The organism is Gilliamella sp. HK2, from assembly GCF_001690265.1.
Taxonomy (GTDB): domain Bacteria; phylum Pseudomonadota; class Gammaproteobacteria; order Enterobacterales; family Orbaceae; genus Gilliamella; species Gilliamella apicola_C.
The window spans coordinates 57,672-115,342 of record NZ_LZGV01000094.1; the positions used below are offsets into that span (position 1 = coordinate 57,672).

General features: G+C 34.9%; 51 protein-coding genes, 1 other RNA gene, 7 pseudogenes and 1 riboswitch (2 of these 60 cut by a window edge). Of the genes and pseudogenes, 45 read left to right on the forward strand and 14 right to left on the reverse strand.

Translation table 11 applies throughout. The features are described from left to right. The 10 genes from A9G45_RS09860 to A9G45_RS09905 all read left to right on the forward strand — a co-directional run. Positions 1 to 891, forward strand: the 3' portion of a protein-coding gene (locus A9G45_RS09860; RefSeq protein WP_081297883.1) for a glucan biosynthesis protein G. It extends 672 nt beyond the left edge of the window; only the last 891 of its 1,563 coding nucleotides appear in the window; the start codon falls outside the window, past its left edge; its stop codon occupies positions 889 to 891. 21 nt (positions 892 to 912) lie between these two features. Beyond that, positions 913 to 3,273, forward strand: coding sequence for a glucans biosynthesis glucosyltransferase MdoH (mdoH, locus tag A9G45_RS09865; protein WP_065566740.1), 2,361 nt, complete (start codon positions 913 to 915; stop codon positions 3,271 to 3,273). Between the two features lie 63 nt (positions 3,274 to 3,336). Then, positions 3,337 to 4,311 carry an elongation factor P--(R)-beta-lysine ligase gene (gene epmA, locus A9G45_RS09870; protein WP_218057094.1) on the forward strand — a complete coding sequence of 325 codons (975 nt, stop codon included), beginning with the start codon at positions 3,337 to 3,339 and terminating at the stop codon, positions 4,309 to 4,311. Between the two features lie 2 nt (positions 4,312 to 4,313). Next, positions 4,314 to 5,669, forward strand: a complete 1,356-nt coding sequence (rmuC, locus tag A9G45_RS09875) for a DNA recombination protein RmuC (protein WP_065566742.1) — start codon at positions 4,314 to 4,316, stop codon at positions 5,667 to 5,669. A 100-nt stretch (positions 5,670 to 5,769) separates the two neighbouring features. Next, positions 5,770 to 6,015, forward strand: coding sequence for an exodeoxyribonuclease VII small subunit (gene xseB / locus A9G45_RS09880; RefSeq protein ID WP_065566743.1), 246 nt, complete (start codon positions 5,770 to 5,772; stop codon positions 6,013 to 6,015). Then, positions 5,999 to 6,877: a (2E,6E)-farnesyl diphosphate synthase gene (ispA, locus tag A9G45_RS09885; RefSeq protein WP_065566744.1), complete on the forward strand. Its 879-nt coding sequence runs from the start codon at positions 5,999 to 6,001 to the stop codon at positions 6,875 to 6,877. Before xseB ends, ispA begins: the two co-directional genes overlap by 17 nt. A gap of 22 nt (positions 6,878 to 6,899) precedes the next feature. Continuing rightward, positions 6,900 to 8,756, forward strand: coding sequence for a 1-deoxy-D-xylulose-5-phosphate synthase (dxs, locus tag A9G45_RS09890; RefSeq protein WP_065566745.1), 1,857 nt, complete (start codon positions 6,900 to 6,902; stop codon positions 8,754 to 8,756). Between the two features lie 7 nt (positions 8,757 to 8,763). Beyond that, positions 8,764 to 9,048, forward strand: a complete 285-nt coding sequence (gene zapA, locus A9G45_RS09895) for a cell division protein ZapA (RefSeq protein ID WP_065566746.1) — start codon at positions 8,764 to 8,766, stop codon at positions 9,046 to 9,048. A 65-nt stretch (positions 9,049 to 9,113) separates the two neighbouring features. Then, a non-coding RNA gene (gene ssrS, locus A9G45_RS09900) (6S RNA) lies at positions 9,114 to 9,295 on the forward strand. 30 nt (positions 9,296 to 9,325) lie between these two features. Continuing rightward, positions 9,326 to 9,871, forward strand: a complete 546-nt coding sequence (locus tag A9G45_RS09905; RefSeq protein WP_065566747.1) for a 5-formyltetrahydrofolate cyclo-ligase — start codon at positions 9,326 to 9,328, stop codon at positions 9,869 to 9,871. 505 nt (positions 9,872 to 10,376) lie between these two features. On the opposite strand, the gene clpB is transcribed toward A9G45_RS09905, so the two are convergent. After that, positions 10,377 to 12,947 (reverse strand): ATP-dependent chaperone ClpB, encoded by a 2,571-nt coding sequence (gene clpB / locus A9G45_RS09910; protein ID WP_065566748.1) that lies wholly within the window; start codon positions 12,945 to 12,947, stop codon positions 10,377 to 10,379. A 272-nt stretch (positions 12,948 to 13,219) separates the two neighbouring features. Beyond that, positions 13,220 to 13,265, forward strand: a riboswitch (PreQ1 riboswitch). A gap of 3 nt (positions 13,266 to 13,268) precedes the next feature. On the opposite strand from clpB, the gene queD reads away from it, so the two are divergent. From queD to pbpC, 4 genes are all read left to right on the forward strand, one after another. After that, positions 13,269 to 13,697, forward strand: coding sequence for a 6-carboxytetrahydropterin synthase QueD (queD, locus tag A9G45_RS09915; protein ID WP_065566749.1), 429 nt, complete (start codon positions 13,269 to 13,271; stop codon positions 13,695 to 13,697). Further along, the gene (locus tag A9G45_RS09920; RefSeq protein WP_065587870.1) at positions 13,694 to 14,308 is read left to right on the forward strand and encodes a 7-carboxy-7-deazaguanine synthase QueE; all 615 of its coding nucleotides are present in this window, start codon (positions 13,694 to 13,696) and stop codon (positions 14,306 to 14,308) included. Before queD ends, A9G45_RS09920 begins: the two co-directional genes overlap by 4 nt. Positions 14,309 to 14,809: 501 nt before the next feature. Continuing rightward, entirely contained in the window at positions 14,810 to 16,543 is a 1,734-nt protein-coding gene (gene argS, locus A9G45_RS09925; protein ID WP_065566751.1) for an arginine--tRNA ligase, read from the forward strand. Positions 16,544 to 16,619: 76 nt separating this feature from the next. After that, positions 16,620 to 18,980, forward strand: coding sequence for a penicillin-binding protein 1C (gene pbpC / locus A9G45_RS09930; protein WP_065566752.1), 2,361 nt, complete (start codon positions 16,620 to 16,622; stop codon positions 18,978 to 18,980). A 340-nt stretch (positions 18,981 to 19,320) separates the two neighbouring features. Here the strand turns inward: pbpC and A9G45_RS09935 are convergent, their stop codons facing one another. Both A9G45_RS09935 and A9G45_RS09940 read right to left on the reverse strand, forming a co-directional pair. Beyond that, positions 19,321 to 19,596: a DUF7710 domain-containing protein gene (locus tag A9G45_RS09935; RefSeq protein ID WP_065566767.1), complete on the reverse strand. Its 276-nt coding sequence runs from the start codon at positions 19,594 to 19,596 to the stop codon at positions 19,321 to 19,323. Positions 19,597 to 20,004: 408 nt separating this feature from the next. Next, entirely contained in the window at positions 20,005 to 20,430 is a 426-nt protein-coding gene (locus A9G45_RS09940; protein ID WP_065566753.1) for a hypothetical protein, read from the reverse strand. Positions 20,431 to 20,655: 225 nt separating this feature from the next. Between A9G45_RS09940 and A9G45_RS09945 the strand changes: the two genes are divergently transcribed. The 3 genes and pseudogenes from A9G45_RS09945 to A9G45_RS09950 all read left to right on the forward strand — a co-directional run bounded on the left by A9G45_RS09945 (position 20,656) and on the right by A9G45_RS09950 (position 22,791). Continuing rightward, positions 20,656 to 20,988 carry an IS3 family transposase gene (locus A9G45_RS09945; protein WP_065566754.1) on the forward strand — a complete coding sequence of 111 codons (333 nt, stop codon included), beginning with the start codon at positions 20,656 to 20,658 and terminating at the stop codon, positions 20,986 to 20,988. 169 nt (positions 20,989 to 21,157) lie between these two features. Continuing rightward, positions 21,158 to 21,241, forward strand: a pseudogene (locus tag A9G45_RS15015) (hypothetical protein); the annotation flags it as partial. A gap of 533 nt (positions 21,242 to 21,774) precedes the next feature. Further along, a complete protein-coding gene (locus tag A9G45_RS09950; RefSeq protein WP_218057096.1) occupies positions 21,775 to 22,791 on the forward strand; it encodes an amidohydrolase family protein in 1,017 nt (338 codons plus the stop codon). 145 nt (positions 22,792 to 22,936) lie between these two features. On the opposite strand, the gene A9G45_RS09955 is transcribed toward A9G45_RS09950, so the two are convergent. The 4 genes from A9G45_RS09955 to rnm form a co-directional block, all read right to left on the reverse strand. Beyond that, positions 22,937 to 24,331 carry a hypothetical protein gene (locus A9G45_RS09955; RefSeq protein ID WP_065566755.1) on the reverse strand — a complete coding sequence of 465 codons (1,395 nt, stop codon included), beginning with the start codon at positions 24,329 to 24,331 and terminating at the stop codon, positions 22,937 to 22,939. A gap of 273 nt (positions 24,332 to 24,604) precedes the next feature. Beyond that, complete coding sequence (gene rluB, locus A9G45_RS09960) at positions 24,605 to 25,618, reverse strand: 23S rRNA pseudouridine(2605) synthase RluB (RefSeq protein WP_081297884.1); 1,014 nt, start codon at positions 25,616 to 25,618, stop codon at positions 24,605 to 24,607. A gap of 81 nt (positions 25,619 to 25,699) precedes the next feature. Next, positions 25,700 to 26,320 carry an L-threonylcarbamoyladenylate synthase gene (locus tag A9G45_RS09965; protein WP_065566756.1) on the reverse strand — a complete coding sequence of 207 codons (621 nt, stop codon included), beginning with the start codon at positions 26,318 to 26,320 and terminating at the stop codon, positions 25,700 to 25,702. Positions 26,321 to 26,419: 99 nt separating this feature from the next. Beyond that, positions 26,420 to 27,247: an RNase RNM gene (gene rnm / locus A9G45_RS09970; RefSeq protein WP_218057097.1), complete on the reverse strand. Its 828-nt coding sequence runs from the start codon at positions 27,245 to 27,247 to the stop codon at positions 26,420 to 26,422. Between the two features lie 70 nt (positions 27,248 to 27,317). Between rnm and rraB the strand changes: the two genes are divergently transcribed. Next, positions 27,318 to 27,713: a ribonuclease E inhibitor RraB gene (rraB, locus tag A9G45_RS09975; protein WP_065566757.1), complete on the forward strand. Its 396-nt coding sequence runs from the start codon at positions 27,318 to 27,320 to the stop codon at positions 27,711 to 27,713. 78 nt (positions 27,714 to 27,791) lie between these two features. Here rraB and A9G45_RS09980 read toward each other — a convergent pair whose 3' ends face one another. The 7 genes from A9G45_RS09980 to rnr form a co-directional block, all read right to left on the reverse strand. Beyond that, on the reverse strand, positions 27,792 to 30,470 hold the full coding sequence (locus A9G45_RS09980; RefSeq protein ID WP_065572400.1) for a beta-N-acetylhexosaminidase: 2,679 nt from the start codon (positions 30,468 to 30,470) through the stop codon (positions 27,792 to 27,794). Between the two features lie 10 nt (positions 30,471 to 30,480). Further along, the gene (locus tag A9G45_RS09985; RefSeq protein WP_065566427.1) at positions 30,481 to 31,896 is read right to left on the reverse strand and encodes an OprD family outer membrane porin; all 1,416 of its coding nucleotides are present in this window, start codon (positions 31,894 to 31,896) and stop codon (positions 30,481 to 30,483) included. Positions 31,897 to 32,335: 439 nt separating this feature from the next. After that, positions 32,336 to 33,190 (reverse strand): 3-deoxy-8-phosphooctulonate synthase, encoded by an 855-nt coding sequence (gene kdsA, locus A9G45_RS09990; RefSeq protein WP_065566455.1) that lies wholly within the window; start codon positions 33,188 to 33,190, stop codon positions 32,336 to 32,338. 16 nt (positions 33,191 to 33,206) lie between these two features. Then, a complete protein-coding gene (prmC, locus tag A9G45_RS09995) occupies positions 33,207 to 34,043 on the reverse strand; it encodes a peptide chain release factor N(5)-glutamine methyltransferase (RefSeq protein WP_065566428.1) in 837 nt (278 codons plus the stop codon). Beyond that, positions 34,040 to 35,125 (reverse strand): peptide chain release factor 1, encoded by a 1,086-nt coding sequence (gene prfA / locus A9G45_RS10000; protein WP_065566429.1) that lies wholly within the window; start codon positions 35,123 to 35,125, stop codon positions 34,040 to 34,042. Before prfA ends, prmC begins: the two co-directional genes overlap by 4 nt. A 376-nt stretch (positions 35,126 to 35,501) precedes the next feature. Next, positions 35,502 to 36,263 carry a 23S rRNA (guanosine(2251)-2'-O)-methyltransferase RlmB gene (gene rlmB, locus A9G45_RS10005; protein ID WP_065572401.1) on the reverse strand — a complete coding sequence of 254 codons (762 nt, stop codon included), beginning with the start codon at positions 36,261 to 36,263 and terminating at the stop codon, positions 35,502 to 35,504. Between the two features lie 7 nt (positions 36,264 to 36,270). Then, positions 36,271 to 38,673, reverse strand: coding sequence for a ribonuclease R (rnr, locus tag A9G45_RS10010; RefSeq protein WP_065566431.1), 2,403 nt, complete (start codon positions 38,671 to 38,673; stop codon positions 36,271 to 36,273). A 1,610-nt stretch (positions 38,674 to 40,283) separates the two neighbouring features. Between rnr and A9G45_RS10015 the strand changes: the two genes are divergently transcribed. The 27 genes and pseudogenes from A9G45_RS10015 to A9G45_RS10130 form a co-directional block, all read left to right on the forward strand. Continuing rightward, positions 40,284 to 40,733, forward strand: coding sequence for a tetratricopeptide repeat protein (locus tag A9G45_RS10015; RefSeq protein ID WP_065566432.1), 450 nt, complete (start codon positions 40,284 to 40,286; stop codon positions 40,731 to 40,733). Between the two features lie 158 nt (positions 40,734 to 40,891). Further along, positions 40,892 to 41,104, forward strand: a complete 213-nt coding sequence (locus tag A9G45_RS10020; protein ID WP_065566433.1) for a hypothetical protein — start codon at positions 40,892 to 40,894, stop codon at positions 41,102 to 41,104. A gap of 495 nt (positions 41,105 to 41,599) precedes the next feature. After that, complete coding sequence (locus A9G45_RS15020; RefSeq protein WP_442903002.1) at positions 41,600 to 41,704, forward strand: hypothetical protein; 105 nt, start codon at positions 41,600 to 41,602, stop codon at positions 41,702 to 41,704. Positions 41,705 to 41,927: 223 nt separating this feature from the next. Further along, the gene (locus A9G45_RS10025; protein ID WP_065566434.1) at positions 41,928 to 42,269 is read left to right on the forward strand and encodes a hypothetical protein; all 342 of its coding nucleotides are present in this window, start codon (positions 41,928 to 41,930) and stop codon (positions 42,267 to 42,269) included. A 650-nt stretch (positions 42,270 to 42,919) separates the two neighbouring features. Beyond that, complete coding sequence (locus tag A9G45_RS10030; RefSeq protein ID WP_081297890.1) at positions 42,920 to 43,306, forward strand: hypothetical protein; 387 nt, start codon at positions 42,920 to 42,922, stop codon at positions 43,304 to 43,306. A gap of 245 nt (positions 43,307 to 43,551) precedes the next feature. After that, the gene (locus tag A9G45_RS10035; RefSeq protein ID WP_065566436.1) at positions 43,552 to 44,079 is read left to right on the forward strand and encodes a hypothetical protein; all 528 of its coding nucleotides are present in this window, start codon (positions 43,552 to 43,554) and stop codon (positions 44,077 to 44,079) included. Between the two features lie 510 nt (positions 44,080 to 44,589). Further along, a complete protein-coding gene (locus A9G45_RS10040) occupies positions 44,590 to 45,063 on the forward strand; it encodes a hypothetical protein (protein WP_065566437.1) in 474 nt (157 codons plus the stop codon). A 451-nt stretch (positions 45,064 to 45,514) separates the two neighbouring features. Then, the gene (locus A9G45_RS10045) at positions 45,515 to 45,841 is read left to right on the forward strand and encodes a DUF7716 domain-containing protein (protein WP_065566438.1); all 327 of its coding nucleotides are present in this window, start codon (positions 45,515 to 45,517) and stop codon (positions 45,839 to 45,841) included. 126 nt (positions 45,842 to 45,967) lie between these two features. After that, on the forward strand, positions 45,968 to 46,834 hold the full coding sequence (locus A9G45_RS10050) for a hypothetical protein (RefSeq protein WP_065566439.1): 867 nt from the start codon (positions 45,968 to 45,970) through the stop codon (positions 46,832 to 46,834). Between the two features lie 138 nt (positions 46,835 to 46,972). Next, a pseudogene (locus A9G45_RS15025) lies at positions 46,973 to 47,992 on the forward strand (RHS repeat-associated core domain-containing protein); the annotation flags it as partial. Then, positions 47,983 to 48,396, forward strand: coding sequence for an SMI1/KNR4 family protein (locus A9G45_RS10065; RefSeq protein WP_065566442.1), 414 nt, complete (start codon positions 47,983 to 47,985; stop codon positions 48,394 to 48,396). The pseudogene A9G45_RS15025 and the gene A9G45_RS10065, both read left to right, overlap by 10 nt. A 404-nt stretch (positions 48,397 to 48,800) precedes the next feature. Next, positions 48,801 to 49,187, forward strand: a pseudogene (locus A9G45_RS15030) (RHS repeat domain-containing protein); the annotation flags it as partial. 89 nt (positions 49,188 to 49,276) lie between these two features. Further along, entirely contained in the window at positions 49,277 to 49,585 is a 309-nt protein-coding gene (locus tag A9G45_RS14145) for an HNH endonuclease signature motif containing protein (protein WP_176701602.1), read from the forward strand. A 30-nt stretch (positions 49,586 to 49,615) separates the two neighbouring features. Continuing rightward, positions 49,616 to 50,647, forward strand: a complete 1,032-nt coding sequence (locus A9G45_RS10085) for an SMI1/KNR4 family protein (RefSeq protein ID WP_065566446.1) — start codon at positions 49,616 to 49,618, stop codon at positions 50,645 to 50,647. Between the two features lie 43 nt (positions 50,648 to 50,690). Beyond that, positions 50,691 to 50,834: pseudogene (locus tag A9G45_RS14745) on the forward strand (RHS repeat-associated core domain-containing protein); the annotation flags it as partial. A gap of 9 nt (positions 50,835 to 50,843) precedes the next feature. Next, on the forward strand, positions 50,844 to 51,221 hold the full coding sequence (locus tag A9G45_RS10090) for a DNA/RNA non-specific endonuclease (RefSeq protein WP_442903003.1): 378 nt from the start codon (positions 50,844 to 50,846) through the stop codon (positions 51,219 to 51,221). A gap of 92 nt (positions 51,222 to 51,313) precedes the next feature. After that, the gene (locus tag A9G45_RS10095) at positions 51,314 to 51,658 is read left to right on the forward strand and encodes an NTF2 fold immunity protein (protein WP_255307149.1); all 345 of its coding nucleotides are present in this window, start codon (positions 51,314 to 51,316) and stop codon (positions 51,656 to 51,658) included. A gap of 848 nt (positions 51,659 to 52,506) precedes the next feature. Then, positions 52,507 to 52,692 (forward strand): annotated as a pseudogene (locus tag A9G45_RS15035) (RHS repeat-associated core domain-containing protein); the annotation flags it as partial. Continuing rightward, positions 52,669 to 53,028, forward strand: coding sequence for a hypothetical protein (locus tag A9G45_RS13860; protein ID WP_065566449.1), 360 nt, complete (start codon positions 52,669 to 52,671; stop codon positions 53,026 to 53,028). The pseudogene A9G45_RS15035 and the gene A9G45_RS13860, both read left to right, overlap by 24 nt. 78 nt (positions 53,029 to 53,106) lie before the next feature. After that, positions 53,107 to 53,466, forward strand: a complete 360-nt coding sequence (locus A9G45_RS10105) for a hypothetical protein (protein WP_065566450.1) — start codon at positions 53,107 to 53,109, stop codon at positions 53,464 to 53,466. A gap of 191 nt (positions 53,467 to 53,657) precedes the next feature. Continuing rightward, positions 53,658 to 53,957: pseudogene (locus A9G45_RS15040) on the forward strand (RHS repeat domain-containing protein); the annotation flags it as partial. 80 nt (positions 53,958 to 54,037) lie between these two features. Then, positions 54,038 to 54,187: a hypothetical protein gene (locus A9G45_RS14480; RefSeq protein ID WP_176700881.1), complete on the forward strand. Its 150-nt coding sequence runs from the start codon at positions 54,038 to 54,040 to the stop codon at positions 54,185 to 54,187. A 24-nt stretch (positions 54,188 to 54,211) separates the two neighbouring features. After that, a complete protein-coding gene (locus tag A9G45_RS10110; protein ID WP_065566451.1) occupies positions 54,212 to 54,700 on the forward strand; it encodes a pentapeptide repeat-containing protein in 489 nt (162 codons plus the stop codon). A 401-nt stretch (positions 54,701 to 55,101) separates the two neighbouring features. Further along, positions 55,102 to 55,491: a hypothetical protein gene (locus tag A9G45_RS10115; RefSeq protein WP_065566452.1), complete on the forward strand. Its 390-nt coding sequence runs from the start codon at positions 55,102 to 55,104 to the stop codon at positions 55,489 to 55,491. Between the two features lies 1 nt (position 55,492). Beyond that, positions 55,493 to 55,834, forward strand: coding sequence for a hypothetical protein (locus A9G45_RS10120; RefSeq protein ID WP_065566453.1), 342 nt, complete (start codon positions 55,493 to 55,495; stop codon positions 55,832 to 55,834). 738 nt (positions 55,835 to 56,572) lie between these two features. Beyond that, entirely contained in the window at positions 56,573 to 56,941 is a 369-nt protein-coding gene (locus tag A9G45_RS10125; RefSeq protein ID WP_065566454.1) for a hypothetical protein, read from the forward strand. Positions 56,942 to 57,500: 559 nt separating this feature from the next. Beyond that, positions 57,501 to 57,671: pseudogene (locus A9G45_RS10130) on the forward strand (hypothetical protein) (its annotated part continues 149 nt past the right edge of the window); the annotation flags it as partial.

Genomic DNA, 57,671 nt, shown 5'->3' on the forward strand with positions numbered 1-57,671 from the left:
AGTGTAACTGGTGCTTATAAAATTACGCTTGTACCAAGTATTGATACGACGATCACCGTACAAGCAAGAGTATTTTTCCGCAATTCAGTAAAAAAATTAGGTATTGCACCATTGACTAGCATGTTCTTATTTGGCCCTAATTATCCATCACCATTGCTAAATTACCGCCCTGCAATGCATGATTCTAATGGCCTTTCGATCTTAGCTAGCAATAATGAGTGGATATGGCGTCCATTAAATAACCCTAAACGTTTATCGTTTTCATCTTATAGTTTAGAAAACCCGAAAGCATTTGGGTTAATTCAGCGTGATAAAGGTTTTGATGATTATCAAGATCTTGATGATCACTATGAACAACGACCAAGTGTTTGGGTAGAAATACTAAACAACTGGCAAAAAGGTCGTGTTGAATTAGTTGAAATCCCAACAGCTGATGAGACTAACGACAATATCGTTGCATTTTGGGTGCCAGAAAAACAATACCAAGCTGGTGATGTGCTTGATACTAAATATCGATTACATTATACCTTAAACGAAAAACAGCGTTATCCCAATAATGTTGCACAAGCAATTAGTACACGCTTATCGCTAGGCGATATAAAACAAGCTAATTTAATTCGTAAACTTGATGGCTCTAATGCATACGTAATTGATTTCGCAGGCCCTGAATTATCAGAAAAAGATCCAGTTAAAGTGATTTCAAGCATTAATAATGGTGCTATTGTAAGTTGTGACGTGCAATACAATCCAATAATTAAAGGTTGGCGAGTCATTGTTCGATTCAACGTTGAAGATAATAAAAAAGCAACAGATATTCGTATACAACTTGCTTCGCAAGCAACCAATGAAGTGATTTCTGAAACGTGGAGTGGGCAATACCCCGCACAATAATTATTATAATAAGATAAAAATATGAAAAAAGATTACTTTGCAAATCTTTCTGGCGCTAAAGTTTGGCGTCAGAAATTTGAAGATAATGCGATTCCACCTGACGATGTCGAGTTTTTAAAATATCGTTTAAACCAAGTTGGCGATACTCGTTCTTTTATTGATGAGCGGCAACAACAACCAAGTTATCCTGAAGTGGATCGCGTTTCGATTCAACCCCAGATCTGGAACCAACGCTTTACTAGCAAAGCAAAGCATGGTACTAATATCCTTGCCTTAATTCGCCGTTTTATTATGTTTGCCCTCATTGCAGTACAAACATACTACGGAACCACTTATCTATCATCGTTATTGCCTTATCAAAGCTGGCAAAAAATCAATTTCATGGCTAATTGGGATATCAATCCTGAATTAGCTGTTTACAGCATAATACCTTATATTATTCAAGGCGCGATTATTACCTTATTTGCGATTTTATTTTGCTGGATCTCTATTGGATTTTGGACCAGTATTATGGGATTAATTTTAGCCGTAATGGGTAAAGATCGTTATACTATCCAAATTCCCACAAATCCAGCAGCGCATATTGATAGCAAGCATCGAACCGCATTAGTCATGCCCATTTGTAATGAAGATGTTGCTCGGGTTTTTGCTGGTTTACAAGCTACTTATCAGTCTTTAGCTGAAACCGGTCACGCAGCTTGTTGTGATTTTTATATATTAAGCGATACTAACGATCCAGATCTGTATGTTAACGAGCTAAAAGCTTGGGTAGAATTTAATGCAACGAAACAAAACAATGGCTGTAATATCTTTTATCGTCACCGAAAACGTAGAGTGAAACGTAAAAGTGGTAATATTGATGATTTTTGCCGTCGTTGGGGGCATCAGTACGAATACATGATGATCCTTGATGCTGATAGTATCATGACTGGCGATTGTATTTTGAAAATGATTGCCATGATGGAAATGACACCTAAAGCAGGTATTTTACAATCTCCACCAAAATCGGTAAGAATGACCACCCTTTACGGTCGTATTCAACAATTTGCCAACCAAATTTACAGCGATATTTTTTGCTCTGGTACACACTTTTGGCAATTAAGCGAAGCACAGTATTGGGGACACAATGCAATGATTCGCTTAAAACCATTTATTGAGCATTGCATACTATCACCGCTCCCAAAACGGAAAGAACCAATTCATATTTTATCGCATGATTTGGTTGAAGCCTCCCTTATGCGCCGTGCTGGCTATGGCGTTTGGATCGCTTATAATATGAATGGTAGTTACGAAGAACTACCAGGTAATATGATAGAAGATCTAAAACGAGACAATCGCTGGTGTATGGGAAACTTGATTAATTTAAGATTAATCTTCAAAAGTGGGATTAAATTGACACACCGCATAATGTTTGCAACCAGTGGCATGGCCTATATTTCATCATTATTGTGGTTGGTGTTTTTAATATTCTCAACCTTATTATTATTAGTGTTTAATATTTCCGAACCTCAATATTTCTTCCAACCTAACCAATTTTACCCAACTTGGCCAAGGTGGGATGAGCAATTGGCTATTCAACTACTTTCAACCACGATGGTTTTATTGTTTGCACCTAAATTCTTCAGCTATGGCATTATAATAGCGAGAACGAGAGCAAAAGATGTTGGTGGTATTATTAAATTAACTCTATCGATATTTGTTGAAATGATTTGGTCAATGATCTTAGCTCCAATACGGATGATCTTCCATAGTAAATTTGTACTTAAAGCTTGGATGGGCAGTAAAATCCAATGGAAATCTCCGTCCCGAAGTGATGATGCGCTAACGTGGGGGGAATCATTTTATTTTTGTTGGCCATTATCATTATTAGGTATTGTATGGTTAGCTGTGATTATCTGGTTAAACCCACAATTTACTTATTGGTATATAGCCATATTGATACCTTTAACCATTTCTCCTTTAGTGATTAGAGTATCTGGTCTTTCAAGCATTGGTATGAAAGCAAAGAAAATGGGATTATTCTTAACACCAGAAGAAACACATCCAGCAAGAGCCGTCACACTCACTGGAGAATATTTAGTTAAAACCGAAGCGGCATTTGTTGAGCATGGCTTTATTATAGCATTAGTCGATCCTATCTATAACGCACTTGCTTGTGCATTATCCACTTCTCGACATTTACCTAATACTAAAAATCAGCAAAAACGTATTGAGCTTATTGAACAATATCTGCAAACTGATTTAGAAAAAATCAATAAAGAACAACAGTTAGCAATTTTAGAAGATCCAATTATTCTTTCTGCATTACATCACCATATTTGGCAACAGCAAGAAAAATACGACAACTTATTTGCTTTGTGGCAAAATGAACGCCAACAATAAAAAATAGGGCCTATGCCCTATTTTTCTTCTTTTTAGTAACTAATCAAATCCATGGATATTTTTATGACTTGGCAACCTTCCGCATCTATTAATAATTTACTTAAACGTGCAAAAATTATTTCTCAAATACGTCAATTTTTTGCTGATCGTTGTATTTTAGAAGTTGAAACACCAACCTTAAGCCAATATGCAGTTACCGATGTGCATTTAAGTTCTTTTCATTCTACTTTTTTAAAACCCGGTGAATTTAGTGAACAGCAAGGGCAAAAGATGTCATTAATTACCAGCCCTGAATATCACATGAAGCGTTTACTTGCTGCAGGTAGTGGCCCTATTTACCAAATGTGTAAGTGCTTTCGTAATCATGAAGAAGTCAGTCGTTACCATAACCCAGAATTTACCATGCTTGAATGGTATCGCATCCAATTTGACATGATGCAAATGATCAACGAAGTCGATGATTTACTGCAAACTATTTTGGATTGTGAATCTGCTGAGCGTATTTCTTACCAAAAAGTATTTCAACGCCATTTGAATATTGATCCATTAGAAGCTGATCATACAACATTAATCAATGCGGCAAACCAGTTGGATATTGGCATTAATGCCGAAAGTTATGATAAAGATGGATTACTACAATGCTTGTTCACTTTTGGTATTGAACCTTATATTGGTCAAGATAAACCTATTGCAGTGTATCACTTCCCAGCATCACAAGCAGCATTAGCTGCTATCAGCACAGAAGATCATCGCGTAGCGAGTCGTTTTGAGTTCTACTACAAAGGTGTTGAACTTGCTAACGGCTTTAAAGAACTTACAAACCCACAAGAACAACGAATGCGTTTTGAACAAAATAATTTTGATCGTACCAAGCTAAATCTACCTACACAAAATATTGACATTGAACTCCTTGCCGCAATGGAAGCAGGACTACCTGACTGTGCTGGTGTTGCTGTAGGGTTAGACCGTTTAATTATGATCGCGCTAGATGGCAATAACTTAAATGAAGTCATGTCATTTACTTTTGAAAGGGCTTAATTATGTTCAATGCTTTGGGATTAACCGAATGGCTCGCCATAATTATTGGCATAGTCGCCCTAATTTTACTTGTGATTTTAATAAAATCTAAATTATTAATTAATAATTTACATCAACTATTTGCGTTGCAACTAACCCAGAAAAATGAAGAGAATCGATCATTAATAACCCAAACAAAACAACTGGAACACCAGTTAGATGACTATCGACAACAAAATCTAGCGCAAAACGTTAAAATTAGTGAACTCAAAACACGTTTAGAAGAAACGTTAAGAGCAACACAAGAACGTCAAAGTATACTAGAACATAGTGAACAACGACTTACGACTCAATTTGAAAATTTAGCCAACCGTATTTTTGAACACAGCGGTAAAAAAATTGAACAACAAAATAAACAAAGTCTTGATTTTTTACTTTCGCCACTCAAAGAGCAACTAGAAGGTTTCAAAAAGCAAGTGCAAGATAGTTTTGGTCAAGAAGCAAAAGAGCGTCACACATTAACGCATGAAATTCGTAATTTACAACAGCTTAATGAGCAAATGAGCAAAGAGGCAAATAACCTAACTAATGCACTAAAAGGCAATAATAAAACCCAAGGAAACTGGGGCGAATTTATCCTAAGCCAAATTCTAGATAATTCTGGATTACGATCAGGTTATGAATATGAAACTCAAGTCAACTTAACAAACGAAAGCAATCAACGGTTACAACCCGATGTCATTGTTCACTTACCTCAAGGGGGAGATGTAGTCATCGATTCAAAAGTGACTTTAGTTGCCTATGAGCGCCATTTTAATAGTGATGATGAAACAGTGAAAACAAAAGCGATGAGCGAACATTTAGCCTCTGTTCGTAATCACTTAAAACAACTTGGTCAAAAAGATTATCATAAACTGATTGGTATTAATTCATTAGATTATATTTTGATGTTTATACCTGTGGAACCTGCATTTCTTAGCGCTATAGACAACGATCCTACATTAATCAATGATGCTATGAAAAATAATATTATGATAGTCAGCCCAACCACTTTGCTAGTTGCATTAAGGACTATTCATAATTTATGGCGATTTGAGTACCAGAACCGTAATGCTGAACTTATTGCCGATAGGGCAAGCAAATTGTACGACAAAATGCGCGGTTTTGTTGAAGATATGGAAAACTTAGGTAACTGTTTAGATAAAGCTCAACAGACCTATCAAAATTCTATGAACAAATTATCGAAGGGTCGTGGTAATGTAATTGGACAAATAGAACGGTTTCGTGAAATGGGTATCGAAGTAAAAAAACCGATAAACTCAGATATTGCTTCACTGGCAATAGAGGAATCGAATAACAAAGATGAAATTGAAACCTAACAGGCTTTAACAATACTTGTGACATGATAAATAAACAAAACCTAGATTCACGATTATTTGAAATAAGTGTATACTCATCGAACGTAACGAGGAATTGAATATGGCAAAAAAACAAGATAAAGAATTAAGTTTCGAGGAAACACTTAAACAACTTGAAACCATTGTAAATCAACTAGAAAACGGCGAACTGCCTTTAGATGAGGCTCTAAATGAGTTCGAAAAAGGAATAAAATTAGCAAAAGCAGGTCAAAAGCAGTTACAGAAAGCGGAACAACGCATTGATATTTTATTATCTGAAAATAGTGATGCCGAACTGTCAGAATTTACAAATGATGATAATGAATAGTTTAAAACCGTTACAAGAACGAATTGATTCGTTTTTAGCTACATGCATTGCGCAAATTGAAAGTTCAAAACTCCAACAAGCAATGAGTTATAGCTTACTGGCTGGAGGTAAACGAATTCGACCAATTTTAGTCTACTTAACAGGTCAATTGTTCAATTGCCCTCTTTCTAAATTAGATGAAGCTGCTGCTGCTATTGAGTCTATTCATACTTATTCATTGATTCATGATGATCTGCCGGCAATGGATAATGACGATTTACGCCGAGGCAAACCAACCTGCCATATCCAATTCGGTGAAGCTCAGGCTATACTTGCTGGTGATGCCTTACAAAGTTTTGCCTTTTTATTATTAGCAAAAAGTGAACGCCTTGATTCAAATGCCAAGATTAATATGATAACCGAACTTGCACATGCTAGTGGCGCTACTGGCATGTGCCTAGGTCAATCGTTGGATTTGTTGGCTACACATCAGTCAATTAGTGTGGAACATTTGCAAAATATTCATTGCTATAAAACAGGTGCTTTAATCAAAACAGCGATCCGTTTGGGCGCATTTGCTAGTGGCGAAATAGCGCAGCCTTATCAACTAATGCTTGATAACTACGCCGAATCAATTGGTCTGGCATTTCAAATTCAAGATGACATTTTAGATGTCATTGGCGAACAATCAATAATGGGTAAACCAAAAGGTTCAGATCTCATTCATGAAAAAAGCACATATCCAGCATTAATTGGACTGGATAATGCGATAAAGCTAACTCAACAACTTTATCAACAAGCTATCGATAGTCTTAAGCAAATACCTTATAATACGCAACCTTTGCATGACCTTGCTGGTTTTATTATTAATCGCAATAATTAGTAACTAACTAAAATATCACATAATGAATTTAAATAATTACCCTTTGTTAAAACAAATCAACTCGCCCGAGGATTTAAGATGTTTTCCTCAGTCGCAGTTATCCTCTATTTGCCTAGAGCTTAGGCAATATTTACTAACATGTGTTAGTCAATCAAGTGGTCATTTAGCATCGGGATTAGGTGTGGTTGAATTAACTACCGCACTACATTATGTCTATTACACTCCCTTTGATAAAATTATTTGGGATGTAGGGCATCAGGCTTATCCTCACAAAATTTTGACTGGTCGCAGAGATCAGATGCTCACTATTCGCCAAAAAGGGGGGCTTCATCCATTTCCTCATCGTAATGAGAGTGAATATGATGTGCTAACTACAGGGCACTCTTCAACTTCAATTAGTGCAGCGCTAGGAATTGCCATTAGCGAACAAAAAAAACAATCGGGAAAACAAGTAGTCGCGGTTATTGGCGATGGTGCATTAACAGCAGGTATGGCATTTGAAGCAATGAATCATGCTGGTCATATCAAACCCGATATGCTAGTGATTGTTAATGACAATGATATGTCGATTTCCGCAAACACTGGAGCACTTAACCAACATCTTACTCAAATTTTATCAAGCAAAGCCTATACATCTTTTCGGGAAAGTGGCAAACGTGTATTGGCCAATATTCCCCCTCTAAAAGAGCTCTTTAAAAAAACGGAAGAACACTTAAAAGGCTTAGTCACGCCTGCAACCTTATTTGAAGAGCTTGGTTTTAATTATATTGGCCCTGTTGATGGGCACGATATAGATAGTTTAGTTACGACTTTACAAAAAGTTCGCCAATTAAAAGGTCCACAGTTGCTTCATGTGATTACGCAAAAAGGTAAAGGTTATGAGCCAGCTGAAAAAGATCCGACACTATGGCATGGAGTACCTAAATTCAATCCTAATGATGGCATATTACCTGCCACGCCAAGAGCAATCCCAACGTATTCGCAAATTTTTGGCGATTGGCTATGTGAAATGGCGAAAAATGATAACCGTTTAATGGCGATAACACCTGCAATGGGTGAAGGTTCAGGCATGACAAAGTTTGCCAATCGTTATCCAGATCAATTTTTTGATGTTGCAATAGCAGAACAACACGCGGTTACATTAGCGGCTGGGTTTGCAATTAGTGGTTTAAAACCTATTGTTGCCATCTATTCAACTTTTTTACAACGTGCTTACGATCAAGTCATCCACGATGTCGCCATTCAAAACTTACCAGTACTGTTTGCCATAGATCGTGCTGGGATTGTTGGTGCGGATGGCGAAACTCACCAAGGAGCATTTGACTTAAGTTATTTACGTTGCGTGCCCAATATGGTTATTATGACGCCAAGTGATGAAAACGAGTGTCGACAAATGCTTTATACCGGTTATTTACATAACGGGCCTGTAGCAGTGCGTTATCCTCGTGGTGAAGGTACTGGAGCACAATTAAAACCATTAGAAGTAATCCCTTTAGGGCAATCGAAATTATGTCGAGAAGGAAAAAATATTGCTTTACTTAATTTTGGCACTTTACTAACCGAAGTATTACAAGCAGCAGAGCAAATCGATGCTACAGTCATTGATATGCGTTTTGTAAAACCATTAGATGAAAAAGTCCTTTTGCAGATTAGCCAAACACATAATATACTAGTCACCATTGAAGAAAACAGTATTAAAGGCGGAGCCGGTAGCGGCGTCGGTGAATATTTATTATCGAAAAAAATAAAATGTGATATTTTAAATATTGGGTTGCCCGATAAATTTATTTCTCAAGGATCTCAAAACGAAGTAAGGCAAGAAATAGGGTTAGATCCAAAGCACATTATCGATAAAATTAATAATTTTATGAATCAATAGGTTAAATATGGAAACTCAAGCTGTCACTATTCAAATTTTTGGAAGAACATTAAAATTTAATTGTCCGATTGATGAAGTTAACGCACTTAATAGTGCTGCAAAAGATCTCGATACGCGCTTAACAAATTTACGAGAAAAATCGCCACAGATCACCAGTGATCAACTTATTATGACGGCTGCACTGAATATTTCTTATGAACTTACAAAAGAAAAAGAAAAAAGTAATGAATTTAGCGATCGACTAAAAATGTTACAGCAATTACTTGATTCTGCCCTAAATACCAACAATTAATGTAATTAATTGTAAATTTAATACAAATAATCTTGTATGATTCGTCAAATTTTGTATTATGATATCTATCTCTGAGATGCTCGCGATATGGGTTAGTCCCCTGAGCCGATATTCTTATTTTTAGAACGGAGTGACTTTTAGTTGGTGTGTATGCCTTACTTGTAAGGAAACCTAAAAATTAAAACACGATGTTCACCTTGAACCTTGGGTTCAAGGGTTACGACCTTAACGGCATCTTGGAGTGCTTTTTCGACACTTTCAGCAAGTGTAAGAACTGATGAATATTAGGCAACTTATCCGTCAAAAAAGACGGCAATTATCCCCTACTGAACGCGACATTGCGCAACAAGCTATATACCAAAAAATTGCCCATCATCAAGCGATAAAAACAGCAAACAATATTGCTATATTTTTATCATTTGATGGCGAAGTTGAAACTAAGCCCATTATTGAATATTTATGGGAAAAAAATAAATCTGTCTACTTACCCATTATCAATCCTTTGGTGCCCACAGATTTGCTTTTTTTGCAATATACTAAACAAACTTCACTTATTAAAAATAAATTTGGTATATTAGAGCCTGAATTAAATCAATCAAAGATACTGCCTTACCATCAACTTGATATCGTATTTACACCACTCGTGGCTTTTGATCAACGAGGTTATCGTATGGGAATGGGAGGCGGATTTTACGACCGATTACTAGCAAATTATCAAGCCCAACAAATTTTACCTATTGGGCTTGCTTTTGCTTGCCAAAAAGTACAGCATATTGACAACAAACCATGGGATATTCGGTTGCCAGAAATTATTTATGCTTAAATTTATTAATATATTTTATTTTTAGATATAAAAATAACTTACCACTAAACAATAATATTATTTTTAAACCTCTAAACCTATTTTTTATAGTATAAAAAGCTTACTTTGCCTTTTTACTATGCACTACCATCAAACAGGTATATTTTAGTTATTTAATATACAGAAAATTAATTGAATATTTCATTTACTCAAGCATTGTTAATAAACTAGGGACGGCTATAGGCATGCATGCTATTGATAAATTAAATTTAAGAAACAAGGTTTTATTAATCAAGTGAATAACAAGGGATTGGCGGTAATTGATCAATCAGTTACAGATAAAAAACGCTATTCGCTACGTAATTCAACAAGCACCGTTAACTTGTCTGATAATGTAAAACGACATAAATTATAGGGTGACGCTATTATTCTTTATACAAAAAATTCAAGATTTTTGCTAAACGATAACGCCATTCTAATATAAAAAAACCGACCCTAACAGGTCGGTTTGTAAATTTATGTTTGCTTACTGTCTAGCTTCGATATTATCACCAACTAAATCCAAATGAATGGTTTTACCTGGGACTAATTTGCCTGACAGTATTTGTTGCGCTAATGGATTTTCAATCTCTTGTTGAATTGCGCGTTTTAACGGTCTTGCACCATAAATTGGATCGAAGCCCACTTTAGCAAGATGTTCAAGCGCTGCATCAGTAATATCCATTTGGTAACCACGTTCATCTAAGCGTTTTTCAACATGCGCCAACTGAATTTTTGCAATCGCTTTGATGTTTTCTTGACCTAATGGGTGGAATACCACTGTTTCGTCAATACGATTAATAAATTCTGGTCTAAAATGTTTAGTTACAACTGTCATCACTAGAGCTTTCATTTCGTCATAACTTAGCTCAACTTGACCTTGAATTAAGTCAGATCCTAAGTTTGATGTCATAATTATGACGGTATTACGAAAATCAACCGTGCGACCTTGACCATCCGTTAAACGCCCATCATCTAATACTTGCAGTAAGATATTAAAGACATCTGGGTGCGCTTTTTCAACTTCATCAAGTAATATCACTGAGTATGGACGACGCCTTACTGCTTCGGTTAAATAACCCCCTTCTTCATAACCGACATAGCCAGGAGGTGCGCCAATTAAGCGAGCAACGGAGTGTTTTTCCATAAACTCTGACATATCAATACGTACCATGGCATCTTCGCTGTCAAACATAAAGTTAGCCAGTGATTTGCAAAGTTCGGTTTTACCGACCCCTGTTGGTCCCAAAAATAGGAACGATCCAATTGGTTTATTAGGATCAGAAAGCCCAGCCCGACTACGACGAATCGCATTAGCTACAGCAACAACCGCTTCATTTTGACCTATTACACGTTTATGTAAGGCATCTTCCATATGTAATAATTTGTCTTTTTCGCTCTCAAGCATTCTAGAAACTGGAATACCGGTCGCTTTAGACAACACCTCAGCAATTTCGTTATCAGTCACTTTGTTGCGCAATAACTTCATTGTTTTGCCTTCTAACTGTGTTGCTGAAGCAAGTTTCTTTTCGAGTTCTGGAATTTTACCGTATTGTAATTCAGACATTTTATTCAGATCACCAGCGCGACGTGCTTGCTCTATTTCAGTACGTGCTTTTTCAAGTTCAGCTTTAATGCTTTGCGTACCCGAAACAGCCGCTTTTTCTGACTTCCATTCTTCTTCAAGTGATGCATATTCTTTTTCTTTTTCAGAAAGTTCATCATTTAGCATCTCAAGACGTTTTTTACTAGCATCATCAGACTCTTTTTTAAGCGCTTGCTGCTCAAGTTTGAGTTGAATAATACGTCTTTCAAGTCGATCTAACGATTCCGGTTTTGAATCCATTTGCATACGAATACTGGATGCCGCCTCATCAATTAAATCAATCGCTTTGTCAGGTAACATGCGATCAGAAATATAACGATGCGATAACGTTGCCGCAGCGACAATGGCTGGATCGGTAATTTGCACATGATGATGCAATTCATAACGTTCTTTTAATCCTCGCAAAATAGCAATCGTGTCTTCAACAGTTGGCTCGGCAACATACACTTTTTGAAAACGACGCTCTAACGCAGGATCTTTTTCAATATATTGGCGATATTCGTCTAATGTTGTTGCACCAACGCAATGTAATTCCCCTCGAGCCAATGCTGGTTTTAACATATTACCAGCATCCATTGCACCATCGCTTTTCCCTGCACCAACCATGGTATGGATTTCGTCAATAAATAATATAATACGGCCTTCTTCTTTCGCTAAATCTTTAAGTACGGCCTTTAAACGTTCTTCAAATTCGCCACGATATTTTGCACCTGCAATCAAGGCACCCATATCTAATGATAAAACGCGTTTATTACGCAATCCTTCAGGTACTTCACGGTTAACGATACGTTGTGCTAATCCTTCAACAATAGCGGTTTTACCTACACCCGGCTCACCAATTAATACGGGATTATTTTTAGTACGACGTTGTAATACCTGAATAGTTCGACGAATTTCTTCATCACGCCCAATAACAGGATCAAGTTTGCCTTGTTCTGCCCGTTGCGTTAAATCAATGGTATATTTTTTCAACGCACCGCGTTGATCTTCTGCATTAGGATCATTCACGTTATCACTACCTCTTACTTGATTGACGGCTTGGCTAAACTTGTCTTTATTGACACCTGATTTTTTAAGAATATCACTTAGGCTCCCTTTATCTTCTAAAGCAGCTAAGATAAAGAGCTCTGATGATATATAACTGTCACCATTTTTTTGCGATAATTTATCGCACAAATTAAGTGTACGGACAAACTCTTGTGATGGAATAACCTCCCCACCCACACCTTGAACTTGCGGTAATCGATCAATCGCCTGAGTTAATTCTTGTTGTAAAATAGCTACATTTGCACCCGCTGAAGCTAACAATGGCGCTACACTGCTGCCTTCTTGATTAAGCATGGCTGATAGAACATGCACAGGCTCTATATATTGATTGTCTTTACCTAATGCCATTGACTGCGCATCAGCTAAAGCTTGTTGGAACTTGTTTGTTAATTTATCTAACCTCATCGTATTTATCTCCTGAGCAATAGATTTGAGTTAAGCGTGTATACATTCAACCCATTTGCATGATATCTAAATGAGTGTTGCAACCTAAATTTCAAGAGCAAATTTAAAATATTTTTTATAAAATTTGTACAGTAAATTAGCGAGTATTTAAAAAACTTAATTAGCGCCAAAATAAAGTTGTTTGTAATATATAAATACACGTTCAACCAGTGTTGAAAGATGACAAATCAACTTTTATCCATTATATTAACACCTTTATTTTGTTAGGCGTGCTAACCGTGGTTCGTAACCCATCCCACGTAAAAAAACTAGGAATACAACATGTTCAAAATAGCCAAAGAGTTTCAATTTGATGCTTGTCATATGCTAGATGGACACAATAAAAAGTGTCATAACCTGCATGGTCATACTTACCGCTTATTAGTCGAAATTAGCGGTGATCTTATCGATAGTGGTTCAAGTCAAGATATGGTAATGGATTATGCCGATCTAAAAATGATTGTTAAAAAGTATATTGTCGATCCTTTCGATCACGCTTACCTTTATAATCAAAATAATAGAAATGAGTGCCGTATTGCTACATTATTGCAAGAAATGGATCGCAAAGTCTTTGCCTTACCGTGCCGAACAACTGCAGAAGGGATGAGTAAATTTATTTTTGATTGCTTATCTAAATATTTGCCTGTTTCGATGATCAAATTATGGGAAACACCAACTTCATATTGTGAATATTATCGGAGCCCAAAGTGATCGAATTTCGCATAGTTGAAATCTTCGAATCTTTACAAGGCGAAGGTTATAATACGGGAATGCCTGCTATTTTTATCCGCTTTGCAGGCTGTAATTTAAATTGTGCTTGGTGTGATACTAACTTTCGCCAATTTACTCGATTTACCTTAGAGGCATTAATAGCAAAAGTAAGCGAATACAAAAGTAAAAACATTATTATTACAGGGGGTGAACCCACTAGGGTTAAAGCGTTACCACAGCTACTTTTGTCATTAAAAAATGCTGGTTATTTTATTGCCATTGAAAGTAACGGTCTTGGCAAAGTCGATGCGCTTATTGATTATATTGCCCTCAGCCCGAAATTTTGCTACCAGTCGCACTATCAAAAAATAGTCCAACCAACAGCCAATGAAGTGCGAATTGTTACCGAAAACCACCGTGATTTTATTGCTTTTTGCCAATATATCGAAACTCAGATACAGGCAAAACGCTATTATCTTTCACCTTGTGAAAAAGATGGTGCATTCAATATATTTGATACCATAAAACTACTGGGAAAAATTAACGAAAATCGATTAGATAATAAATGGTTATTGAATATACAAAGTCATAAACTTGCAGATATTGAATAGTGTCTATTTTTTAATCTAACTCGTTAAATATTGGAGAATGAGATTGAATAGAAATTTTTAAATAAAAAGATAATGAAAGTTAATTAGATAAGTCACTATTTGCTTAAATTAATAAAATAACTTCATTTTGCTCCATTTTTTAGTGGTTTTTGTTGGTATGAAGTGGCTTTATGTCGATTCTTTAAGCTTTGCTAGTAAAAAGGGGTATTGATAATCACAAATGTTCTCCAAACACATAATCCACAAAATAAGTTTATTTTTTTGTTTAAAAATCATTCAGAAAAGCCATTGATTTTATTGAAGTTTTTTGCAACCCTAAATATACTGACAAATAATCAAATAGGGTTATTTATAATAAATCATAAAGTAGCATATCGATTTTACTTAAATTTTTCACTTTTTCTTTAAGCAAAAACCATCGAGCCACTTATGCAATCAGTGACAATTATCGACTTTGTCGGTATTATATTGGTCATTTTATTATAATTAGTTAGGTTTAGTGTGAATATTCAACAATTATTAACACAACGTGTTTCGCAAGCAATGATTATGGCGGGTGCAGATAAGAACTGCGATGCGCTGATTAAGCAATCAACTAAAGTGCAATTTGGCGATTATCAAGCTAATGGCGTTATGTCAATTGCCAAAAAGCTAGGCATACCACCTCGGGAACTTGCTCAGACAGTTTTACAACATCTTGATGTTGATGATATTGCTGAAAAAGTTGAGATTGCAGGTCCTGGGTTTATCAATATCTTTTTAAAAAATAGTTGGATTGCTGAGCAAAATGAAATTGCTTTAAGCAGTGATAAACTTAACATTACTTTACCTGCAAAACCTCAAACCATTGTGGTTGATTATTCTGCGCCTAATGTGGCAAAAGAGATGCATGTTGGACATTTGCGCTCAACAATTATTGGCGATGCCAGTGTTCGTGTTTTATCTTTTTTAGGTCATCACGTTATCCGTGCTAACCATGTTGGAGACTGGGGCACTCAGTTTGGTATGTTAATTGCGTATCTTGAAAAAATGCAAAATGAGCATGCTAATGACATGGCGCTATCAGATTTAGAATCTTTCTATCGCGCAGCTAAAAAACATTATGACGAAGACGAAGTATTTGCCGAAAAAGCGCGTAATTATGTAGTGAAATTACAAGGTGGCGATGAATATTGTCGTGATATGTGGCGCAAGCTAGTTGATATTACCATGACGCAAAATATTGCCACTTATCAACGTTTAAATGTTACCTTATCGCTTGAAGACACCATGGGTGAAAGCATCTATAACAGCATGCTACCTAATATCGTTGCCGATTTAAAACAGAAAGGGCTTGCGGTTGAAAGTGAAGGGGCGATTGTTGTTTTTCTTGATGAGTATAAAAACAAAGAAGGCGAACCAATGGGCGTTATCATCCAAAAACGTGATGGTGGCTACCTTTATGCGACAACTGATATTGCTTGCGTTAAATACCGTTACGAAACATTACATGCTGATCGTATTCTTTATTATATTGACTCCCGCCAACATCAACATTTAGAGCAAGTTTGGACAATTGTTCATAAAGCGAAGTATGTGCCTGAATCATTAAAACTAGAACACCATATGTTTGGTATGATGTTGGGTAAAGATGGCAAGCCATTTAAAACTCGCTCTGGTGATACCGTTAAATTAAATGATTTGTTAGATGAAGCGTGTGAACGTGCAACAACGTTAATTCGTAGCAAAAATCCTGAATTATCTGACAGTGAGCTTGCCCAAATAGTTGATGCTGTCGCTATTGGTGCTGTTAAATATGCCGATCTTTCAAAAAATCGTACTACCGATTATGTGTTTGATTGGGATAATATGTTGTCATTTGAAGGTAATACCGCACCTTATTTGCAATATGCTTACACTCGAGTACTGTCCATATTTAAAAAAGAAAATATTAACGAAGACAGTTTAACAGGCAAAATTAGTTTAGACACAGACAAAGAACGAGCTTTAGCAATGCGTTTAATTCAGTTTGATGAAACTATTTCAATTGTAGCTAGTGAAGGAACACCTCATGTGCTTTGTGCTTATCTTTATGAAATTGCAACGCTGTTTTCAAGCTTTTATGAAAACTGCCCTATTTTAGCAGCCGAAAGCGAAAGTTTAAAACAAAGCCGTTTAAAATTAGCCTCTTTAACAGCGAAAACACTTAAAACTGGTCTTGACATGTTAGGTATTAAGACGGTTGATAAAATGTAGTTAAGTCGCCACCTATGCTAATGCATAAGTGGCATTTTTGCTTAAATATATTACATTTTAATTTTTATAACTAAATATGATTGGATTTATTGTTCGTCATCAAAATAAGTTAATGGCTTTGTTGCTATTATTTATTGCTATCCTTGTGATTCGTTTGTATCCACATCCACCTCTTTGTGAACCACTAACTTTTTCAAAACGCTATTATGATGACAATAACCAACTCATTCGAATGACATTAGCCAACGATGATCGGTATCGTTTATGGACACCTTTAGAGGATGTTTCACCCGATATTATTAATGGACTACTATTACACGAAGATCAGTGGTTTTATTATCATATCGGTATTAATCCATTTAGTTTAGCTAGAGCTTTTGGCGCAACCTATTTAGGTGGGGGTAATCGTCAAGGTGCATCAACCATTACCATGCAGTTAGCACGAATGCGTTGGCAGTTAAATACTAAAAATATTGGCGGTAAATTGCATCAAATTGCTCGAGCGATACAATTAGAGTTGATGTATTCTAAGCATGATATTTTAGAGGCTTATTTAAATTATGCGCCTTTCGGGCGCAATATTGAAAGTATTGGTGCAGCATCGTTAATCTATTTTAATAAGCCACCATCGCAAATGAATTTACCTGAAGCATTAACGCTAGTGGTTCTACCTCAATCACCAACATACCGTATTGATCGTAAAACAGGATTTGCAGGTAAAGCATTAGTAAAAGCCAGAAATCAATTATTTGAACGCTGGCAAGAAAAATATGATGTAGATAGCAATATTGCCGCTCTTTTTTTGCAAAAACTAGTTTTACGCCAACCTGAACAAATGCCTTTTGGCGCGCCTCATTTTGTTAATCAGATAATTCAACAACACCATAGCAATGCTCAAGAAGTTAAAACGACGTTAGATAGTAATTTGCAAAAAATCATTAGTCGGCAAGTTAATTTGTTTATTGAACGAAGCCGTTTAAAAAACATTAATAATGCATCGGTGATTTTGGTTGATACACAAACAATGCAGGTTAAGGCGCTGATAGGATCGGCAAATTACTTTGGTAATTCTATTCAAGGTCAAGTTAACGGCACGCTTGCCAAACGCTCACCTGGCTCTACACTTAAACCATTTATTTATGCGCTAGGCATTGATCAAGGCGTTTTGCATCCTCGTACTATTCTAAAGGATGTTGCCACCGATTTTGGGGCATATACTCCTGAAAATTTTGATCGTAACTTTCGTGGTCCTATCTCAGCAACCGATGCATTAATTCATAGCCGTAATATACCTGCAGTAACGGTTGCTTCTAAATTACATAATCCCTCTTTTTATCAATTCTTAGTTAATGCCCACATTGAAAAACTTGCTGATGAATCACATTATGGTTTATCTCTAGTTCTCGGCGGCGGTGAAATTAGTGCGCAAGAATTAGTTGGACTGTATGCTATGTTAGCTAATGAAGGGCGTTGGCAACCATTAAAATTTACTGAACCAACGATATTACCCAAGCCACAACATACGTTACCCGAACCGCAACAATTGTTAAGCCCTCAAGCGGCATTTATGACAATTGATATGCTGAAACAAAATACTCGCCCACAAGATGTTCTTAGTAAAATGCAAAATAAAATAATTCCTGTTGCATGGAAGACGGGTACATCATGGGGATTTCGTGATGCTTGGACAGCAGGAACTTTTGGCCATTACGCTATGGTCGTTTGGCTTGGTAATTTTGATGGTAGTGGCAATAATGCTTTTGTAGGTGTAGATGCTGCTACGCCACTTTTTTTTAATATTGTTGATAGTATAAATGCTTATTATCCTAACTTGCATAAACCGAATCGCCCATTACCGCCTAATTTAAAGCGTATTGATATTTGCCTAACGAGTGGTAATTTATTAACTCAATGGTGCAAAGCAAAAGGCAAAACATGGTTTATCCCTGGCGTTTCGCCAATTAATCCAGATACTATTTTTAGACCCGTTATGATCGATAACCAAACAGGTAAAGCAGTTTGCCCGCCTTATGACTTAACAACGTCTCACTTAGCCGTTTTTGAATACTGGCCTTCAGATTTAGCTGCTATTTTTGCAAGCGCAGGCATTCCTAAAAAAACACCACCATCAACCAAGCATTGCCGTTCATCGCAAAACTATTTAGGTGAACCACCCAAAATAACTTCACCACTTAAAAATGTGGTTTATCAATTTAGATCAACAAAACAAAAAAATGAACAAATCAGTTTTACTGCTACCAGTGATGGCAATGTAAAAACACTTTACTGGTTTGTTAATAATAATTTTATTGGGCAAACAGATCCAAGAAATGCAATTAACTGGATCCCAACACAAAGTGGCACATTCAAAATATTAGTGATGGATGATTTGGGACGAAGTAATTCTAGAAAAATTAAAATCGAACTTTTTGATTAATCGATTATGATGATAGCTAACTTTAAATGGCGTAGGATCATAATGAGAATTTAAATTACATTAATTATTTAACTGTATTAATTACTAATTCATTAATATGATTTTTAGTTTAGTTGACAAATTCAATAAAATAAAATACCGCATTATGCGGATCAACTGCCTACAACTAAGCCCACCTAGATTACACCATGAAGTGCAATTGGCCTTAACGCCTAAGAATAAAAGCAGGCTGTTTTTTTAAAATTATGCCATTTGCTTAAACGTAAGTTCAATAAGTTGTATGAGTTTTTACTTAATCGAGATGATATTGAACATACAAAGACCAAAATCCTTAGCATTTTTATTCCATCCTCTCGCCATTTTGATAATGGTAATGAACCAAATAAGCACTAGTAAAATTTTGAATAAACTTACCACTATGTTGATAATCCCTTTTAGGTTCAAAAAAACCTTTTTCAATAGTCCATTCATATACACTTTTATTTAGAGGCATCTTTGTTAAAATCCCACTTAAACAATATTTTTTTATAAAGTCTTCTGCCTGTTTTAACTCCTCATAAACACCTGAGCAAAACTGAGCTTCATTTCCATGAAAAATCCATATAAAAGATGGCATTATTTTCTCCCACATACCCTACTACGATGATTTTTATATTTAAAACAACGATTAATTGTATTTAAACCCTTTCCAATTTTGATATATTTCGATCAACAACACTGCGCTGTTGTTTATTTAACTCAGGTTAGCTTTTTACTGGTTTCCCATTAGCTCCACCCCCTATCATTCCACCTTCACCTTTTACGTGAACATGTGCTAGAGGGTGCCCCTACCATGATAATAGTACTCAATGATAATATCACTATCTTTAACTATTATAGTAGAAGGAAAAGTTGAGCTGGCATGTAACCTCCACGGATCGACTCAAGTCAATCCATTAGACGCATACTAATACAGATTAAATCCATCTAACAGCCCAATTGCGATTAGCAGGGTAAAACGTCTGTAGTTGGATAAGTATTTATTCTATTTTTTCTCATGAAGAATATTAACAAATAAATTATGTATATTCTGACAAAAAACTGAATTTTCAATTAGTTCAGGTAACACAAGTACATAATAAAATACATTATCAAAATGCAAATTTATATCATAAGGTTCAAAATCCGAATCATTATCGAATTCAAATAGTGTAGCGATCCCATTCAACGTTGTATTTTTTGCCTCGATTCCAAAGCAACCTTCACCATTAATATCCAAATTATAGCCATTCTCAAGATGAGAATCTTGCATTTCATCATTTTTATAGAAAAATAGAAACTCTTCATCTCGAAAACTATCTCGTTTATATTTATAATTAATAGATGCTATTTTTTTGATCAATGAAGAAAACACATCATCTATCGACTTATTAGTATAAAACCCATACATAACACCTGTCCATTCAGTCATATATTTATCTCCTAAACTATTTGCCTCCAAAAGCACCATGTTAAATATAACTTCAGAGCTTATTATGCGCACTTCTGAGCTGTTTTTCTTCTATATATAGCCTTAAATCCTAGATTACACCATGAAGTACAATTCGTCTTGGATAGGATAGGTTAGGCTACACTAAATCATCCAACTTTTTTAAGGGGGTAAGGCAAACTTATCACAATTAAAAAAGGAGGTAACTTGAATAATATTAAACGAAAAAGGCGAACATTCAATGATGATTTTAAACACCAAATGGCTAGCCTTTATCAACACGGTAAATCACGTAGTGAAATCATTGCAGAATTTGATTTGACCTCATCAACATTAGACCATTGGATAACGCAAGCCAGCCAAAGTGGTTCATTTAAAACAAAAGATAATCGCAGTCCGCAAGAACAAGAGTTGATAACTTTGCTCAAAGCGCTTCAACAACGCTGTATGGAAAACAATATTTTAAAGTTTGAATATGAGTTGCCATTCCATACAAAACCTACTACATTAAATTTACTTTTTATTAAACAAGGGGAATAAAGTGATAATTGTAAATCTTACATTTAAAAAACCTATGCCAGAAATTTTAGCAAAATTAGATGAACATAATATATTTTTAGATGAATGTTTAAGGGAATTTAGCATTCAGCGGTCATTAAGCCATAAGGGATGACCCTATGATAATGCGGTTGCTGATGCGACATTTAAATCGGTGAAGACTGAATTTGTGTCAAACACGATTTTTGATTCACTTAAACAGCTTAGGTTGCAATTTAATCACTATGTGAATTGATTTAATGGCAACCAGCTTCATCCATCTTTAAATTATCAGTCATCGATTGAATATAAAATGAATCGATGATCTTATCTTTTTGGTACTAAAAAGTGTGAGCACACTATTTTCGCCAAAATCAGCTTATATGACAAATAGTCTAAAACAGAACAATACATGACTAATCTCTTTTTTTTGACAATAAATTATCATTATTAAATAATTAGTTAGAATTTTATGCTTAACCCTTACTGGTTATTAGTGTGGTTAAAATTTCACTTTGCAAGTAAATAATCTAAAAAATAATACTATAACATTTTCATTTATTTAGATATTTTATAAATGATAGTGCTTGCTATTACGTTTATTTTGATTAGAATTTCTGCAATTTTTAATTAATAAGGCGTGAGTGTAATGAGCATTAGTAAATCAATCATTTTAATCACTCAATTTATTGGTATTACATTTTATCCTCCTTTTTGGGGGATTTTTTTTACCTATTCCATACAATTATTTCACTCCTATTTAAAACAATTGAATTATAGAGGCTAATTATGATTGAGCATAAAAAAATGTTGTTAACCACAAGAGACCAAAGTTTAAAAGCCTATTTAATGAATAAAATTAAGCAAAATGGCGGATGGGTTAATGCTCATATGCATGCTGATCGAGCTTTTACCATCTCGGTTGATAGCTTTGATGTTTATCAAAAGCAGACTTTGATTGAAAAATGGGACACCCTTGATAAAGTGAAAGCAGCAATGAGCGAAGATGATTACTATCGTCATTTTAGTATGGCTGTTGAACGAATGATTGAGCAAGGTGTGAGTGCGATGGGATCTTTTGTTGATATCGATCCGATTGCGGAAGAACGAGCAATTAAAGGCGCTTTAAGAGCACGAGAAACTTATAAAAATGACATCATTATAAAACTAGTCAATCAAACTTTAAAAGGCGTTATTGATAAAAATGCTCGTTATTGGTTTGATAAAGGCGCTGATTTAGTTGATATTATTGGTGGTTTACCTCGCCGTGATGAGCGTGATCATGGCAAAGATATGGGACTTAAGCATCTTGATGTGTTAATGCAAACAGGCAAATCACTCGGCAAAATGGTGCATGTGCATGTTGATCAGTTTAATTCACAAGATGAAATAGAAACCGAGCAACTTACCGATAAAACTCTTGAGCATGGCATGCATGGGAGAGTTGTTGCCATTCATAGTATTTCGATTACAGCTCATAGTTTAGAATACCGCCAAAAGCTCTACAAAAAAATGAAAGAAGCAAAAATGATGGTGATTGCTTGTCCTTTTGCTTGGATTGATAGCCCTCGCCGTGAAGAACAAGGCCCTACTCGTAACTCATTAACGCCCGTGGATGAACTTGCAACAGCGGGGATCCCTGTTGCTATTGGTACCGATAATGTGAGCGATTATATGTTGCCATTTTCAACGGGAAATATGTGGGAAGAGCTTAAGCTGTTAGTAACAGGATGTCGCTATACTGATTTAGATAATGTGATTAATGTGGCAACAAAAAATGGGCGAATGGTGCTTGGGCTTGAGTAATTCAATTAAAAATCCAAAGAATATCAAATAATATTGTAAAATATTATTTTTAATTTGCTATTTTAACCATTATGTTGTTCATCGAGTATGGCAAAAAGTAGATCACTCTACTTTTTGCCATACTTTGAAATACACTCTGCGTTAACTATAGATATGAAAGATCCCTAATAATGTCTTCTAGCCTTAATTTTACTTCGTTTAATTGTTGTTTTTGAGCTAGTTCAAGCAATCTTTCTCTACTTTGTAAAGTGCCTTCACTGTAATTATGTAAATTTGATGGCACGTTACCAGAATAAATATAATCATATTTTGCAGATGTCTGCTCAATATTAAAAGATCGGCTGTAACTATACGCACCATGAGCTTCAATTTCAGTAGTCAATGTTAATTTATTGCTGTGGGTCACCGTTTGTAAATTATATTGCTGATCTTTGTAGGTTTTGACTTGATTTTTATTACCGTTATCGTCAACCATTTCAATAAATTTATCAAATACTTTTTCAGTTTTAGTTTGATTGTTAACTGATTGTCCAAGGTCTGAAAATTCAACATTACTTTTTATACGCATGATAACATCAGCTTCACTCGGATTGTAAATAACAAATTGAATAAAATCTTTACGCAAAATATCTCTTACATAAGAGCGTAATTCTGTAGAATTATAATAAATTCTAACTATTCCTTTGTTAGTATATTTGTCAGATTGAAAAGTTGCATCACGATAAGCTCCGTATTGTCTGTAAGCTGAAGCGGCCCAGGCATAGTATTTGGCTACTTCGCGAAATTCGTAACGGTGCGTTGCGGTATTTGCGAGTTGTTGTGCCTGTTGGTAATATTTTTCTGCTTCTTGTGCACAATGTTTTCGATCATTATCGACAGCAAGCTTGCCACTATCTTTGTATTTCCCAAGTGGTTGGTATACCTCTGAAGCATTATTAAATGCCTCTGCTGCAGCTTTATAGTTACCTTGCTGCTCTAACATTTTGCCTTGATTATAATAATCTTTAGCTGCAAGTTGCATATATTTTGTTTTTGCATTTTTATATAAGTTTTCAATATTTTTATAGTTATATTGCTCAAATCCTTTTTGATATAAATCAGCTCTTTTTCTGTAACTTTCGCTGTCGGTTCCAGTTATAGAGTTACCATAATCATAATATTGTTTAGCAATTGTTTCTTCTAACTTTTTGATATCGTATTTATCATTAAAAAAGCTGACAGTTTGGCTATAAAAACGATCGCTCAACATCATTTTCATTTTAAGTAAACTTTGATAAGCGTTAATACGATGTTGATAATCTGTATTTGCTGTGTGAGCCAAATCCGCCTCATAATGAGCCATAACATTACTTACTATAGTGCGTAACTTTTCAGCTCTACCTTTATCAAATTTTGCTTGACCTTTTTCATCAATACTGGCAGTTAATAAACTGATACTTTCCAAATACTTTCCTTCTTTATATGCTTGATCAGCCGTTCGAGCATGACAAGCAGATAAAAGAAAAAGAAAAAGAAAAAAAATTGTTATGGCTATCCGCATAATATTTCCTTTAAATAGATTTAATTAAATTATCAATTCATTGCAGGTAAAATCATTTTATTATTTTTAACTAATTGATCTGCGATTAATTAGTGCAAATTAGTGTATAGAAAATTTTAAACAATTTATTAACCATTTTTGCTAAAAAAGCGAACAAAAATAGTCTCTATTCAAAAAATATCAATATACTTATTTTTAGAGAATATAAAAGGTAAGATAAAGTGATCAGACAATACTCTCAATAAAATTAACTTTATTGAGAGTTATAACATGTTATTTTCTAGTTGGCTTTTTAGCTGTCGCTTGGCGAGGCGCGTAGGATGCTCTAGACAAATTGGTCAATTTAGCCCGCTTAGGTCTTATTATACGTTTGTCTGACGATGATCCTGTTGTAAAGCTTTTGGCTTCTGGCGGTAATCCAACAAGTTCACGTAGATAATTCACAGAGTCTATGCCTAATTCCATCCACGTTCCACGTGACAGCCCTTTAGGTAAAGTGATATTGCCATAACGAATACGCAGCAATCGGCTAACTTGTACTTCAATAGCTTCCCACATTCTGCGAACTTCTCGATTGCGACCTTCAGTGATAACCACATTAAACCATTGGTTAAGTCCATCACCACCTTGTGCTTTAATTGATTGAAATGAAGCAGGGCCATCTTCGAGTTGTACCCCTTTACGAAGTTGGTTAATCTGTTGATCAGTCACATTACCAAATACGCGAACAGCATACTCACGCTCAATTTCATGCCGTGGATGCATTAAGCGATTAGCCAGTTCACCATCAGTGGTAAATAATAGTAAGCCAGAAGTATTGATATCAAGTCTACCAATATTAATCCAGCGAGCATTTTTTAAGCGAGGTAACCGTTCAAAAACCGTTGCTCGCCCCTGCGGATCGTTACGAGAACAAATTTCACCTTCTGGTTTATAATAAGCAAGGACTCGGCAAACCTCTTTTTCTTTACTTCTAAGCTGAACCAGATGCCCATTAATACGTATTTTAGGATTAGCATTAACATCAACGCGATCGCCTAACGTAGCAATTTTACCATCCACACTGATTTTACCTGCTGCAATCATTGCCTCAATTTCACGGCGCGATCCATTTCCTAAATTAGCTAATACCTTTTGTAGTTTTTCAGTATTATCAGGTGGCAAATTTTTACGAGCTACGCTTGCTGGGCAAAACGCTTTCGTTTTTTTATTGGATTGATTATCTTTTTCATTGATTTTATTGTTTTTTTTACTAACTTGTGAAAATGTAGATCTGCTATGTTTCATATTATCCTCACTGTTACCTTCTCAGGTATCATTTTATCTATTTATACTATTGTCGAAATATCGACAATAAAAAATGGTTGCTTATTCAAATGGTTTAGTGTCACCACTTCCTTTACGTATAATTTCGGGATAGTCATTAGTTAAGTCAATTACACTGGTTGGTTGTTGGCTAATATAACCGCCATGTACAATTGCATCGAGCTGATGGCCTATTTTATCTTCTATCTCGTCGGGATCTGATTGTGCCTGATCATCATTAGGTAAAATCAGCGTGGTGGTCATTAATGGCTGCCCTAATAATTCAAGTAGTGCTAAATCAATTTTATCATCTGGAATTCGTAATCCTATTGTTTTACGCTTTTCATTCAATAATCGACGTGGTACTTCTTTGCTAGCTTGTAAAATAAAGACATATTTTCCTGGTGTATTATTTTTTAATAACCGAAAAGTGGTATTATCCACATAAGCATAACAAGACAGTTCAGAAAGGTCACTGCACATTAACGTAAAATGATGACGCTTATCAAGCTGGCGAATTTGACAAATACGATCAACACCTTGTTTATTATCAAGCAAGCACCCTAGTGAATAACCCGAATCAGTTGGAAAAGCGATAACGCCGCCATCATTTAATATATTAACAACTTGCTCTAATAGTCGTTTTTGGGGGTTATCAGGGTGAATATAAAAAGTTTGGCTCATAATTGTTCTATATCAATATAATTTTAATGTTGAAGATGATACCATCAAGTATTTGATGGAACGTAAATATCAAACCTTTTTAACCCATTATTATTAGCGTTACCAATTATGCCAAATTGGTGTAACGCTACCAGGCAATGGTGTTGTTTTACCTAAATCTAAATAGGTATCAACGCCATGAAAATCCGATCCTTGCGATGCCAACAGGTCAAATTCATTGGCTAATTTAGCTAATCGAGTTAAATCATCTTGCGTTTGCCGGCTTTGCGAAACTTCAATTGCCACACCACCACAAACTTTAAACTCACTGACTAATAGCTTCAATTTAGTTAAGGTTAGATCGTAACGACTTGGGTGAGCAAGTACCGCTTGTCCGCCTGCGGCTTGAATAGCATTAACCGCATCAGCAATGCAGCACCATGTTGCTGGCACATAAGCATACCCTCCTTTGCCCAAATACTTTTTAAATGCCCTTTTGATATCCTTAACATAACCGTTAGCGACTAAAAATCTTGCAAAATGGGCACGTGAAACAATATCACCTTTAGCAAAATGTTGTGCTTGTTGATAAGCATTTTCTATACTGACTTTAGCTAGTTTATCACTTATAGCTAACGCTCGATTAATGCGTCCTTGTTCTTGTGAAGATAGTAATGCCAATAACTGTGGATTTTCAATATCAATATTCAACCCTACAATATGAATTTCGCTGTTTTTCCACGCTGTTGATATTTCAACGCCACACACTAATTTAACGGGTAAATTTTCATTAGCAATCACTTTTTGCGCTTCAGGTAAACCTTTAACGGTATCATGATCAGTAATAGCCAAAAGAGCGATTTGATTATCCACCGCTCTTTTGATAAGTTGGCTTGGCGTTAAAACACCATCTGATGCAGTGGTATGAGAATGTAAATCAACAATCACTTTTTTCTCGAAAATTATTTTGAAACGTGTAATATACCACACAAATTGCATGACCACGAAAAGGTATATTATGAAAGATCAAATTATTCTTGCTCAGCAAGATACTAACGCTATTATTGAAGAACTATTAGAAGATGGTAGCGATCCTCATGCGCTTTATATTATTGAACACCATGTTTCATCGCAAGATTTTGATAAATTAGAAAAAGTAGCAGTAGAAGCCTATAAATTGGGTTATGAGGCAACCGATCCTGATGAAGATGTAGATGATGCAGGCAACGTTGTTATTGGTTTTGATATTATTGCCGAAAGCCCGCTTAATGCTGAATTAATCAATGCGCAAATTGCTGAAATAATCAACCTTACCGCCCAGTTTGGCGTCAATTATGATGGCTGGGGCACGTATTTTGAAGATGGCAGCGATGACGATTTTGATGATGCTGAGTTGATGGAAACCGTGCACTAAACATTATCCATATCTTTTTAAATACCTACTGTTATCCATCAAACAACGGATAACAGTAGTTGATTAGATTAGCATAACTTATTTTACTTCCTCTATACGACTCGTTCTTTTTTGATTTGGCGATACACTTCGCACAGAAACGGTTTCACCCTTTTTAATATTAACTGGCTCATTATAACGGTGCCATTGTTTTCCTTGGTTGGTTGAATATTCAATAGTTAAGCCAGGAAAAACAATATTTGCTATTAATTTATTATTTTCAATTTTAGCACCCGGTATAGGCAAGCGATAATTGATATTGGCTAAATCAAGTTTTTGCAACTCGCGTTGCCCAACTAAATTTGCAAATCGAGTCCAATCATTCAGTAATTTTTGTTGATTAACATAATGCGTGGTTGTTTGAGAAAATTCACGATCTTTTTGGTAGTCAATTTCCCAATCAGCTTGATGCCAAGCTCGTTCAGCTACGGCTAACAAACGGGGAAAAGCCATGTATTCCATTTTTTTATCGGTACGAATATCTTCAGTCCAAATCTGAGCAGATAGCCCATAAGCACCAGACCAATTCATTGTACCTTTAGCTGTAAATGGGTTACCATCGCGATCAACAGATGTTTCTGCATTTTGTGGTAAATTATTTGGCGCAAAGCTAAACATCTTTCTTTCATCATTAAAACGCGTAGCCCAATAATAACCACTTTCTTTTGGGTTGACTTCATAAGGCATATCTAAATAAACATAATCAGGGTTAGATATTATGACTTGATAGCCTTTATTTGCCCACTCGTTCACAGAGTCAAAGCCCCCCCAATATAATGTATCCCAAAAATTGACCGTAACTTTATCTACTGCAAACGATTTTGCATTAGTCGCGTGCTTCATGCCATCTTGCCAAGCTTGCATATGGTTTATACCATGATTTTTTATTATTGAGCTAACTTCTTGAGCAAAATAACTAGGAAGGTGTTCAATATCGTTAACAATGCCATTATTTACCATTGTTTGGCAAGCTTGTGATTTAGCCCAAGGGTAATCTTCTTGACTTTGATCTATTGTGCCTTTAGCCTCCGTTTTATCTTTGGCTTTTATATCTTGATACCCAGCGCCTAAGCGAATATTTTTTGCTTCATCGCCACCAAAATGCCAAGTACTAAGCGGTTGATCGGCCTCAACATGCATTTTTGCGATCTCATCAATAATTTTATTTACGAAACGTTTCGATGAATCAAGACAAGGATTTAAATAGCTTAAACGGTTATAAAATTGTACTGTGGTGGTATTTGACGTATCGGTTGGATCAACTAGTCGAAACTCATTGGCTTGTGCTTCTTTTCCTTCTGCCATTAAACGTTTATAACGTGCCTCCATAGACACAATGGCAGCCCGTGCATGAGCTGGCATGTCAATTTCTGGTATAACCTCGATAAAACGAGCTTTAGCATATTTAACAATATCAATATAATCTTGACGGCTTAAAAAACCAGATCCCGTGGTATTGCTTTCAGGACCGGAACCGAGTTGTGGCAATAAACATTGCTGTTCATTAAGATCATGACAACGTTTACTGCCGATTTCAGTTAGCTCGGGTAATCCAGGAATTTCAATACGCCATCCCTCATCATCACTTAAATGAAAATGAAATTTATTCATTTTATATTTTGCCATTTGATCTAATAAGCGCATGATTGATTCTTTAGTTTTAAAATTACGACCAATATCGAGCATAATGCCTCGATAGGCAAACCGTGGCGAATCAAAAGCATTAAGTGATGGAATGGTTTTGATATCGTTTACAGGAATCAACGATAAAATAGATTGCACAGCATAAAATATCCCTCTTTGGTCATAAGCTGATATTAGCGTTTCATCATTTTTAATATCTAATTGATACGCTTCTAATTGCCCTTGCTTGAATTGTTTAGGATCAATGATTGCTTTTATCTTGTATCCATTTTCCGTTACGGGAATATTTAGTGCGTTAAATTCTGCCTTTAAAATGGCTAGACTGTCTTGATTTAAACCATCAAGAATTAAATTAACGCCCTGCTGACCAATAGATATATCTTGTTTATTTAATGTGATTTTAGTTGGTGTTGGTAAAATTTGCCCACGTAGCGATTCAGCCGATAATGTTTTAATATCCGAGTTATATTGAAAACGGTTAACTGGATTCATTATTGTATTGTGATCGTCGGCGGTCCTTTTCCACTGCTGTGTAATTGGAGCTACAAATGCCGATAAGTCATCGGAATCTGTATTTGTATTAGCAATTATTTTGGGTTTAGCATTACTTGATGTCACATACCAACGAGGCATTGCATCGCTTTCACTCACAACCCAATATTCGCCAATAATGGGAATATTAATCGTGGAATTAGCAGGAATCGATGTAAATTTTTCTGTTGGTTCAATTTTATGAAGATCGCCTGTAATATGAGTAATTTTGAACTGATCATTGTTTATTGCTAAAATCATGCGAATATTATTAAAGTAAATAGCCCAATCTTTATCTTTAATTTCTGGGCCATTATTCTTTAGTGAAATCATCATTTTGTTACAAGCAGCCCAATCGGCACCTAAAGCCGAGCAATTTATACCATGTGCCCCTGCTTGATTATCGATTACCTGATATTGAACATTGAGTTGTGAACTCATCACATCAACAATTTGTTGAGAAGCTGAAACAGCTTGAACGGCACAAACATTTAACAAAGAGGCGATTGAAGTGGCTAATATTGCTGTTTTAATCTTTTTCATAAAATTTTACCTATTTTTGTTTAGCATTAAATACAGTGAATGGAATAGTCACAATAAACTTGATATCACGCTCATCTTGGAAGATATTGCCGTATCCTCCTCCCCAGCTTGGTATACTATTTGAGTGATTATTATATTTGGTATAATGTAGTTGGAATGAAGTATCTTTTGCTAAACCATTTTGTATGCTATAACTTAAATCAAAATTATAAGCAGATTCAATTAAGCGTTGTTTTTGATTTTTTGCTGTAGAATTTGGCTTTGCATCCCAACCATAAGCATAAGAAGCACCCGTTTTCCAACCGGCGAAATAATTAGATACATCACTTAAATCATAAGTGACTTCGGCAAATACGGCCTTTTCGCCATTAGCATTAAAATCTGAACGAGAATTCCACCATATATCTAAACGACCATTTGATGAGGCATAATCAGGTGTCATACGTTGTAAAAAAAAGCCTTGTTCGCCTTCAGCTTTAACTGTTACACCTTCAAGTCGAAAATTAACTGGCCCTACTTGATAACCCAATGTGGCTGCTTGTAACCACGCTAAACCATCGTAAACATCTTTGCCTTTATGTGATTGATCTTTGGCACCATAAAATTGATAGCTAAGAGTGAGAGGATTATCCAGTAGATTTGTTTTATAAGAAGCTTTGCCAAAAAATTGGTTCATATAATTTTGTGCCTGCCCAAATGCGCTTTCTAATACTAAATCATTTTTAAAATCGTACTTCAAACCCGCAGAATGCAAAAAGTCAATTTTTTTACCTGCTCCCCACTGACGAAACTCATAAAGCTTTTTATACCATGGTGCTTTATATTTATCAGCCCACATATACGACATGGATAACACGCCAGAAGTATCAAAATCAATTGTTGAGCCAAGTTCAAACCCACGATAAGTACCTGGTAATAAGCTCCAATGAGGAGCCAGCAAAGTTTGCCCAGAAGGTTGAATATAGCCCGTTTTTATCCAGAATAACTCATCGATTTTAAAATTTGCCTGTGCTTTATAAAAGCTCAGCCCACTAACATCTTTTTTCCAATTTTCGTCCCAACGAGTATTAGCCCCACTAAATCCTATTTCATTGGGATGCCCATTTCCACCATTACTCACTTCCCATGCGCCATAACCGCCAAGTTCAATAGCAAACTTATCTGCGATATAACCTGATCTAAAATCTAAATTAGCGTTAAATGAGGTGTGTCTTAAATTTTTCTCGTACTTATGCTCATCAATATCTTTACGTTCTCGATCTCGATTCCAAAAAAAGACATTACCTGTTAATGAAGAATCATCAATAAATTGATTAACATTAGATGCATAAACGGGAATTGTACTTGTTAAAACAGATAAGGATAAAATTAGTTTAGTTAAAAAATTAAATCGACATGGTATTATTTGTGCATTATAGATACTCATATGTTATTCCTATAATTATTCTGTTTAATTAACAATTAAATTCATCAAGATCTAATTCATTCAATTGATAACTTGTTTGTGAATATGCGTTTTTATAATGCATAAACATATTTTATCTAGCAAATTAAACAATCTAAAATCGTGATCAAAATCACCAAAAAATACATTTTTAATGTGAATTTTTAGAGAAAAATCACAACTTTTTTTATTCTAAAAAATAAAAACAAAGCACATCGTTTTAACAAATGACAAATAATGATATAAATTTTAGATTATAAAAAATGGTGGTTAAAGTGATAAATGGCGTAGGCGTAGAGAAGAAAAAGGATGAAATAAAAAAAGAGAAACTACTAAAATTTCTCTTTTTACTACATAAAAAAATAAAATTTAATTCACAATCAATACTATTGATTATAAGTTATTGAAAAATCATCTTAACTTAATTTTCAGTATCAATTTCTTCAAAACTTTTGACTAACTCATCAATGGCTTTCATTTGCTTTAAGAAAGGCTCAAGTTTTGCTAATGGTAATGCAGATGGACCATCGCATTTTGCATGGCTTGGATCTGGGTGTGATTCTAAAAATAGCCCAGCAATGCCAACTGCCATACCTGAACGCGCAAGCTCGGTTACTTGACCTCGACGCCCACCTGATGCTGCGCCCATTGGATCACGGCATTGTAGAGCATGAGTAACATCAAAAATAACAGGAGACCCTTTGCTTGCTTTTTTCATAATGTTAAAACCAAGCATATCAACCACTAAGTTGTCATAACCAAAACAACTACCACGATCACAAAGAATTACTTGGCTATTACCAGCTTCTTCAAACTTTTCAACAATATTACCCATTTGACCTGGGCTGACAAATTGTGGCTTTTTAACATTAATTACCGCACCAGTTTTAGCCATTGCAACAACAAGATCAGTTTGTCTTGCTAAAAAAGCGGGTAATTGAATAACATCAACTACATCAGCGACTGGTTGGCATTGTGCTTCGGTATGTACATCAGTAATAATTTTAACGCCAAATTGTTGTTTAAGTTCTTGGAAAATTTTAAGCCCTTCTTCTAAACCTGGCCCACGATATGAATGGACAGAAGAGCGATTAGCTTTATCAAATGAAGCTTTAAAAATATAAGGGATATTTAGTTTATTGGTGATAGAAACATAATGTTCACAGATTTTCATTGCTAAATCACGAGATTCGAGCACATTCATACCACCAAATAATACAAATGGTAGGTCATTGGCGACAGTAATATCACCAACATTTACTTTTTTTTGTTGCATCATAACATATTCCTAGTTAGGGTTTAAACCAGCGACCAAGGGTAACTCTATCATTACCGCTATAATCAGCAAAGGTTTCGACTAATTGAAATCCGTGTTGTTTAAAAATAGTTTGTACTGCCTCACCCTGTTTCCAACCATGTTCTATCAGTAACCAGCCATATTGATTTAAATGTTTAGTTGCGCCATAAACAATGAGTTTAATATCGGCTAAACCGTCATCTTCTGAAACTAATGCACTTCTTGGCTCGTAACGAACATCGCCTTGTGCTAGATGAATATCTGTTGGTTCAATATAAGGTGGATTACTGATAATCATTGAAAATTTGCGATTTTTTATTGGTTTATACCAGTCACCTTGTAAAAAATAAACATTGTTGACCCCTATTTGGGTTGCATTTTGTTGCGCTAAAATCAACGCATCTTTATTTTTTTCAATTGCGGTAAATAAACAGTCTTGACGCTCAGTTGCCATGGCGATAACGATTGCACCAGTACCCGTACCGAGATCCAACACTTCGCATGGCACTTTAGGTAGATACTCTAAACCTAATTCAACTAATTTTTCAGTATCCGGTCTAGGGATTAATGTAGCGTTAGAGACATTAAACTTTAAAGACCAAAATTCTTTTTCGCCAGTAATATAAGCAATAGGCTCACCATTTTGCCTACGTTGTAAACATTCAGATAAAGCAATCAGCTCATCATCAGTGAGCAATGTTTCACTAAATGCCATTAAAAATGTGCGTGTTTTGTGCGTAACAAAACTTAGCAAAATTTCAGCATCACGCTTTGGGCTTTCACTATCAGTTAAAGTTTGAGATGCACTTTTAAGCCATTGTAAATAGGTCATTCATCTTGTTCCGATAAAGCGGCTAGTTGATCTGCTTGATATTCCTGTACAATTGGATCGATTAGCATCTCTAATTTTCCTGCCATGACTTCATCCAATCGGTAAAGTGTTAGGTTAATACGATGATCCGTAACACGTCCTTGAGGATAATTGTATGTTCTAATTCTGTCAGAACGATCACCCGAGCCTAATAGATTACGCCTTGTTGAGGCTTCTTCTTGTTGGCGTTTGCGCAGTTCGGCATCTTGAATTCGTGCAGCCAATACAGACATTGCTTTAGCTCTATTTTTATGCTGTGAGCGCTCATCTTGACATTCAACAACAATACCCGTTGGAAGGTGCGTAATACGAATCGCTGAATCCGTCGTGTTAACATGCTGACCACCAGCCCCAGATGAACGATAGGTATCAATTTTTAAATCAGCAGGGTTGATTTCTGGCATTTCAGCCTCGGGAACTTCTGGTAAAACAGCAACAGTACAAGCCGAAGTATGAATGCGCCCTTGTGATTCAGTTTCTGGCACGCGCTGAACTCGGTGACCACCTGATTCAAATTTCAAATTGCCATAAACCCCGTCACCACTGACTAACATAATGACTTCTTTATAACCACCGTGCTCACCATCACTCGCACTCATAATTTCAACGCGCCAATTGCGTGATTCGGCATATCGTGTATACATTCGGGCTAAGTCACCGGCAAAAATAGCGGCTTCATCGCCACCTGTTCCCGCTCTAACTTCAACAAAACAGTTATAATCGTCATTAGGATCTTTAGGTAATAATAACACTTGTAATTGCTTTTCTTGCTCTTCAACTTGGCTTAGTGCTTCGTTTAATTCCTCTTGTGCCATTTCGCTCATTTCAGGATCTGATAACATCATTTTAGCCGTTTCGATATCTTCTTGGGTTTGCTGCCAATCGGAAAAACACTTAACCACCGCAGTTAATTGTGAGTATTCTTTAGATAGCGTACGAAAGCGATTTTGATCTGCTATAACTGAAGGATCAGATAATAATGCTTGAACCTCTTCATAACGCTCTTGTAGTGTTTCTAACTTATTGATAATTGAAGGTTTCATAAAAATATATTTTGATAGAGATTAGTTAAGTTTGTGCAACATTATATACTTAATTACCTTTAAAATACAGTTTTCGGCTTGTTTCAAACTTATCTCTTATTATCACTTTGACAAGAGATAATAAAGCCATTGAATAAGCTGGAATATTATATGTGTTTTAAAAAGAGGTTTTAGGTATGTAGCATTACTTAATGTTTTAATTGAAATAATTTACATTGCACTATAATTTACATTGCACTAACTGTTAGTTTTTATCAACGCCATTAACTATAGTATTTATTTTATTCGTTAACCCTCAATTTGCTAAAATCGAAGCTAATGAATTATTAGCGCTTGTCTGATTAAATTTGAACTACTATAGTTAAGGCTATTCAGTTTACATTTTGGTATCTATTTTTTGGCGAACAATTTCAAATAAACAAACCCCCGTTGCAACAGAGACATTGAGTGATGAGACAATCCCCGCCATTGGAATGCTAACTAATTCATCACAGTGTTCTTTAGTTAAACGGCGCATACCTTCACCTTCAGCTCCCATAACTAACGCAAGTGAAACTGTTTTTGATGTTTTATAAAAATTTGTTTGATAAAGTGTTTTATTAGCTTCACCAGCTGTCCCAACAATCCAAACTTGATATTCGTCTTGCAACATTCGCATGGTGCGTGCCAAATTGGTCACTCTAACCACAGGTACACTTTCTGCCGCGCCACACGCCACTTTTTGGGCTGTTGAGTTGAGTGGTGCTGAGCGATCTTTAGGAACAATAATAAAATCCACACCCGCTGCATCAGCCGTTCGAATGCAAGCACCTAAATTATGTGGATCGGTTACGCCATCTAAAATTAAAATAACAGGATTTGGCTGCCGTTCCATAAGTAGAGGAATATCATTTTCTTGATAACCTCGATTAGGCTTAACCATAGCCAAAATACCTTGATGTACTCCATTTTTCGCTTTTTCATCTAACCATTGACGTTGAGCAACTTTAACAGGCAAACCTAGTTGCTCTAATTGACGTACAATAGCGATAAGACGTTTGTCTTCTCGGCCTTTAATAATAAATACTTCAATAATTCTTTCTGGCGAGCGAGCTAATAATGCTTCAATTGCGTGCAAGCCGTAAACTGTTTCACTCATTTATGTTCTACTCTTTTATTTTATTAACTGATTTTGTTTTATTACTTGATTTTGGTTTACTTCGTTTTTTGCTTTTACTTTTGCTTTTATCTTTAACTTTTTTAGTAAGCGGTTTTGCACTATTTTTATTGGTTGATTTTTTGCTTTTTCGTTTAACAGGCAAATCAACTTTCTGATCGGTTTTTACTTGTTTTGATTTATCCTTGGCAGTCTTGCCTTGGCGTTTTGGCTTATTATTACTGCCAACTAAAGAAAAATCAATTTTACGTTCTTCAGGATTAACATTATCGACTTTAACTTGCACTTTATCGCCTAATCGATAAGCAAAACGGGTATTTTCGCCAATTAAGCGATTATGTGCAGCATCAAAAAGATAATAGTCGTTTTCTAACGACGAAACATGCACTAAGCCGTCAATGAACAATTCATCTAATCGAACAAAGAAACCAAAATTAACGACACTTGAAATGGTACCATTAAATACTTCGCCAACATGATCTTGCATATAATCACATTTAAGCCAATCGACCACATCACGCACCGCTTCGTCAGCACGACGTTCAGTCATTGAACAATGTTCACCGAAATAGAGCATTTCATTTGTGGTATAACAATACCCGCCAGTTTTACTGGTTTTATGCTGTTTGTCAGCTAAAATCCATTTAATCGTTCGGTGTAATAATAAATCAGGATAACGACGAATTGGCGAGGTAAAATGTGCATATTCTTCAAGTGCTAAACCAAAATGACCACGGTTTTCTGGATCATAAATAGCTTGCTTCATAGAGCGTAAAATTACCGTTTGCAACATGTCATGATCTGGGCGAGTTTCAACTATCGCCATTAATTCGGCAATATCTTTAGGTTTTGGGCTAACCCCGCCACCAAGTGATAATCCAAGTTCACTTAGAATGCTACGCAAGTTATTTATTCTGTCTTCATCTGGTCTGTCATGCACTCGAAATAATGAAGGTACTTGAGCATTAATCACCAGTTTTGCTGCCGAAACATTAGCTAAAATCATACACTCTTCAATGATTTTATGTGCTACATTTCGCTGAGCAATTTCGATACTTTCGATGCGCTTATCGGCGTTAAAAACAAATTTCGGCTCTTCAGACTCAAAACCTATCGCACCGCGAGTGATACGGGCTTTATCAAGCACCTGATATAAGCCATAAAGGTTCTCAAGATGCGGTACCAATTCGTGGTAATGCTCACGCAATTGCTCATCACCGTCTAAAATTTTAGCCACTTTAGTATAAGTTAATCGAGCATGTGAATTCATCACGGCTTCGTAAAACTCATACCCTGTTAAACGCCCTTTATTTGATACGGTCATTTCGCAAACTAAACATAAACGATCAACTTGTGGATTTAACGAACACAGCCCATTTGATAGCTGTTCTGGCAACATAGGTACAACTCGTGATGGAAAATAAACCGATGTACCACGCAAGCAGGCCTCTTTATCCAACGCTTTGCCTAATCTGACATAATAACTGACATCGGCAATAGCAACCCACAAACGATAGCCACCACCACGATTTTTTTGACAATAAACGGCATCATCAAAATCACGTGCATCTTCGCCATCAATAGTAACTAAAGGCAATTGGCGCAAATCCTTTCGCCCTTTTTTAGCGCTTTCTGGTACGTGTTCAGTAAATTTACTTACCTCTTTTTCGACTGTTTTAGGTAGTTCGTAAGGAATTTCGTGATTACGCAAGGCAATATCAATAGCTAAATTGGTACCCATTATTTCACCAAGCACTTCTTTTATGATACCAACAGCTTTTTGATGGCGTTCTGGACGCTTTTGTAACTCAACGACAACCACGGTTCCCATTCGAACAGTACGATTGGGTTTACCTGCAATTAAAATATCGAAGTTTAAACGGCTGTCATCAGGAACAACAAAGCCCACACCTTGTTCGATAAAATATCGCCCGACAATTTGATTATTGCGTGGCTCTAAAATCCGCACTACACGAGCTTCCATTTTACCACGATATTGTGTTCCCATTGGCTGTGCTAAAATCACATCGCCTTGTAACACTTTTTTCATCTGTTCTGGTGATAAAAAATAGTCTTCAGGGTTGCCTTCTACTCGTAAAAAACCAAAACCATCACGGTGTGCAATCACGCTACCTTTGACCATATCTAATTTTTCAGGCAGCGCATAACATTTACGTCGAGTAAATACCACTTGACCGTCACGCTCCATTGCTCGTAAGCGACGATGTAACGCTATTTTTTGTTCTTCGTTTTTAATTGCTACCGCTTGGGCAATTTTTTCTAGACTTGCGGGTTTCGCTTCTTGTTTAAGGTAATCTAAAATAAGTTCACGGCTGGCAATGGGGGAATCGTACTTTTCGGCTTCGCGGGCATAAAAGGGATCTTTTATCATAAAGGAATATCCTGTGCTCAAATATTAACGCTAGCATAACATAGAGAGATATAACTTAAAATAAACATTCAATTTATAAACAATAATATCTTTAATTAAAAAGACTAAACTTTAACGGAATACTTTTAATCGCGAATCGATTTAATATAATTTTTTGTTATTTTGTAAAATAATTATAATATTAGTTCCATTTTTTTCTTTTTTTATAGCGTTTCGGTCGAACGAGAAAATCGATGAAATAAATATACAAAATAAGAATTAAAAGAGCCCAATGTCGTTTACGATTTAACGTTTTATCATTAGTATAGACCGTTGCAATATATCCCGAAAAATAATACCGAATAAAAAATCCAATAATAGATAAAAAATAATAACTCATACAGACTAAAATACTCATGTACATCGACCTTATTTTATAATATTACCAGCCCTATCTTTTCGATATGTTGAACCATCACTGCTTTCACAACGATAATAATCGGGTGCATCGTCGTTACCTATTGTCATTATCAATGAACAGTTCTCAACAATTTGTCCAACATTAATGATTGTTTTCTATCATGTGATCCTCGCCCAAAAAACGGACAAATGTCACCTTTATGATATAACTAACAATTATAGGAGAACACATTATGTATCAAAAAATTTAGTGCACAAGTCGGCGAGGTACCAATAGAAGTACCAATATATGAAGCAACATCTGTTACCATACCCATTACCGCTAATCTGCCGTCAGTTAAAAGTTAGCGTATCAGGTTATTCTGTTTGGCTAAAGCATGAACCAAATTAAATGAGCTATTTGAGAATATCAAAGCACTTTATTGGCAACATGAAGCCCGTTTAGATGCACCAAGCTTAGTACATGATATCAGGGGGCAAGGGCTAGGATGTATCATACAGAAAGGTTAGTTGAGCATGATAAAAATCAGTCAGAAAAGTCATTGATTTTATTCAAGTTTTTATTTTGTGGCATAATAAAAAATAATCACATTAATCCTTTTGCTACAAACCTATTATTATGATGTGCTGACTAATACATAAAGTATATTAATAAGTATTTAATTTGTAACTCGCTCAAAAATGCTTTATTTTGTTGTCGATTTCCTAAAGGGATATTATTACCAGTGACCAAGAAAACCAAATATTGCAGTGCTAATTTTAAGCAGTGAGTGTTACAACATGGACTTAGCCAAAGTATGCTCCGAGCAGGCAATTGTTAGGATAATGCCATTACCGAAAGTTTTTCATACGTGAAAAACCGTATTATTCATGATGACAAAACACAGGAAGCAGCCAATAAAAAGCTATTTGAATATATTGAAACTGATTATAATCAAGTTTGCTGACATTTAACTCATGGTTAGATATCGCCTGAACAATATAAAAAGCAGTATTACGTTAATAACATATTTATAGAAGCGAGTACTGTCTAATATTTTGGCGAGAATCAACTAGCGGTTTTATAAGAGCGCCTAATAATTATGACTTAGAATACGTTACACATAATCGGTCACAAAAAAAATGAGGGCAACCACATAAAAACTGAATATTTTATTGGCCAAGCTGAAAAATCAGCCTATTTTTAATAATTTTAATAAAGTGAGATAAGTATGAAAGAACTTTCGAATGTAGATCCTGATTTAGAGCAAAATATCATATCTATTGTAGAAGACGGCAACGTTTTTAATGTCAATAAAAACTATTCTTCAGCTTTACAAAATTATCAGAAAGCATGGGCGCTTCTACCAGAACCCAAATTAGAATGGGAATTGATCAGTTTATGGTTATCAGGCTCTTTTTATACCACTTATTTTAATTTAAAAGACTATGAAAATGCCAAAATTTGGGCGCATTCTAAGCTGGCAGCGACAAGTTCTGATATTGATACAGGCCCATATATTGATCTTGGCATGGTTTATTATGAATTAGACCAATATGATGAAGCTTATAAATATTTTAATGCAGCCTATGAATGTGGCAAAACCCGAGCATTCAAAGAACGACCTAAAAAATATTTAGAATTCTATTTAAAAGAGACACAACAAAAGGATAAAAAATAATTTCTAGTTAGCGAAACTAAAGTAATCAAAACCACCTGCCATATCCAGCACAACAACGCCGAACACTGCCTGAGCTAAGTACGCACGAACAAACAGATCGCAACCAGCGTTACGGCTATGTCTATCTGGCATAAATCATGGAGATATAAAAAAATATAATGTCAGCAGAATTTCAATTATTTTTTAATGATGAAAAATGGTATATAGACCATAAAGATAAAATTGCAAATAAAATTAAAACATTAAATACTTATATTAAAAAAAATGACTCCGCATATCTTTTATCAGGGACAGAATCTATTTCTAATAAAGGAAATTGGCCGTTTGATGTTCGCTTTTTTTTGAAGATAAACGTATTTTTATTGAAATAAGTGCTCATCCCCTAAGTATTGAGAAAGATTTAAAGGCCTTATTTACATGGTTAAGAAAACAGACAGGAATAGTCATATTAGATGAAGATGGAGAATTAGCAGGATGATGAATATGATCCACTAAAAACTCACTCGTCTATGTTGATGGTGCACTAATGAGTGAAACATTGTAAATATCCCATACTTAGTACAAAGTACAATAATCACATAAAAAATTTTGTTATATATTATTTAATACTGCTAAACAGCTACTGACCTATACCGACCCCCGCGTCCACTGCATCCACTACCAGAGCGACCCTTGCGGACTGGTGCACACCCGCATTGATGCTACCTGACGCAAACTCGGCTTTAACTACGATGCCTATGGCGTCTTACCCCCCCTCATATCTGAATGGCTATCCGGAAGAGTTGACCGACGAAAACGGTAAAATATAGTGGGAATGTAGCTTTCAGTTATGGGGGAAACGGGTTCAGAAAATTGAACACCAATCAATAAAGCAAAACCTCAGATATCAGGAACAATATTTAGACAGAAAAACCGACTTACATTACAATACGTTCAGGTACTATGAGCTGGATATAGGCTACTTTACCTAGCTACACCCGATTAGATTGCTGGGTGATTAATCTGTATCAGTATGCGCTTAAATGAGTTGACTTGGGTGGATTGTGTGGGGGGACTGCCCGCCGTCTAGAAAAGAGCTTACCACTTTCTGATGCTACTAAAATTTATAGAATGAGTACGGATTTGATTTCAATCCTCGATAAATAGAAGCTATAAAAGTAAACTATTGGGCATTTTCAAAGGATGTAAAGGGTAATGGTGAAAGACTATATTGTTTCATTTAGAGATAAACAGAGATATGCTCTTATAGAATACAAAAAAATTGAAAAGTTTGATCATTATTATGAAGGCGTGATTATTGAATCTCATTTTCCGAAAGCAGTAACTTTTTTTATTAATGAATGTAATTTGATTATTAATGATATGGCGATATCCCTTTTGGATGAGATTGAAGAAAAATTATATTCTTATGATATTGGTTTAGAAAACAGTTGTTCTAGAATTTTTGATATTGAATTTATTGATAAAAATAAAATTTCTTTTTTTACAAAATACCCCTCAAGTAGGGGTTATTTAGATAAATATCCGAATAGTTAATTAATATAAAAATCGTCATATTCATAAGTCACTGGCGCGGATAGATAAACGAGGCAATGAACCCGAAAGGGTAATGAACATCCACACCAACCTGAACGGTTGTTTAGAAGAACTTACCGATGCAAACAGCGAATTAGATAGATTTACCCAGTCTGATATGATTAGATTTAATCTGTATCATTATGCGCTTAGTGGGTTGACTTGGATTGATCCGTGGGGGGATTATCCGCAGGATGTGGTTCTGATTCACAAAATTAGCTAAACCTGTCCAAGATTTATACATCGGAACATATGGCAAATCTAGAGCAGCTAATATAAAAAGCGGACTTAATCCAACTCATACTCCACATCATGTAGTTCAAAATGCAATAAGCCCAACAACTCATAGAAAAGGAATAACTATTGATTTAAGAAAAGATCTTCATGAATTAACTTAGACTTATAGAAAGCCTATTATTTCAAGATTAAACAATCGAGAATATTTAACATGAAATATTCGTGACCTTAAAAAAATATTAAACAATGCTGAATATAGTTGTGAGGTAATAAACAGACAATTAAGTGAAATAATTAGGCAAAACAAAAATCTTGGAATGATTAAAACTATGACTAAAGATGACGCATTAAATTTCTTATTAAGACATCAACCCATGCCTTGTGATAAAGATCTAACTCAAGATATTATTAACAAATATGATGACGTACGAAAGTTTTTTATTAAAAATCCAGATAGAAAAGCAATTGAGTTATTTTTAAGATCTTTTGGTGAAGGTGATGGATGGGGCGTATATCAGTTGGTAGAAGATTTCTTTTATCAATGCTGTAATATTGATGTAAAAAAAGAAATCCAAAAAGTTCTTGAAGATATAACAATACCAGACAGTATTAGATATTGGGTTACACAAATAGCCGCAGCTTTTAGTGATGAAATATTAAGAAATGGACTTCAAGTATCTTTGCAATCTAAAAATATTGATATAAGAGATGCGGCCAAAGTGGCAATTAATCAATTAGATGAATATAAAAAGAAAAACTAAATTAGAATGCTAAAAAATAAAGTGCTGAAAACATCCGAAAAAATCAACGTCAAGTAGATATAAAAGGTAATGAAGTTAGTAAAAATAAGCCAGATATTCAATTTGATTTAGATGGTAAACACTATAATATTTAATTGGATACAACATTAAAGGGGGAGTTTTGGATATCAAAAATATAATTCCAAGACTTGATCCTAATGCCAGAAATACATTTTGATTAATTGATAATTTAGGAAATATTTTAAATGGCTTTTCAAGATACTAATAAGGTGTTAGCGTTTTCCATAGTTAATAGTAATCTCACCGAGATTGAAAGCATTATTCAAAATGGATTAAACTGGTCGTGTGAACCGCAAAAAAGTAGAAAACGAATTGAAGAAATACATTTGAATGTTCAAAAAGGCAGCGCTTTACCACCAGTAGGCGCTTTTTATTATTCATGTGTGAATGATAATAAACTAATCTTTGTATCTAATTTATCTGATGGTTGGGATTCCTTACTTTATTGTATAACGGAAGCAAACCATTCAAGCTATCTATCATTTAGGATACTACTTGGAGCTTACCCCTTAGTAGAGATGAGTTTTATCGATTCTGGAAAAACTGTCCGCTTAGTTAGAGCAATGAAAGAAGATAAATGGCTTTTCTATGAAAAAGGTGATCTTTTATGGTTTGAAGACAAAGAACAATACAATAAAAAACGAATTAGAGATAGGGTTACCTATGATCTATTACTTTCATATGCAAAAAAGAATGATATTGACTTCCTCTAATTTTTTTAAAACAAAAAAAGAGTCATTATGGTTATATAAAATACGGTAGTTTAAAAAAACAATAAAAGTTATTAGCACAATTGTAAAATTAAGCTTTTCCTAACCAAAAGGGCATAATAAATTATTACCACTAATAGCCATATTAAAATAAATATCAGAATATTAACGTTACGTAACTGTCTAATCGTTAACCAATGGAGTGCGAGCCACTGGGCAACCGCATCACCACCACCCCGCCGGATAGGCGCACCATCAACTCCAAGGCCTCCTCAATATAATAAAAGAGAAACCAACACCAGCATTTGATAGTCAATCGGATGTTGATAAATTAGTACGTGATACATTAGCATATGGAAATCCAATACCAAATCAACTGCGTAAGCTCGATTTGGAAACTGATAGTCATGTTGGAACGGGCCCTAATAAAGGATCCAAAACTAAAATCAGGGTTCATGTCGACTTTAAAGGCGAAGCACATGGACATCCTGCAAGAAGAGAGCTTTGACATTAATGTATAAACAAAAAAAAGAAAGGATCTTATGTGATATTCTAAATGCATATCATGATTTAAAAAAACCAGATTTCCATTTCGTGATGGAAACATATAATTCACTAAAATATAAAGAGGTAATAAATGATATTTATTCTTTATTTAAATTTAAAGTTAAAGATAATACCGATTTAAATTATGATGTTTGCATATCATTAGAATTTGATTATCTAAATAAATCAATGTGTTTATATTTGTCCTTAGTGTCAACATATGCTTTTTTACTTTATGATGATAAAGTTATTGATTGCCATGATGATGTTTATCAATCATTTACTAATTTAATAGATATACTATTTTCTAATAATTTTGTTCTATTAAAAAAAAACGAGCTGTTATATGAATTTGATATAGATACCTCACCTTTCAGTGTTAAGGATAAAAAGGCATCAATTTTAGGGTTGCTATTTTCATTTGGTTTGTCGGTTAACTAAAAACAATAGCCTTTTTATTTGGGCACAGCGTGGAAATAATTGAAAGGCATATAACCCCCCTCCCCCTAAAACTCAATGAAGACTTGTTCCAGATAATATCCAAAAAATTAATCTCACGTGTAAAAAAGTATTTACAGTGCAACCATTACATAATACAAATTTTAAATATTCCCATTTACATAGTGTAGATTTTTTCTGATTGTATTTTAGATAAACTCATTTTACAAATTCGTTAGTAATAGATTCAAATTTAATTGATAACTCATTATTAAATATTAATTTATAGATTTCGCATTGTAAGTTGAAAGTGTAAATACCCCAGGTTCATTAAAATTAGTTGATCGAAAAGATCACAATAAATATCATAAAATATATCACCCAGATGGTTCGGGTGGTCGCAAAAAATGGGGCGGTGGTACAATTTGTCGTAAATAATAATTGGAGATTATGAATGAAAATTATCGAAGGTATCAATGGACTATTAACTATTTATAAAGATCGTCCTGAATTATGGTATTTTTTATTTACAAATATTAAGATAGGTAATAAAAAAAAGGATATAAGAGAAGGTACTTTTTACCTTCCTGAAACTGATGATGATGATGATGAAATGGGTGAGCTGTGTGATAAGTACCCTGATAAATATCGAGATTGGTTGGAATATCAAACTTTTTTAGATATTATTGACAATAAATTAGATCATCATCCTAATGCTACAAAAGAAGATTTATTAGATGCTATTATTTACTACCTTGAAAATGATGATTTTTTAGATTAATAATACTGGAAAGGTCTTTTTTTGACTTTTCCAGTATTAAGCATAAATCTGTAATAGTAAGATTTACCGTTGTCAATCGCATTAATGCAGCCTATTTAAAGCCGTTTTTATTGCTAAAGAGAGATTATGAAGAAACTTTTAGAATTACTAAATAAAAAAGGTATAAAGTATCTCATTCAAGACAATAAAATCACTATTGATGGTAATTTAAATTTAAGAAACAGAAGAATTAAAGCATTACCTGAGAACTTATCTATTAACGGTGATTTGATTTTAACTCATACAAAAATTGAAGCACTACCTAAAAATTTTTCTGTTAGTGGTGATTTAGATTTAAGAAATACAGAAATCAAAACTATACCTGAAAAGGTATTTATTGGAGGTTATTTATATTTAACAAATACGGAAATCAAAGCATTACCTAAAAATTTTTCTATAAGTGGTAGTCTAAATTTAGCGAATACAGAAATAACAGCACTACCAGAAAGCCTATCTGTTAAAGGTGATCTAAATTTAACAATGACAAAAATCAAAGTATTACCTAAAAATTTTTTTATTGGAGGTAGTTTATATTTAGGGTTTACTGAAATAGAAGCGTTACCTGAAAATTTCTCAATTAAAGGTGATTTAGATTTAAAATACTCAAAAATCAAAATATTACCTGAAAATTTATCGATTGGAGGTAAATTAAATATAGAATCAACAAGTATTCGAGAATTACCTGACAATTTATCTGTTGGCACCGGTTTATATTTAGATATAGATAAAATACAAAATATAGCTTATTGCAAAAACTGCGAAGATAACTCACAAACTATTTTTGCTTGTTGGGTTAATAATGGATTCGCTATTCAAATGAATGACTTTTTTGGCACATTTCAAGAGTTTGAAAAAATGGTTGATGAGAAGTATTCAGGAAAAATTGCTATAGAATACAAAAAATTGGCAGACACATGTATAAAAGAGTTAACCGAAAAATTAAAAATATTGTAGTCTTTATTTGGTAAGGCTGATTAAAAGAGCAAACATTTCTCGGAAGAACGCAAATAAAATTTAGATTATGAACTACTCGACAACGTCAGCAATATACACTTTGCTGCCGGCAGCAGTGCCGAAATCATCCACCGTTTCAAACGCGATGCCATCGGCGCAACCCAACACTACCACTACGACGCCGAGCACCGCCTGAGCGAAGTACGCATCGAACAAACAGACCGCAGCCAGCGTTACGGCTACATCTACGACGCCCTTGGCCAGCGTATCGAAAAACATCAGCTAGACAGCGCAGGCAAACCCTACAACCGTACCCGATTCCTGTGGGATGGCTTAACAATGATTCAGGAAACCAGTTTTAATCAGCACAGCAGCCTGTATATCTATACCGACCAGAACAGCTACGAACCACTGGCACGAATAGATAAAAGAGGTATGACCCTGAAAAAGTCATGTACTTCCACACCGATCTGAACGGTGCACCAGAAGAGTTTACCACTGCAAACAGTGACATCGTCTGGGAATGCAGCTTTCAGTTATGGGGAAAACGGATTCATGAAATCAAACACGAACCCATAGAGCAAAACCTCAGATATCAGGGACAATATTTAGACAGAGAAACCGGCTTACATTACAATACCTTCAGGTATTATGATCCGGATATAGACCACTTTACCTAGCCAGATCCGATAGGATTGCTAGGTGGGTTTAATCTGTATCAGTATGCGCCTAATGGGTTGACTTGGATTGATCCGTGGGGGCTAGCAGTAGATTCAATAACTAAACTGAAAGAACGTGGCTATACGGGAGTAATTAAAACTTCAGGAGGTGGATTAGATTATTCAGGCAGTAATGCCTTATATAATAAACAGCCAGGAGTAAACCCTATTGCAACAATTGAATATCTAGTTGATTATATCAAAGATTTTTAATCCACTAACAAACAAGCAGGACTAAAACAGAAAACAACACCAAGAGGATATGTTTGGCATCAACTTGATGATTATGATCCTGTTACCAATAAAGGTACAATGCAACTCGTTGAAAAGAAAGCACACCAAGGGATAAACCATTCAGGTGGAGTTAGTCAATATAAAGCAACTACTGGTAAAAAATTATGCATTTCCAGCTAGAAAGGATAATAACAAATGCAACTAATACTTGAAGAATCGGAAAAACAATTATCTTTTAAAGAACTTGAAGAATTTAGCAAATATTTTAATAAAGAGATTCCACTTTCATTTATTAATTTTTATATTAAATTTAATGGTGGTTACCCTCGCGAAAACGGTGAACATAATTTCTTTTTATTGGGTGGCTTTAATCCAATAAAATATGGTGATTTAACTATAGAAGATATTTATGCTAACTTAATTGATGAATTTTCTAATTTAAAATATATGATCCCTTTTGCTTATGATGAGGGTGGAAATTGCTTCTTACTTTCATTAAAAGATAGAAATTATGGAAAAATATATATATGGTTGATGGATGAAAAAGAATTAGTTTTAGTATCTGAATCATTTGATTGTTTTATTAATAAACTGTCACAAGATTATTAGTCATAAAATACGCGGTGGTATTTATCTTCTCCCATTTAATTATGGTTCAGCATAATTTAAATATGCGCCCAATAATAAATAAACGACGCCTATGGCGCCTTAACACCCTTATCAACGAAAACGACGAACACTACCAGTTCCAATACGATGCTGCCGACCGCCTGATCGGCAAATACACCACCGACGGCCCCCCCGCCTACCAGTACGACAAAGCCGACAACCTTATCAAAGTCGGCTACAAAAAAGCCGGCCTGCCCGCAGAAGCAGAACCCGACCTCATCGCCTTCAGCTACGATCTGCTGAGTAACCTGCTGAGCGAAACCACCGCACAGGGTACCCTCAGCCACCAGTACGACCCACTGGGCAACCGCATCGCCACCACCCTGCCGGATGGGATCACCATCAACAGCCTGTATATCTATACCGACCAGAACAGCTACGAACCACTGGCACGAATAGATAAAAGAGGTATGACCCTGAAAAAGTCATGTATTTCCACACCGATCTGAACGGTACACCAGAAGAGCTTACCACTGCAAACGGTGACATCGTCTGGGAATGCAGTTTTCAGCTCTGGGGGAAACGGATTCATGAAATCGAACTCGAGCCCATAGAGCAAAACCTCAGATATCAGGGACAATATTTAGACAGAGAAACCGGCTTACATTACAATACTTTCAGGTATTATGATCCGGATATAGGACGCTTTACCTAGCCTGAGCCAATCGGGCTGATTGGTGACTTTAATCTGTATCAGTATGCGCCTAAATGGGTTAACTTGGGTTGATCCATGGAGGCTAGCATTACAAGGAATAGATTTTACAGATTCTCCAGATTATGCCCTGTAAAAGAAGGTCAAAAAAATATTGTTCAAATCACAATGCAAGGGACTAGGTCTAGAGATTTTGCTGCTGCATTTAAAGCGACTGGAATCAAAAAGAAAGATGCCGTAGGATATACTTGGCATCATGTTGACGATTTTGATCCGAAAACTGGTAAAACTACTATGCAATTAATTAAAACGGAAACTCATAAAGCAATTCGTCATAAAGGTTCAGTTTCTCAATTTGGTGCACATTCGGGCACTAAATATGGCTCACCACAAGCAGTAGACTATTCATATACACAAGGGTGGTTAACAGGTAGAGTACCGAAGAGACTAAAAGAGCTAATAAGTAAATTTTGTTAATTAAAGACGCAATATAATTTGGGAATTAATATGATTAATATAGATAACTTTTATGACTGCGAAAAAAAGCTGACTGATAAAGATTTAAATGCTTGTGAAAAGAGGTTAGGTATCACAATTCCAGATTCTTTAAGACAGTTTTATCTTAATTGTAATGGAGGAATGGTATATAAAGATATTTGGAAAACAACTGTTCCTCCATACAAACTTAAAGTTTTTAATTTTATTCCTATAAAATATAATAAAGCATTTAGGAATGACCCAGATTTTATCATGGAAGGTATTGCTTTCAAACATTGGGATAATAAAAAGTTACCTAAGGAGCTGTTACCTTTTGCTCGCGATTTAAGTAATGGTTTTTTGTGTATGAATATTAATACTGGTGCGATATATCAATATCTCAGATTAGAATGGGATGACCCCCTAAATACAGAGCAAAATTTTAAAAAAAATAGTATCTATTTATCTGATTCATTAGAAAATTTCTTAAATGCTTTAATTTGTGATGAAGATCAAGACAAAATAGAAACCATTGAAGATGAAGATATTAAACCAAGAACAAGCAACAAATTCTACAATTCTCAACAAGCAATTAATACCACTGACCTAAATGAGGTTGAAAAACTTTTAAAGATAAAAATTCCTGTTCAACTAAGACAATTCCTGTTACAACACAATGGAGGAATGCCAGAGAATAATGCTTGGCTGGATCCTGAAAGTGAATTTGAATGGGTTGCAATTCATGAACTAATACCCGTTAAATACTATAAAAAGTTTAATAATGACAAGAACTATTTAATGCCTTCCAAAGCAGAAAATTTATGGAGTAGAAAGTTATTACCGGAAACTTTTTTACCTTTTGCGATTGACGCGGGTGGTAATTATTTCTGCATCGATATTAATAATGGGAAAATATACTACTATACTCTTGACACATGGTCTGATAATTTATCTTTAACGGATAATCAAGATAAGAGTACTTTTTTTCTATGCAATAGTTTTAATGAATTTATTTCTAAATTAGTGTGTGAAGATGATATAAATGATTTATATGGTTTATAAATAATAACCGTAAGGTTAACTGCATCTCTGTTGGTATTGAAAACAATATTTATACAGGGAAACCAGCTTACATTACAATACTTTCGGGTACTATGATCCAGATATTGGTCGTTTTACCCAGCCGGATCCGATAGAATTGCTAGGTGGGTTGAATCTGGCGCCTAATGGGTTAACTTGGATTGATCCGTGGAGATGGATTTGTGAAGTAAAAGGTAAACGAGGAGCACAGGGGCAACCTCTTTCAGCAAAAGAGACAGTTTCAAGAGCTGATATAGGATCAGGCACAGCAACTAACCTTTTTCCAAGCGCATTTGCTAGAAGGTTAGGTAACGCAGATGATGATGCGGGATATATTTTAGCGAAAATATTAGGCGGTTCAGGAGGCATAGATAATGTTTTCCCTCAGTTAAAAGGAATAAATCGTGGTCAATATCGAGCTTTTGAAAAAACAATTAAACAGTATATTCAAGAATATGGAGCTGTGGATATTAAATGGAATTTTATTTATGGCAAAGAAGGCACAAGCCCCCCAAATAGAATACTCAGTTTTCCAAAAGTGGTAAGAATGTATTAAATAATATTTTTAAAAATTAGGTAAACTAAATGAATATTGAAATTGCGAAAAACGTATTAAAAGAATTCATTATTGCGATGAATCATTGGTAAATACGTTGCTATCCAAAATTAAAAAGTGATTCTTCAGAAGAAGCTTATTTACAAATGACTAAAGATTTGAATTTTATATTTGATAAATTCTGTACAAAAAAAGAACGAAAATATGGTCGACAAGCAGCATTATCTTGTGGAAACCCACCAGAGTACTCACCAGATGAAGAAATATTAAAAATAGAAGAACTCAAAGGGAATAAAGTAGTTATTTACACTCAACAACAAAATCGTACAAAAAGTCAATTTCGTTATACCTTGCATTACAAAAAACATGAGTGGCGTATTGATAAAAAAGAGGTATATGATAAGTTTGATAATAATTGGGACAAATATCCATTGTAATAATTACTAGAATTCTATCGTAAATACGATTAAATATCTGGAAAAAGCAAAATAATAGCTAAGCATTAGATATATCAATTACTTTTTAAATTTAAATATTCTAATCCGCTATATGAAATTAAAATTTTGTTTACTGTTCTAAAAAGCTGTCAATTCAAAGTTGCTTATTAATTGAATTATATTGTTATCAACAATTCTATTTATGATTGATTAAATATATTTTAAAAAATCCAATGTGAGGAATTATTTTGTATTTATTTAGGAGTATGACTTAGATAAAATAGAAAGTATTATGGGTTTAGCAATGGCTCAAGGGTAGATGCTTTTAACGAATAAGAGCCAGTCAAACTTGAATTAATTAGAAGTGTACTAGCAAAAAATATCTGGACAAGCAGACACAACCTGATCCGCTGTAACTAGCTACTTAAATTCAGAGACCAGAACTACCACTACGACGTCGAACACCGCCTGAACAAAGTACGCATCGAACAATCATACCGCAGTTAGCGTTACGGCTACATCTACAACGCCCTTGGCCGGCGTATCGAAAAACGCCAGTTAAACAGCATAGGCACCCCCTACAACCGTACCCACTTACTGTGGGATGGCTTAACAACGATTCAGGAAACCAATCTTAATCAGCACAACAGTATATCTATACCAACCAGAGCAGCTACGAACCCCTGACGCGCATAGACAAACGAAGTAATGAATAACAAAAGGCAATGTACTTCCACACCGATCTAAACGGTGTACTAAAAGAGCTCGCCGATACAAACGACGAATTATTCTAGGAATACAGCCATCAGCTCTGGGGTAAACGGATTCATGAAATCGAACATCACTCAATAGAGCAAAACCTCAGATATCAGGGACAATATTTAGACAGATAAACCGGCTTACATTACAATACCTTCAGGTATTATGATCCGGATATAGGTCGCTTTACCCAGCCTGATCCGATAGGTTTAGCCGGTGGCTTTAATCTGTATCAGTATGCGCCTAATGGGTTGACTTGGGCGGATCCGTGGGGGTTAATTAGTTTAAATAGAGTTCAACAACAAATTGACGATATTCTTAGAGAACACTTGCCAGCAATACAAGCAATCGATCCTAATGCCGAAATAGGTTATAGAGGAAGTGCTGCTAGTGGTATTAGTAAAGCTCATGATCCGGTATATACAAACAGACGCCGTGATGCTTCAGAAATTAAAGGTATGAAGGAAATAGAAGCGTCTATAGACCGTAAATTACGTTTAATTTTTCCGTGGCTAAAAAAAGAATCCTTTGGTTTTAGAATTTTTAAAACTCACGAGTTAATGGAATTTGCTCGAAAGGGTGACATTCAGCGCAAAATTGGCTGTAAATAAAAACGAATTTTTTGTTTTTTATAAGATAATTGTTGGATTTAATATTTCAACGTTAAATTTTTCAAGGATAATAGATTTATGAATATAAATGAAAGACGATTAACTTTTGTACTGATTGATAGTAATAATTCATTTAAAGAAATGCTGACTAAGATAGAACTGGCATTTAAATGTAAATTATCCTGTAAAGATGAAAAAGGTCGTTATATTGCCAGAGCGGAGTTGGATAATTTTAGCATTGCCGTTATCGACAAAATTGATAGGCTTAGTGAGTTATTATGTGATGAACATTATACTCTTAAAATAACAATAACATCTGATAAATACTTTAATTCTAAATTTGAAAGTTACATAAAAGAAATTCTAACTAATAACTTCATACAATGGAAACGGTCAATTTGGACTCCTGCCGAAGTTACTCCACTCAGCAAGCGATAGAATAGTCGAATGGGAACCTAATCTAGATATAAATAGAAATTAGCAAAAGTATCAGATATGAGGTTATTGACTTAAATATACACACTAAAATACCTTGGGGTAAAGAAGTTACAGCTAAACAACTATGCTGAGTGCTTAAAGAAAGCTATTATGAATCGTGTCAACGAGGTAATCACCCAGAAAGGGTAATCCACACCGACCTGAATGGCTGTCCTGAAGAGTTGACCGACGAAAACGGTAAAATACTATGGGAATGCAGTTTTCAGCTCTGGGGTAAACGGATTCATGAAATCGAACATCACTCAATAGAGCAAAACCTCAGATATCAGGGACAATATTTAGACAGATAAACCGGCTTACATTACAATACCTTCAGGTATTATGATCCGGATATAGGACGCTTTACCTAGCCTGAACCGATTGGGCGGATTGGTGGCTTTAATCTGTATCAGTATGCGCCTAATGGGTTGACTTGGGCGGATCCGTGGGGGGGAGGTAGCTAAATGTCCAATTACCAAAGTCTTCTAAGTTACCCCTAGTGTGGTTAAAAAAGCTTTAAAAGGAGGATGCTATGCAGACAACACAAGGAATCATTTTTCTTCCAGCAGTTCAACGTTATGTGGCTGAAAAAATTGTAGGCGTATTACCACCTAAAACTCAAGGAACACTTGCACCAAGTAATATTCCAAAAATTAAACCTATGTCTGACACAAAAAATTGACCTTTTTGGCTAGGGAAATTATTAATGATTAAAATTCATTTTGAATCTGGTTGCACGCAAGAATTTGATGTAACAACATTTGAGGGATTTGATTTTAGTAGTTCGATATTACATACCGCTATATTTGCAGGGTATTCTTTGCGTAATGCAAATTTTAAATATGCTAATTTACGTAGTGCAAATTTTTCAGGTTGTATTTTAGATAATACTGATTTTACAAATTCATTATTAATGAATTCAAATTTAATGAATTCATCATTATTAAATGCTGATATGTCTAACTGTAAGTTAAATGGAGCTTTTTTACTAAATGCTAATTTGCAAGGAGTTAATTTATCAAGAGCTGATTTATTTAATGCAAATTTCAACGGAAGCAATTTAAAAGGTGCAAATGTAAATGCAATCAGAATAAATGAGGCTAGTTTTATAGGGGCAATATATGATAAATATACTATTTGGCCAAAATATTTCTCACCGGCAACTAAAAGAGCTATTTTACAACAAATACCATGAGTATTAATTTGAATATTATAGGCCACATCTTAATTTTTTGTGTATTTCTCTTTTACAGATAACCGTTAATTCTGTCACCAAATTCTGTCATAAAGCGGTTCATTATGCTTTCCAGTTGCAAGTCAATATCTGTTTATCTTCTTCATACTAATTTATATTGCTAAATAAATTACTTTCTTTACCAAATCATCAGCCGAGAAGACTTTATACTTTTTTGATGACGTCGCGTATTACGCTGTTAATTTATTCTCTGATATTTTGGTGTAAATTGCTTTACTGATGCCCTGTGGGTAAGCAAAAAAAACAAACCGCCATCAGCATCCAACGCTACTACAACGATGCCGCACATCGCCTAAGCGGAGTATGTATAAAACCACTAAACCGCAGCCAGCGTTACGGCTATGCCTACGACGCCTTGGCTGGCGTATCGAAAAACTTCAGCGAGACAACGCAAGCAATCCCTACAATCTCGGTATGTGCCTAATGGGTTGAATTGGATTGATCCTTTAGGAATAAGCGGTGAAAATGTATTTATATATTATACCAATCTAGCAAGATTAGAAGGAATTCAAAATACTGGTATAATAGAAAAGCATGTAAAAGCTAAGGTTTACATGACTAATATAAAAAAGTCATCAGAATTAGAATGTTATCATACAGGTAAAATTAAATTAGAACGCTCTCAAATAATTCATATAGATAAAAACCCTTATGAAAGATTTAATAGCCTAAACTATGATAAAAGACTTAACATGATGCAAAATCAACTAAAAGCTAGAGGTTGTTATTAACATGAGTAATACTACAGAAAAATGTTTAGTTTTAAAACAAAGCGAAATCAACGCATTGAAAAAACTGATTATGTACATTAAATTTTCATGTAAAGAAGCAGAATCGCTATTATATGCAGGTAGCCCACTAATTAACAATATCTTTGATAAATTATTGGAAGTTGATGATTTTAAAGCAGAATCTAAATATTTTTATAAACAAGAAAATGTGACTAATGAGCAATTTATCCGTAAAAAAATACAAAAAGATCAGGATGAAACGCTAAACAAAGCAGATGAAAAATTGATATTAGAATTATTTAAAGCATGTTTACATCCTTTCTCTTCAAGTAAAGATGTTTAAATAAAATATCATGTTAGCTGTCACGATTTCCAAAAATAGTACAGCCCAAAAGTAAAAAAATCCTCTGGTTTAATGCTTCAATGGTTAAGAAAATTAATTCGAACATTAAATTTATCAAGATTCTTTAATGAATGCTGACGGTAAATATTAAATACTTCATAATATATAGGCGTACTTAAGTTTTAATATCAACATGCAGATAGTTGGTAAGCTTTGCAATAATCTGCAACAAAAGTCTGAGTCTTACCACTCAGGCTTTTTAATTGAATTAATCTAGCGAACTACTTTAAGAATATAATCATTACAGTGCCTGCAACATAAACAGATACGGCGTAATCAGAATTTCACCTATCCGACATCCTCATCGAACACAGAAACCAATACGGCAACCTCGACCGTCTATTAAGCAAAAACAAAGTAAACACGGGCAAATCGATTACCACTATGATCGCACCGGCAGAATTGAAAGCTACAGTAACCAAAGATACTGAGAAACCCTGCAATATGATGATCCCTCCAACCTGTTAGACCTCAGACGGTCAATAGAAGAACTTTTTAATAGTGGTCAACCAAATACCTTGGCAGAGCACACGAGAATTGATGTAAGTGCTTTGAAAGCAGGTGAAGTTACTCATCAACAAGCAAAAAATCTTGTTGCCCAATCTTTATGGAATGTAAGCTCTCAAGGTGTCACTTCCCCATGAAATATCCCTTGGAATTAAACTGGAGAATATTAATATGTTAGATAAAGAATTACTTGATATTTTTGGTCAAAAGATCATTTGTAGTGTTAGAGATCAAGCCATTTTTGAATTTGAAGCAATGGTTCAAGGTAAAATGAAATCTGAAAATACGGTTAAATTAAATAATGAATTAAAAACATTTGACAAAAACCAGATTGAAATTTTAAAAAAAGTTGTTTTGACTGCTATTGATAGTGTTATTTACAATACATTAAATATGCTAGAACAAAATGAAGAAAATATAAAATTATTAATATCTCAAAATGGTAAAAATGAAAAAAACATTCTTGATATCAGTGATAGTTTATCTGGTGAACTGGTCACAAAAAAAGGCTGGATAGAAAAATTTAGTAAATATAAATAAGCATTATATATTAGCAATATTTTGTGCTATAGCTATACGATCTAGAGCAAAAGGCAGACTATAAATGGGGTAAAACGAGTCAACTGGCACATAAACTAACAATGGAACAGTACATTTATTATGATAAATAGAGGCGGGAAAATATATCACAGTAGGCTTATTGTAAGACCAAATAATTGTTAGCGACAGTTAGCGTTACGACTACATCTACGATGCCTTAAGCCAGCGTATAGAAAAATATCAGCTAGACAGCGCCCCCTACAACAATACTCGCTTCCTGTAGGACGGCTTAAGTAACATATAGTAAAGACGGCATTCCAGATTTTAGTCCATATAAGGAACAATATGCAAAATCAAACAAGTTTAATGGCAATCGAAAACATGATAATAGGATAGCAAATAAACAAATTGGCTATTCTGGTGACAAGGCCCTTCCTGAAAAGGTTTGGCATTATGTTGATAAAGATTATATGATTATTCTGGATGCAGATTTGCATAACAGTTTTCCTCACACTGGCAGTGCATCCGTTTTTATACATGGTAATATTTAGGAGTTAGAATGTTTAAATCAAAATATAATGTTCCCAAAAACATTGATAAACGCATTTCAAAGTTAAAGTTAAAAATAGATTCAAACAATTCTTATATTGATTTTTTGAAAAAATATAATGTTGTTGTTTTTGATAATGAAGCCAATATTGACTACTGTATTGATTGTGAGGGCGAGTCA

What these genes read in the sequence shown, in the direction of transcription:
- rmuC (WP_065566742.1), top strand. Translation starts at nt 4,314, where the DNA reads ATGTTCAATGCTTTGGGATTAACCGAATGGCTCGCCATAATTATTGGC.
- A9G45_RS10125 (WP_065566454.1), top strand. Translation starts at nt 56,573, where the DNA reads ATGTTAGATAAAGAATTACTTGATATTTTTGGTCAAAAGATCATTTGT.
- clpB (WP_065566748.1), bottom strand. Translation starts at nt 12,947, where the DNA reads ATGAGGTTAGATAAATTAACAAACAAGTTCCAACAAGCTTTAGCTGAT.
- A9G45_RS14145 (WP_176701602.1), top strand. Translation starts at nt 49,277, where the DNA reads ATGCAAGGGACTAGGTCTAGAGATTTTGCTGCTGCATTTAAAGCGACT.
- A9G45_RS09980 (WP_065572400.1), bottom strand. Translation starts at nt 30,470, where the DNA reads ATGAAAAAGATTAAAACAGCAATATTAGCCACTTCAATCGCCTCTTTG.
- queD (WP_065566749.1), top strand. Translation starts at nt 13,269, where the DNA reads ATGTTCAAAATAGCCAAAGAGTTTCAATTTGATGCTTGTCATATGCTA.
- dxs (WP_065566745.1), top strand. Translation starts at nt 6,900, where the DNA reads ATGAATTTAAATAATTACCCTTTGTTAAAACAAATCAACTCGCCCGAG.
- A9G45_RS10115 (WP_065566452.1), top strand. Translation starts at nt 55,102, where the DNA reads ATGCCTACGACGCCTTGGCTGGCGTATCGAAAAACTTCAGCGAGACAA.
- A9G45_RS10045 (WP_065566438.1), top strand. Translation starts at nt 45,515, where the DNA reads ATGAAAATTATCGAAGGTATCAATGGACTATTAACTATTTATAAAGAT.
- A9G45_RS10120 (WP_065566453.1), top strand. Translation starts at nt 55,493, where the DNA reads ATGAGTAATACTACAGAAAAATGTTTAGTTTTAAAACAAAGCGAAATC.
- A9G45_RS09965 (WP_065566756.1), bottom strand. Translation starts at nt 26,320, where the DNA reads ATGAGCCAAACTTTTTATATTCACCCTGATAACCCCCAAAAACGACTA.
- A9G45_RS10020 (WP_065566433.1), top strand. Translation starts at nt 40,892, where the DNA reads ATGTCAGCAGAATTTCAATTATTTTTTAATGATGAAAAATGGTATATA.
- A9G45_RS10065 (WP_065566442.1), top strand. Translation starts at nt 47,983, where the DNA reads ATGCAACTAATACTTGAAGAATCGGAAAAACAATTATCTTTTAAAGAA.
- epmA (WP_218057094.1), top strand. Translation starts at nt 3,337, where the DNA reads ATGACTTGGCAACCTTCCGCATCTATTAATAATTTACTTAAACGTGCA.
- rraB (WP_065566757.1), top strand. Translation starts at nt 27,318, where the DNA reads ATGAAAGATCAAATTATTCTTGCTCAGCAAGATACTAACGCTATTATT.
- rnr (WP_065566431.1), bottom strand. Translation starts at nt 38,673, where the DNA reads ATGATAAAAGATCCCTTTTATGCCCGCGAAGCCGAAAAGTACGATTCC.
- A9G45_RS09935 (WP_065566767.1), bottom strand. Translation starts at nt 19,596, where the DNA reads ATGCCATCTTTTATATGGATTTTTCATGGAAATGAAGCTCAGTTTTGC.
- A9G45_RS10025 (WP_065566434.1), top strand. Translation starts at nt 41,928, where the DNA reads ATGGTGAAAGACTATATTGTTTCATTTAGAGATAAACAGAGATATGCT.
- A9G45_RS10050 (WP_065566439.1), top strand. Translation starts at nt 45,968, where the DNA reads ATGAAGAAACTTTTAGAATTACTAAATAAAAAAGGTATAAAGTATCTC.
- prfA (WP_065566429.1), bottom strand. Translation starts at nt 35,125, where the DNA reads ATGAAACCTTCAATTATCAATAAGTTAGAAACACTACAAGAGCGTTAT.
- A9G45_RS09940 (WP_065566753.1), bottom strand. Translation starts at nt 20,430, where the DNA reads ATGACTGAATGGACAGGTGTTATGTATGGGTTTTATACTAATAAGTCG.
- A9G45_RS10035 (WP_065566436.1), top strand. Translation starts at nt 43,552, where the DNA reads ATGGCTTTTCAAGATACTAATAAGGTGTTAGCGTTTTCCATAGTTAAT.
- A9G45_RS09950 (WP_218057096.1), top strand. Translation starts at nt 21,775, where the DNA reads ATGATTGAGCATAAAAAAATGTTGTTAACCACAAGAGACCAAAGTTTA.
- A9G45_RS10040 (WP_065566437.1), top strand. Translation starts at nt 44,590, where the DNA reads ATGTATAAACAAAAAAAAGAAAGGATCTTATGTGATATTCTAAATGCA.
- ispA (WP_065566744.1), top strand. Translation starts at nt 5,999, where the DNA reads ATGATGATAATGAATAGTTTAAAACCGTTACAAGAACGAATTGATTCG.
- prmC (WP_065566428.1), bottom strand. Translation starts at nt 34,043, where the DNA reads ATGACCTATTTACAATGGCTTAAAAGTGCATCTCAAACTTTAACTGAT.
- A9G45_RS09955 (WP_065566755.1), bottom strand. Translation starts at nt 24,331, where the DNA reads ATGCGGATAGCCATAACAATTTTTTTTCTTTTTCTTTTTCTTTTATCT.
- A9G45_RS10015 (WP_065566432.1), top strand. Translation starts at nt 40,284, where the DNA reads ATGAAAGAACTTTCGAATGTAGATCCTGATTTAGAGCAAAATATCATA.
- A9G45_RS09985 (WP_065566427.1), bottom strand. Translation starts at nt 31,896, where the DNA reads ATGAGTATCTATAATGCACAAATAATACCATGTCGATTTAATTTTTTA.
- zapA (WP_065566746.1), top strand. Translation starts at nt 8,764, where the DNA reads ATGGAAACTCAAGCTGTCACTATTCAAATTTTTGGAAGAACATTAAAA.
- A9G45_RS09905 (WP_065566747.1), top strand. Translation starts at nt 9,326, where the DNA reads ATGAATATTAGGCAACTTATCCGTCAAAAAAGACGGCAATTATCCCCT.
- A9G45_RS10105 (WP_065566450.1), top strand. Translation starts at nt 53,107, where the DNA reads ATGAATATAAATGAAAGACGATTAACTTTTGTACTGATTGATAGTAAT.
- pbpC (WP_065566752.1), top strand. Translation starts at nt 16,620, where the DNA reads ATGATTGGATTTATTGTTCGTCATCAAAATAAGTTAATGGCTTTGTTG.
- rluB (WP_081297884.1), bottom strand. Translation starts at nt 25,618, where the DNA reads ATGAAACATAGCAGATCTACATTTTCACAAGTTAGTAAAAAAAACAAT.
- mdoH (WP_065566740.1), top strand. Translation starts at nt 913, where the DNA reads ATGAAAAAAGATTACTTTGCAAATCTTTCTGGCGCTAAAGTTTGGCGT.
- kdsA (WP_065566455.1), bottom strand. Translation starts at nt 33,190, where the DNA reads ATGCAACAAAAAAAAGTAAATGTTGGTGATATTACTGTCGCCAATGAC.
- rlmB (WP_065572401.1), bottom strand. Translation starts at nt 36,263, where the DNA reads ATGAGTGAAACAGTTTACGGCTTGCACGCAATTGAAGCATTATTAGCT.
- A9G45_RS10110 (WP_065566451.1), top strand. Translation starts at nt 54,212, where the DNA reads ATGATTAAAATTCATTTTGAATCTGGTTGCACGCAAGAATTTGATGTA.
- xseB (WP_065566743.1), top strand. Translation starts at nt 5,770, where the DNA reads ATGGCAAAAAAACAAGATAAAGAATTAAGTTTCGAGGAAACACTTAAA.
- A9G45_RS10085 (WP_065566446.1), top strand. Translation starts at nt 49,616, where the DNA reads ATGATTAATATAGATAACTTTTATGACTGCGAAAAAAAGCTGACTGAT.
- A9G45_RS10030 (WP_081297890.1), top strand. Translation starts at nt 42,920, where the DNA reads ATGCCTTGTGATAAAGATCTAACTCAAGATATTATTAACAAATATGAT.
- A9G45_RS14480 (WP_176700881.1), top strand. Translation starts at nt 54,038, where the DNA reads ATGCAGACAACACAAGGAATCATTTTTCTTCCAGCAGTTCAACGTTAT.